The sequence below is a fragment of the Veillonella sp. KGMB01456 genome (genome assembly GCF_023051165.1).
Classification (GTDB): domain Bacteria; phylum Bacillota; class Negativicutes; order Veillonellales; family Veillonellaceae; genus Veillonella_A.
Window position 1 is genome coordinate 1 of the sequence record NZ_JALKIG010000002.1, and the last position, 57,671, is coordinate 57,671.

General features: G+C 42.4%; 40 protein-coding genes and 2 pseudogenes. 37 read left to right on the top strand and 5 right to left on the bottom strand.

The features are described from left to right. Positions 1 to 121 precede the first annotated feature (121 nt). Together nadE and MXE28_RS00655 are read right to left on the bottom strand one after the other, a co-directional pair. Positions 122 to 2,134, bottom strand: coding sequence for an NAD(+) synthase (gene nadE, locus MXE28_RS00650; RefSeq protein ID WP_021841077.1), 2,013 nt, complete (start codon positions 2,132 to 2,134; stop codon positions 122 to 124). A gap of 126 nt (positions 2,135 to 2,260) precedes the next feature. Further along, a complete protein-coding gene (locus tag MXE28_RS00655; RefSeq protein ID WP_021841076.1) occupies positions 2,261 to 3,484 on the bottom strand; it encodes an MFS transporter in 1,224 nt (407 codons plus the stop codon). Between the two features lie 489 nt (positions 3,485 to 3,973). Between MXE28_RS00655 and MXE28_RS00660 the strand changes: the two genes are divergently transcribed. The 21 genes and pseudogenes from MXE28_RS00660 to hslU all read left to right on the top strand — a co-directional run bounded on the left by MXE28_RS00660 (position 3,974) and on the right by hslU (position 28,766). Next, positions 3,974 to 4,558 carry a histidine phosphatase family protein gene (locus tag MXE28_RS00660; protein ID WP_247239701.1) on the top strand — a complete coding sequence of 195 codons (585 nt, stop codon included), beginning with the start codon at positions 3,974 to 3,976 and terminating at the stop codon, positions 4,556 to 4,558. Positions 4,559 to 4,710: 152 nt separating this feature from the next. Next, positions 4,711 to 6,576, top strand: a complete 1,866-nt coding sequence (locus MXE28_RS00665) for a B12-binding domain-containing radical SAM protein (protein WP_247239702.1) — start codon at positions 4,711 to 4,713, stop codon at positions 6,574 to 6,576. Continuing rightward, positions 6,569 to 7,531 carry a TIGR01212 family radical SAM protein gene (locus MXE28_RS00670; RefSeq protein WP_247239703.1) on the top strand — a complete coding sequence of 321 codons (963 nt, stop codon included), beginning with the start codon at positions 6,569 to 6,571 and terminating at the stop codon, positions 7,529 to 7,531. Before MXE28_RS00665 ends, MXE28_RS00670 begins: the two co-directional genes overlap by 8 nt. 95 nt (positions 7,532 to 7,626) lie before the next feature. Next, the gene (locus tag MXE28_RS00675) at positions 7,627 to 8,745 is read left to right on the top strand and encodes a PhoH family protein (RefSeq protein ID WP_247239704.1); all 1,119 of its coding nucleotides are present in this window, start codon (positions 7,627 to 7,629) and stop codon (positions 8,743 to 8,745) included. 5 nt (positions 8,746 to 8,750) lie between these two features. Further along, complete coding sequence (gene ybeY, locus MXE28_RS00680; RefSeq protein WP_226974054.1) at positions 8,751 to 9,245, top strand: rRNA maturation RNase YbeY; 495 nt, start codon at positions 8,751 to 8,753, stop codon at positions 9,243 to 9,245. Next, positions 9,238 to 10,134 carry a GTPase Era gene (gene era / locus MXE28_RS00685; protein ID WP_021841070.1) on the top strand — a complete coding sequence of 299 codons (897 nt, stop codon included), beginning with the start codon at positions 9,238 to 9,240 and terminating at the stop codon, positions 10,132 to 10,134. The genes ybeY and era overlap by 8 nt, the downstream gene beginning before the upstream one ends. A gap of 6 nt (positions 10,135 to 10,140) precedes the next feature. After that, entirely contained in the window at positions 10,141 to 11,505 is a 1,365-nt protein-coding gene (locus MXE28_RS00690) for a hemolysin family protein (RefSeq protein WP_021841069.1), read from the top strand. 6 nt (positions 11,506 to 11,511) lie between these two features. Continuing rightward, complete coding sequence (locus MXE28_RS00695; protein WP_021841068.1) at positions 11,512 to 12,228, top strand: DNA repair protein RecO C-terminal domain-containing protein; 717 nt, start codon at positions 11,512 to 11,514, stop codon at positions 12,226 to 12,228. 159 nt (positions 12,229 to 12,387) lie between these two features. Further along, positions 12,388 to 13,263 (top strand): glycine--tRNA ligase subunit alpha, encoded by an 876-nt coding sequence (gene glyQ / locus MXE28_RS00700; RefSeq protein WP_021841067.1) that lies wholly within the window; start codon positions 12,388 to 12,390, stop codon positions 13,261 to 13,263. Position 13,264: 1 nt separating this feature from the next. Beyond that, positions 13,265 to 15,316: a glycine--tRNA ligase subunit beta gene (gene glyS / locus MXE28_RS00705; RefSeq protein ID WP_021841066.1), complete on the top strand. Its 2,052-nt coding sequence runs from the start codon at positions 13,265 to 13,267 to the stop codon at positions 15,314 to 15,316. A 111-nt stretch (positions 15,317 to 15,427) separates the two neighbouring features. Further along, positions 15,428 to 16,832: pseudogene (locus MXE28_RS00710) on the top strand (DASS family sodium-coupled anion symporter). 186 nt (positions 16,833 to 17,018) lie between these two features. Continuing rightward, complete coding sequence (rplS, locus tag MXE28_RS00715) at positions 17,019 to 17,360, top strand: 50S ribosomal protein L19 (RefSeq protein ID WP_021841063.1); 342 nt, start codon at positions 17,019 to 17,021, stop codon at positions 17,358 to 17,360. A 330-nt stretch (positions 17,361 to 17,690) separates the two neighbouring features. Beyond that, positions 17,691 to 18,611 carry a ribosome biogenesis GTPase YlqF gene (ylqF, locus tag MXE28_RS00720; protein WP_021841062.1) on the top strand — a complete coding sequence of 307 codons (921 nt, stop codon included), beginning with the start codon at positions 17,691 to 17,693 and terminating at the stop codon, positions 18,609 to 18,611. Further along, positions 18,598 to 19,407, top strand: coding sequence for a ribonuclease HII (locus tag MXE28_RS00725; protein WP_247239706.1), 810 nt, complete (start codon positions 18,598 to 18,600; stop codon positions 19,405 to 19,407). The genes ylqF and MXE28_RS00725 overlap by 14 nt, the downstream gene beginning before the upstream one ends. 321 nt (positions 19,408 to 19,728) lie before the next feature. Further along, positions 19,729 to 20,085, top strand: coding sequence for a YraN family protein (locus tag MXE28_RS00730; protein WP_021841060.1), 357 nt, complete (start codon positions 19,729 to 19,731; stop codon positions 20,083 to 20,085). 134 nt (positions 20,086 to 20,219) lie between these two features. Beyond that, the gene (locus MXE28_RS00735) at positions 20,220 to 21,761 is read left to right on the top strand and encodes a YifB family Mg chelatase-like AAA ATPase (protein ID WP_226974041.1); all 1,542 of its coding nucleotides are present in this window, start codon (positions 20,220 to 20,222) and stop codon (positions 21,759 to 21,761) included. Positions 21,762 to 21,895: 134 nt separating this feature from the next. Continuing rightward, positions 21,896 to 23,062, top strand: coding sequence for a DNA-processing protein DprA (gene dprA / locus MXE28_RS00740; protein WP_021841058.1), 1,167 nt, complete (start codon positions 21,896 to 21,898; stop codon positions 23,060 to 23,062). Positions 23,063 to 23,168: 106 nt separating this feature from the next. Further along, positions 23,169 to 25,358: a type I DNA topoisomerase gene (gene topA, locus MXE28_RS00745; protein WP_226974055.1), complete on the top strand. Its 2,190-nt coding sequence runs from the start codon at positions 23,169 to 23,171 to the stop codon at positions 25,356 to 25,358. A gap of 43 nt (positions 25,359 to 25,401) precedes the next feature. Next, complete coding sequence (gene trmFO, locus MXE28_RS00750; RefSeq protein WP_021841056.1) at positions 25,402 to 26,712, top strand: methylenetetrahydrofolate--tRNA-(uracil(54)-C(5))-methyltransferase (FADH(2)-oxidizing) TrmFO; 1,311 nt, start codon at positions 25,402 to 25,404, stop codon at positions 26,710 to 26,712. Continuing rightward, on the top strand, positions 26,712 to 27,257 hold the full coding sequence (gene hslV / locus MXE28_RS00755) for an ATP-dependent protease subunit HslV (RefSeq protein ID WP_021841055.1): 546 nt from the start codon (positions 26,712 to 26,714) through the stop codon (positions 27,255 to 27,257). The genes trmFO and hslV overlap by 1 nt, the downstream gene beginning before the upstream one ends. Positions 27,258 to 27,362: 105 nt before the next feature. Next, entirely contained in the window at positions 27,363 to 28,766 is a 1,404-nt protein-coding gene (hslU, locus tag MXE28_RS00760; protein ID WP_021841054.1) for an ATP-dependent protease ATPase subunit HslU, read from the top strand. A 229-nt stretch (positions 28,767 to 28,995) separates the two neighbouring features. Here the strand turns inward: hslU and MXE28_RS00765 are convergent, their stop codons facing one another. After that, positions 28,996 to 29,823: a LysR family transcriptional regulator gene (locus MXE28_RS00765; protein WP_226974043.1), complete on the bottom strand. Its 828-nt coding sequence runs from the start codon at positions 29,821 to 29,823 to the stop codon at positions 28,996 to 28,998. Positions 29,824 to 30,067: 244 nt separating this feature from the next. Here MXE28_RS00765 and MXE28_RS00770 point away from each other — a divergent pair, with 244 nt between their 5' ends. From MXE28_RS00770 to MXE28_RS00785, 4 genes and pseudogenes are all read left to right on the top strand, one after another. Then, entirely contained in the window at positions 30,068 to 30,742 is a 675-nt protein-coding gene (locus MXE28_RS00770; RefSeq protein ID WP_226974044.1) for a flavodoxin, read from the top strand. A 13-nt stretch (positions 30,743 to 30,755) separates the two neighbouring features. Further along, positions 30,756 to 31,358, top strand: a complete 603-nt coding sequence (locus MXE28_RS00775) for a hypothetical protein (protein WP_247239707.1) — start codon at positions 30,756 to 30,758, stop codon at positions 31,356 to 31,358. A gap of 315 nt (positions 31,359 to 31,673) precedes the next feature. Continuing rightward, positions 31,674 to 31,904: pseudogene (locus tag MXE28_RS00780) on the top strand (flavodoxin); the annotation flags it as partial. A gap of 18 nt (positions 31,905 to 31,922) precedes the next feature. Next, positions 31,923 to 33,266: an MFS transporter gene (locus MXE28_RS00785; RefSeq protein WP_247239708.1), complete on the top strand. Its 1,344-nt coding sequence runs from the start codon at positions 31,923 to 31,925 to the stop codon at positions 33,264 to 33,266. A 148-nt stretch (positions 33,267 to 33,414) separates the two neighbouring features. On the opposite strand, the gene lgt is transcribed toward MXE28_RS00785, so the two are convergent. Beyond that, entirely contained in the window at positions 33,415 to 34,278 is an 864-nt protein-coding gene (gene lgt / locus MXE28_RS00790) for a prolipoprotein diacylglyceryl transferase (protein WP_021841049.1), read from the bottom strand. 111 nt (positions 34,279 to 34,389) lie between these two features. On the opposite strand from lgt, the gene pheA reads away from it, so the two are divergent. The 4 genes from pheA (at position 34,390) to MXE28_RS00810 (ending at position 40,388) form a co-directional block, all read left to right on the top strand. Next, on the top strand, positions 34,390 to 35,244 hold the full coding sequence (gene pheA / locus MXE28_RS00795) for a prephenate dehydratase (protein WP_247239709.1): 855 nt from the start codon (positions 34,390 to 34,392) through the stop codon (positions 35,242 to 35,244). A gap of 116 nt (positions 35,245 to 35,360) precedes the next feature. Continuing rightward, positions 35,361 to 37,199 (top strand): glycosyl hydrolase family 18 protein, encoded by a 1,839-nt coding sequence (locus MXE28_RS00800; RefSeq protein ID WP_247239710.1) that lies wholly within the window; start codon positions 35,361 to 35,363, stop codon positions 37,197 to 37,199. A 111-nt stretch (positions 37,200 to 37,310) separates the two neighbouring features. Continuing rightward, complete coding sequence (gene leuS / locus MXE28_RS00805) at positions 37,311 to 39,779, top strand: leucine--tRNA ligase (RefSeq protein ID WP_247239711.1); 2,469 nt, start codon at positions 37,311 to 37,313, stop codon at positions 39,777 to 39,779. A gap of 129 nt (positions 39,780 to 39,908) precedes the next feature. After that, positions 39,909 to 40,388: a dCMP deaminase family protein gene (locus MXE28_RS00810; RefSeq protein WP_021841045.1), complete on the top strand. Its 480-nt coding sequence runs from the start codon at positions 39,909 to 39,911 to the stop codon at positions 40,386 to 40,388. A 967-nt stretch (positions 40,389 to 41,355) separates the two neighbouring features. On the opposite strand, the gene MXE28_RS00815 is transcribed toward MXE28_RS00810, so the two are convergent. Beyond that, on the bottom strand, positions 41,356 to 42,585 hold the full coding sequence (locus MXE28_RS00815) for an aminopeptidase (protein ID WP_021841044.1): 1,230 nt from the start codon (positions 42,583 to 42,585) through the stop codon (positions 41,356 to 41,358). Between the two features lie 171 nt (positions 42,586 to 42,756). On the opposite strand from MXE28_RS00815, the gene MXE28_RS00820 reads away from it, so the two are divergent. The 8 genes from MXE28_RS00820 (at position 42,757) to MXE28_RS00855 (ending at position 57,396) form a co-directional block, all read left to right on the top strand. Further along, entirely contained in the window at positions 42,757 to 43,434 is a 678-nt protein-coding gene (locus MXE28_RS00820) for a helix-hairpin-helix domain-containing protein (protein ID WP_247239712.1), read from the top strand. A gap of 197 nt (positions 43,435 to 43,631) precedes the next feature. Continuing rightward, on the top strand, positions 43,632 to 46,001 hold the full coding sequence (locus tag MXE28_RS00825; RefSeq protein ID WP_021841042.1) for a ComEC/Rec2 family competence protein: 2,370 nt from the start codon (positions 43,632 to 43,634) through the stop codon (positions 45,999 to 46,001). Positions 46,002 to 46,009: 8 nt separating this feature from the next. Continuing rightward, positions 46,010 to 46,978, top strand: a complete 969-nt coding sequence (gene holA / locus MXE28_RS00830) for a DNA polymerase III subunit delta (protein ID WP_156705700.1) — start codon at positions 46,010 to 46,012, stop codon at positions 46,976 to 46,978. Between the two features lie 65 nt (positions 46,979 to 47,043). Then, on the top strand, positions 47,044 to 48,447 hold the full coding sequence (locus tag MXE28_RS00835) for a VanW family protein (protein ID WP_226974048.1): 1,404 nt from the start codon (positions 47,044 to 47,046) through the stop codon (positions 48,445 to 48,447). Between the two features lie 36 nt (positions 48,448 to 48,483). Further along, positions 48,484 to 52,164 (top strand): PolC-type DNA polymerase III, encoded by a 3,681-nt coding sequence (locus MXE28_RS00840; protein WP_226974049.1) that lies wholly within the window; start codon positions 48,484 to 48,486, stop codon positions 52,162 to 52,164. A 43-nt stretch (positions 52,165 to 52,207) separates the two neighbouring features. Then, complete coding sequence (locus tag MXE28_RS00845; RefSeq protein WP_021841038.1) at positions 52,208 to 53,764, top strand: gluconokinase; 1,557 nt, start codon at positions 52,208 to 52,210, stop codon at positions 53,762 to 53,764. A gap of 55 nt (positions 53,765 to 53,819) precedes the next feature. Continuing rightward, positions 53,820 to 55,139, top strand: coding sequence for a gluconate:H+ symporter (locus MXE28_RS00850; RefSeq protein WP_021841037.1), 1,320 nt, complete (start codon positions 53,820 to 53,822; stop codon positions 55,137 to 55,139). Positions 55,140 to 55,533: 394 nt separating this feature from the next. Further along, the gene (locus MXE28_RS00855) at positions 55,534 to 57,396 is read left to right on the top strand and encodes a YadA-like family protein (protein WP_348644748.1); all 1,863 of its coding nucleotides are present in this window, start codon (positions 55,534 to 55,536) and stop codon (positions 57,394 to 57,396) included. Positions 57,397 to 57,671 lie beyond the last annotated feature (275 nt).

Genomic DNA, 57,671 nt, shown 5'->3' on the forward strand with positions numbered 1-57,671 from the left:
AAAACCGACCTCCTTAAAATTAGATTTTTAGGTCTAACTTTAAGGGGTCGGTTCAAAGGTAATAATTCAACCTTCCGAGGCATTTCTTTTTTAGTGTTATATTATTTTGAACCGATAATAGTTATTGCAGCTGTAATAATTCTTCTTTTAATTCAAAATACTTTTCCGTATAATACGGTGCCATTTGGGATTCCAGCAAATCACCGCCATAGGCTCGACGGCTGACTACGATGATAGGCGGGCTCTGGATTCGTTTGGCCACGGCCAGGCCGGCGAAGGAATTCCACCAACGTTCTAAATCAGCGATAAAGTCGGACGCACTGTCAAAGTAATGAGAAATCGGCTTAGGTAAGTTTAGAATCGCTTCTAAACGATTTTCTTTATACGCGAGCAGTAAATCTTCCGGCGTCATACGATTCCAAGGTTCGATGAAGCTCTTAAATAAACGGTCGTGGTATTCGTACTGCAATGGATCGCCTTGACCTTTGGTGATATCCTGGTTTTCAGATAATTCCGCACTCGGAATGATATCAATAGTGCCTTGGGGGATGACTTCGCGCTTGAAGATTTCACGGTTTAAATAATTGGCTAAATCATAGACCTGATATTTCCAAAGGTCACCGGAGGCGGCTAGGAAACCGGCTAAATCACCATATAGGGTGGCATAACCGATGGTGAATTCCGTCTTATTGCCGTTGCAGGTGAAAGCACCGCCTACAGAAGCAGCGAGACCGGCCAAGATACGAGCAGAGCGGTCGCGGGCTTGGATATTTTCTTTCACAAAGGAGCTAACTTTGACTTGTTCGGAGCCGTTCGGGCCTTCAAAGGTTAATGACTCAAATTGGTTGACGGTGAGCGTTAAACTGTCCTCTACCGGGCAAACGGCATATTGGCAACCTAGATTCTTGGCCAGTTGAGCTGCTAAATCTTTCGTAGCCGTTGAATTGAAGCGGGTCGGCATATTCACCAAATAAATTTGTGATGGATCTAATACGGTCGCATAGAGGGCTGCGTTTAAGGCTGAGTCTATACCGCCGGACACGCCGATGACGATTTTTTTTATGCCTGTTTGCTTTAAGAAGGATTTTAAGCCGTAATGAAGGGCCCGGTAAATTTGAGCAACTTCCAAAGGTGCTTCTGATTTAACAGGCGTTTTAATCACTGTTTGGTTATCGTATAAATCTACTACTTCGTAGCGTGCTTCAGTCGTTACATTTCGGCTATTTTCAGTAATCGGGCTGTCAGCATTTTCAACCGTGGTTGCTTCGCTTGTTTTTGCCATTAAAACAGGCTGTACGGTAGCTTCGTAGGCCGGTAATTGAGCAACTACTTGGCCAGCTTGGTTGTACACCGTGGATTGACCGTCAAAGGTACAAATGGATTTACCATTATTTTGTAAGCCCACAGAATTAATGTAGAAGACAGGCGTTTCTAATTCCTTAGCGCGTTCACTGAATAGGCGATGGCGTCGTTCGTTTTTGCCAAGGGTAAATGGGGACGCTGAAATATTGATAAATGCATCAATCGGCACATCTTGAATGGTGCTCTTATCCGCAAGCGTCGTCGTTGGAGAGAAGGAGTAGTTTTCATCCCAGCTATCTTCACATAAGAGTGGGGCTACATTGAACATTTCGCCGTTTTTAAAAGTAAATGGTAAAAGGCCTAACAACTCCTCAACCGGGCGATGTAACTCTTGAGCTACAGTCGGTAGCGGCGTGAAATAGCGAGCTTCATTGAAGAAGCGATAGTTCGGATTGAGCGTTTTTATAATAAACGGATAGGGCGATTCCTGAGGGGTAATGAGCTCGCCGTTTTGAGCGGCGAAAATAGCGTTAAATTTGCGTGGTCGTCCATCAAAATTGGTTTTGTCAGGATCGAGGCCGACATTGCCGAAGATGACAGCTATATTATCGGTTGACTTGATAATTGTTTCGCCCATGGCTACGCATTCATTGACAAAAGCCGGTTGATCCCATACATCGCCGATGAGATAACCGCTAAGAGCGAGTTCGGGAAGAATTAATAGGTCCAAGCGCAAGGCTTTAGCGTATTCGATCGCTTGTAAAATAATATCTCTGTTTTTACGGGGGTTGCCGGGCGTAATTTCAATTTGGCCCATACCGATGCGTATCATAGGAGCTCCTTATTTTGAAAAAGAGAACAGTTCATAATGTAAAGGTTTATAATGTAAAGATTCATAATGTAAAAATACTGTCTAAGATATATTAGTGCAATATGTCTTAGACAGTTTTATTATACCTTATTTTTCAACGGTAGTGATTTTATTTTTTAAATGAGGCAAATCGGTAATGAAATAGGTGGACAGTAAGGCAATCCAGACAATCGGATTTAAAGTGAGCCAAGCATTTTGAAGACCGTACATATCTGCCAATTTACCGATAAGAGGCGCGACAATGCCACCAAGGGTAATGCCGAGTCCTAAGGTAATACCGGAGGCAAAGCCGATGTTTTTAGCTAAATACACTTGTCCTAAAATAATCATAGGGCTGTATTGGGTAAAAATACCGAAACTTAACGGTAAAATTAGAATCATGGAGAGCCAGTAGGAATCACTTAGAGTAAAGGCCAACATGATAGGCACAAGGGAAATATAGCAATAACGAATGGCTTTAACATAGCCGATGCGATCGGCTAAGGTACCGCCAAGAACGGTAACGATAATACCGCAAACAAAATAAATAGAAAGGGCTAAGTTACCGGATGCCGTTGTTTGACCTAAATGGGTAATCCAATAGATGGGGATAAAGGTGTTAAGTACGGCAAAGCAAATGGAGCGAGCCGCAATGGTAACGAAGAGAATATTGAAACTGCGCCAGTCATTTTGAGCCGTAACGTTGGCAGAGGTTTCTTTTACTTTACGTTCCGCTTTGGCGGCTAATTTATATGGTTTTAATACTAAATAGAGGGTCACTGCCACAATGGCGATAACGGCAAAGATTAAGAGGCTTTTGACGCCCCAAATATAAGCGCTGCTGCCGATGATAGGACCGATGGTAAAACCGGCTTGGCCACCAACAGAAAAATAACTCATGGCCTTGCCTTTTTCTTTACCCGCAATCGCGTTAACCCAACGCGCTGCCTCCGGATGGAACAGGGCTGAGCCGAAACCGGAAATGAGGGCGCACATAATAATGCCCACATAACTGTCTACAAAGGCAATGGAAGCAATACTAAAGCCGCAAATCAGAATTCCCAATGGAACACTTTGCCAAAAGGTTTTTTTATCCGCCAAATAGCCAAAGAATGGTTGGGCAACCGTAGCTAAGGCTGTGTTGAAAAAGATAATAATGGCTACTTGTTCATAGGTGAGCCCGTAATTGGTAATAAATAATGGCAATAGAGCCGGTAATGAACCTTGAGCCGTATCATTAATCATATGGCATATGGCCGGTAAATATTCGTGAGTTTTTTGTATAAATCTATTTTCAGACGGAGTCTGGTTAATACTTATTTCGGTAGACATAAAAGACCTCTTTTTTAAGTTTAATTATTACATCGGATTAGTAATCAACTTTGTAAGTACTAATTATCCGTAACACTCATATTTTATACCTCTTGGCACACTTTTACAAGAAATTTACATACTTGTTTAGGTAAATGATGATTGTTTAGTGATTTATAACGAGAAGCTTTAAAATTTGAATAAACTCTTTTTATTATGTAGTTAATAAGGATAAATGCGAGTATTTTGTGAAAAATACCAATTTTTTTTAAAAAAGTATTATCAATAAAAATATTGTTGTGTTTTCTTGATAAATGAGTATATAATGAGTATTATTTAAAAGTTTTATACGGGGAATAAAATTTTATTATATCTTGTATGGGGTGTTTACTGGAAATAAAAATTAGTTGAGCGTAGAGTATTGAGTAGAATATCGGGCCTAATCCCGACTTATCAGATTATGGAGTAATGAGTGATTGTGTAATTATGCAATTGAGTAAAAGGAGACTTATGGCAACAATTTATCTTATCCGTCATGGTGAAAGTGCAGCAAATGCAGGTCTAAAAACGTTTGGAACGGCAACTATACCTTTAACGCCATTGGGGCAATCTCAAGCGCAAGAAGTGCCGGAACATTTGCCTAATCACTTAGAGTATATTATTCACTCTACGTATTTACGTACTAAAGAAACTGCGAAACCGACGATTAATGCCTATCCGACGGCTACGGTTGAAGAATGGCCGGAAGTTCGTGAATTTACTTATTTAGATCCGGTGAAATGTATGGGGTCGACCATGGCGGAGCGTAAGCCGATGGTGGAAAAATTTTGGGAAACATTGAATCCGGATTTACAAATGCATCCTACGGTAGAATCGTTCGGGCAATTTATTAAGCGTGTTAAGGCCGCCCACTTATTGTTAAATGAACGTTTTGGCGGTAGTCATAAAAATGTTGCCGTATTTACGCATGCATTGTTTATGAAAGCTTTTTTTCAGGTGGCGGAGAAGCCTGATGCTTCGGCTAAACAGCTTATGTCGGAATCTTTTGATTGTCCGGTAATTTATAACTGTGATATTTTTACGTACGAACTTTAAGTACCATTAAGAGTTTATTGAATGTAATATTATAGTAAAACTCGACAATCAATACCCTCCATTCACACAAAATTCTCAAAATATGATATAATATAGCCGATGACTAAGTTAGTGGCAGTGTAGTTAACTGCGATCATATGATGAGGATATTAATGAACATACTCTTAAGTACTTTAAATTCAAAATTTATACATTCGTCGTTGGCGCTCAGGTATTTGCGCGCCTTCGGACGCACTCAAGGACAGGCATATGATATAGTGGAATACACTATTAATATGCCTGTTTTGGATATTATAAGCGATTTAACGGAACATGACGCCGATGTAGTGGGATTTGCCTGCTATATATGGAATATTGATATGACACTCCATGTAGCGTCTTTGTTAAAATCGGTACGACCGGCGGTAAAAATTGTACTGGGCGGTCCGGAAGTATCTTATACGGCTCGCCGTATTTTAGAACAGCATCCGTATATTGATTACATTGTACAAGGTGAAGGGGAAGAAGCTTTTGCCAAATTAACGGCTAAATTGCAAGCCGGAGAATCACCGTTGGAACCGGCTATAACGGGTATATTGGGACGTGAAACCGGAACTGATGTAACCGGCACCAATACTATGGATGTTACAGCGTTGATTGCTAATGTTGGGAACGTTAATTCTTTAAATGAGATATATCCTATTAAAGGTTCTGAAGAAGTGGCGGAAGTAGCCGATTTAGGTACGATTCCATTCCCCTATGATGAATCGGATATGGTAGATTTGGAACATAAGATTATTTACTATGAATCGTCTCGCGGCTGTCCGTTTCACTGTCAGTACTGTTTATCGGGCAATGCCAATACGGTACGATTTTTCCCGCAGGAACGAACCTTTAAAGAATTACAGTGGTTTATTGACCATAAGGTAAAGCAAGTTAAATTTGTAGACAGAACCTTTAACTGCGCCAAGCATTATCATTTACCGCTGATGCAGTGGATCCATGATGCGGATACGGCGACGAATTTCCACTTGGAAATGGAACCGGTTTTGATGGGGCAGGAAGAAGTTGATTTACTCGTCACTGCCCCCAAAGGGCGTATGCAGATTGAAGTAGGTGTTCAGAGCACAAATCCGGAAACACTTAAGGCCATTCAGCGCTATAACAATTGGGCCCATATTTGTGAGGTTATCCGTCCCGTTATCGAAGGTGGGCGAACCCATGTACATATGGACCTCATCGTTGGTTTACCGCATGAGCCTTATGAGCGTTTTGGTGAGTCTTTTAACGATGTGTTTAGTTTGACGCCACATGCTTTGCAAATCGGGTTTCTTAAATTATTACAAGGGTCCGGTTTGGAACGAAGTAAGGATTATGATTATGTATATGATCCGAAGGCACCGTATGAAGTACTGGCTACGCATGTCATGCCTTACGATGAAATACGCTTTTTAAAGCATTTTGAAGATGTGTTTGAGCGTTTTTACAACAGTGAACGGTTGCGCACTGTGTTTGGCTATTTAGGACGACGTTTAATTGCCAATGGCGAAAGTGCCTTCCATTATTTTGAAAATTTGACGAAAGCCTGGCTCGCCCAGAATTTACATCAGCGTAAATTGAATGATCGCGACCAAATGGCTTTTTTACATGATTATTTTGAAAAACAAAATGATGTAATCAGTAAAGAGCTCTTGGAATATGATTGCCTGGTAAGCTTCGGCGGTAAAGTGCGGGGCGATGAATTGGGCCTCCCTAAACAGACTAAGGAATTGTTACAGGCCGGCGAGACGTTCTGGCGTGACGAAGAATTAGTGAAACAGTTTATTCCTAATTATCGCTTTGTAGAATGGCGACGGATTCGTCAAGATTATTGTGAACATACAGTCACATTGGCTACAGCCGTTATATTAGGTGCCATTTCCGAAGCGGAACAGAAGACCTATAAGACAAAGGGGATAGACCGGGTGACGCTAATTATAGATGTAAAACAACGGCAAACGCCGTTTGTAAGACCGGAGGTGGTATTAGTTAATGAGTGATACGACAAAACCGAAACGGTATCGAGCCATATCGGCTTTTTTGAAAGAAAAATATGGAGAAAAAGTATATAAATTGCCTGTAGCCTTACCGTTAACTTGCCCTAATCGTGACGGTTCGGCCGGTGTAGGGGGCTGTGTATTCTGCGGCGAAATCGGGGCGGGCTATGAAAATCTACCGGCCTCTATGACGGTGCAGGAGCAATTGGTGAAGAATATTGCCCATATTGCCCCTAAATATAAAGCGTATAAATACATTCCGTATTACCAAAATTTCAGCAATACGTATTTGGAACCGGAACGTTTCAAAGAATATATGGAGGCAGGTTGCATTGATAGTACGGTTGGCCTTGCCATAGCGACCAGACCTGACTGTATTAACGACACGTACCTAGAGATTCTAAAAGGTATTAAGGAAACATACGGTGTGGATATTTATTTGGAATACGGCTTGCAGTCGGTGAATTACCACACCCTTGAAAAAATCAATCGTGGTCACGGCATGGCGGAGTTCATTGATGCGGTGCTTAGGACTAAACGTTACGGCTTCAGCGTTTGTGCTCATATGATCGTCAATCTGCCGTGGGATACCATGACGGATACGATTGAAGGGGCCAGGATTTTAACGGCACTCGGTGTTGATCAAGTTAAACTGCATGCTCTTTATATTGTAAAGAATACATTAATGGACAAGTGGTATGAAGAGAAACAATTTGAATTAATCAGTGCCGATGAATATATTGAGCGTGTTATTGCTTTTTTACGACATTTAGATAAAAATATAGTCTTACAGCGCTTGGTTGGCCGGGCGCCGGAAGAAAACACCTTGTTTACGAATTGGTCTATGGGCTGGTGGCGTATTCAAGAAGAAATAGAACGACGTATGGATGAACGTGATGTGCGACAGGGGGACTTATGTAACTACTTAAACGGCTCGGCAGTACGTAAATTTTTGTAAAAATGAATAACGAATATTGGCAGATACAATTAATGGCATTTTTATAAAATCCTACAGTTTTATTTATTACAGTTAAAAGGAATAAGGAGAAGAGTATGACGGAACGAACTTTTACGTTTCCCCGCTATGAAATGGCAGCCCCTATTTTGGGGATGCAAGAACGAAATTTAAAGATTATTGTGGAAGAATTACCTTGCCAGGTGGTGAGTCGCGGCGATACGTTGCAACTCAAAGGGGACGATGAAATTGTCAACCATTTTTGGCGTGTCCTGGAAGAACTGGTTTTCCTTTATAAAGAAAGCAGTGCCATTACGGAACAGCAGATTCGTATGGCCGTGCGCATGGTTAAATCCGGTAAGGCCGATTTATTGCATACCATGTTTGAAGATACCATTAATGTGACTATGAAGGGTCGCATGATTACGCCAAAAACGGAAGGTCAGAAGGTGTATGTAGACAGTATTCGTCGCAATACGATTACTTTTGGCATCGGACCGGCCGGTACGGGTAAAACGTTCCTAGCCGTAGCACTGGCTGCTTTTTACTTAAAAAATCGCGATGTAGAGCGTATTATTTTAACGCGTCCGGCCGTTGAAGCCGGTGAAAAGCTTGGTTATTTGCCTGGCGATTTAAAGGAAAAGGTGGATCCCTATTTGAGACCACTCTATGACGCATTAAATGATATGTTCGGCTTGGAACAGGTTGACCGTTTCATGCTACGCGGTATCATCGAAGTGGCTCCACTCGCTTACATGCGCGGCCGTACTTTGGAAAACGCCTTTATCATTTTGGACGAAGCACAGAACACGACACCGGAACAAATGAAGATGTTCTTAACCCGTTTGGGTAACAACTCTAAGATGGTTATTAACGGTGACCGCACCCAGATCGACTTACCGGGACGCATGGTGTCAGGCCTTATTGAGGCGGAAAATGTACTTACGGGCCTAGCCGGCATTTCCATGGTTCACTTTACCGATGCGGACGTAGTTCGTCATGACCTGGTAAGTAAGATTATTCGCGCGTATGAACGGTATGAAGTGAAACGAACCGGGCGTGATTTAAATAAACCGCTTAGTAAACAAAAGAACGATAAAACGGATAAGCAAGCTAAGGCGGATAAAACGGTAAAAAATGATTCAACCGATGTAATCGCAAAAGAGTTTGATACACCGGTTCAAAAGACGGATACTACACAAGAGGAAGGTCGGTGAAACCTATGATAGTTACAATCAGTTATGCAGAAGGCATGGAACCTGTTGAAGGTGATAAAACGGCAGCCCTTAATGAAGAAATTATTCAAAAAGTTTGCGGCGAAGTGAGCGAAGTATATGGTCTCAGCGATGAAGAAGAGCTCAGTGTATTACTTTGTAACAATGAAGTAATCCATCAGCTCAATAAAGAGTATCGCGGCATCGACCGTCCAACCGATGTCTTGTCTTTTGCCCTCAATGAAGGGGACGAAATTGATATGGAAGTGGAAACTCATTTGATTGGCGATTTGATTATTTCCTTGGAACGAACAGCCGAACAGGCTGAAGAATACGGCCATCCGTTTGAACGGGAATTGGCATATTTAACAGTTCATGGTTGTTTACATATTTTGGGTTATGATCATATGACGGATGAAGATAAAGCGGAAATGCGCCGCGAAGAAGAGTTCGTATTGGGCAATTTAGGTTATGTGCGGGAGGATGCACCATATAATGAATAAAGATAAACATTTTAAATCCGGTTTTGTAGCAGTGGTAGGGCGTCCGAATGTGGGCAAATCCACATTAATCAATGCGCTCATTGGCAATAAAATTGTGATTGTTTCCGATAAAGCGCAGACGACGCGTAATCGCATCGTTTGTGTGTACATGGATGAGAAAAAACAGATTGTGTTTATGGATACGCCGGGGATTCATAAGCCGAAACACAAATTGGGTGAATTCATGGTAAAAGCGGCCGTAGACTCGCTAAAAGAAGTAGAAGCCGTTTTATTCTTGGTGGCAGGCAATGAAAAACGCGGGCCCGGGGACAATTTCATCATCGAACAGCTTAAGAATGTGGATGTACCGGTATTCTTGGTAATCAATAAGATTGACACTTTGTCCAAAGAACAAATTTTGGAAACTATCGTAGAATATCAGAATTTATATCCCTTTGAAGGGATTATTCCTATTTCTGCCCTTGAAAAGGATAATATCCATGAAGTATTGGACGTATTGGAAAAAGTATTACCGGAAGGTCCGCAGTACTTCCCGGAAGATATGATTACGGATCAGCCGGAACGTCTTATTATTGCCGATATTGTGCGTGAAAAAATTTTGCTTAAAACGCGTGAAGAAATTCCGCATGCTATCGCTGTTGATGTAGATGAGATGAAACAACGTCCCGACGGCACCACTTACATTCGTGCAACTATCTATTGCGAACGGGACTCGCAAAAGGGTATAATAATCGGTAAAAAAGGAAATATGTTGCGTGAATTAGGGGCTGAAGCGAGAACGGATGTAGAACGCTTATTGGCCACCAAAGTTTACCTCGATTTATGGGTAAAAGTTAAAAAGGATTGGCGCAACAAATCAGGCATGTTGTCTGAATTTGGTTATGAATAGAAAGGAATGATTGGTATAGATACCCCCCTAGGGGCCGCCATATTATTGATAGGGTTGGCCGTAGTTTGTATTGTAATGATTAATATTTTAGTTTTGGCAAAATTTTCATTCGCAAGGCTCAGTGAAGAGCATTTGGATGATATTGAAGATTTAAGTGAAGTGGCCAAAGCGTATTTGCGAAATTTGTATAAACGACCGGCTCGGTTTATTAATACGGCGCAATTTTTGATTCTGTTTTTTATCGTACTCCTTGCCGGCGTTGGCAGTGCTTTGATAGCACCGTTTATTGCAGATTGGGAGCGATTGTTTGAGGTCGAAACTGATTGGCTGGCCGGTATTATCGATTTTATAGTGATAGCCTTGATTGCGTTATCCATCCTGACTTTCGGTGAAATTATTCCTAAAGCATTGGGTTTATCTTTCCCGATTCGCTATATCCGTTGGACTGCCAAGATAGTTATGGGCGTAGGCTTTATAGCTACACCGTTAGTATGGGTGGCGGAAAAAGTGAGCGCTATCTTCTTAAAGAGCTTCGGCACGTTGTACAAAAACGAACTGGACTTAGTGCATACGGAAGAAGAAATTCGTATGATGGTTAACCGATCTCATTCGGAAGGTAAGCTTGACCATGTGGAGGGCGAGCTTATCGATAATGTATTTGACTTTGTGGAGCGCATGGCTCGTGAAGTTATGATTCCTCGTCAAGATGTAGATTGCATCTACGTGGAAGATGACTTTGAAGAAACCTTAAAAATTATTTCTGAAACAAGTCATACCCGTTATCCCCTTTGTATGGAAGATAAGGATCATGTAATCGGCCTTGTTCATATTAAGGATTTAATGGAGCAAAAAGAAAAGGCTCGGAAAGATTTACGCTTAGTTCGTCGCGATATTTTGACCGTACCGGAAGTCATGAAGCTTTCCGTACTCTTACAATATATGCGTACCCGTCGAATTTATCAGGCTGTTGTAGTTGATGAATACGGCGGTATGGTGGGTCTTGTTTGCCTCGAAGATATTATCGAAGAGCTCGTTGGCGACATTAAAGATGAGCATGAAACAGATTTACCGGCTGTAGTCATCAATGATGACGGCACCTTCGATTTTGACGGCAAAGTCCTTGTGGACGAAGTGGAATATGCTATGCATGTTGACTTCGATGAGCCGGAAGAAGATACTATCGGCGGTTATATCTTCGGTATGCTGGAACGTACGCCGGTTGTAGGCGATACGGTTGAGCTTTCCGGTTATGTTTTCACCGTTACAGAAATGCAAGGGTATCGCATTGCCCGTCTCAAAGCGGCACCGGTACCACCGGTTGAAGAAGAGACTGAAGCTGAGCCTAAGGAGCAGGATAAGGAAAAGGAGTAATACCCTATGAAAGGTCAAAATACGATAAATTGTGATGCGGTGGTCTTATATCGCCGTAAACGCAAGACCTATTCAGTAGTAACGTTTTTGACAAAACAACGTGGTATTCTTCATTGCTCCATCCCGCAACGGCGTTGGCAGACGCTTAAAAATGCCGGTTATTTACAGCCTTTCAGTCAGGTGTATATTACCTTATTGCCGAATGGTGAGTATTACGATTTACAGCAACTGGACGGTCGTTATTTAGTTCGCTCCATCGAAACCGATTTAGACAGCATTTGCTATGCTGCCTTTGCGGGGGAGTTTATCAGCACCGCCTTTGCTGCGGAAGAACGAGATATAAATCTTTATACTTTGGTTGTGCGATTTTCGGAGTTAATTCGTACGAAGCCGGTGCCGTTAGCCGTTATCTTACTGGGTTGGCAACTACTTAGTCTGGCCGGCTTTGTGCCATCCGCTAAAGCCTATCAACAGGCGGACGGGGTAGCTCGGTTTGTCAAAGAATTCACAGACACAACTGGCTTTACTTTGTCGCGAACGGCGCAAGATGCGATAGGGCAGATTTTGCTCTATGATTGGCAGGATACCACATCGGTTCAATTGCCCCGTACATTGTGGCGCGAGTTGGAGCGTGCGCTTTTTGCCTATACAACGATACAGTTGGGGCAAGAACTCAGTTCTTTGCGATTCTTACATGAAATGAAGGCGAAAGCTTTTGATTAGCAATGGCTTTAATAATAGTTAGTAAGTTACGCATATAATTATTACTATATAAGCAATTTTTGACCGAGGACATATGTTTTTGGTTGACAATATAAACGGGAATTGGTATGGTAACAGAAGTTAGTGTCCTAAAGGGCCACCATGTTAGGAGGAACGAACATGACATTTCAAGAAATAATTTTAAATCTGCAAAAATTCTGGGCAGAGCAAGGTTGTATTTTACAACAGCCTTATGATATGGAAAAAGGGGCCGGTACAATGAACCCGGCGACTTTTTTACACGCTATCGGACCTGAACCTTGGGCCGTTTGCTATGTGGAACCATCCCGTCGTCCGGCGGATGGCCGTTATGGTGACAATCCAAACCGTTTGTTCCAACATCATCAATTCCAGGTTATCGTTAAACCATCGCCTGAAAATATTCAGGAGTTGTATTTAAAAAGCTTGGAAACTTTGGGGATTCATGCGAAAGACCATGATATCCGCTTCGTAGAAGACAACTGGGAATCGCCAACTTTAGGCGCTTGGGGTCTCGGCTGGGAAGTTTGGCTCGACGGCATGGAAGTAACGCAGTTTACTTACTTCCAACAAGTGGGCAGTATCGATGTAAAACCGGTATCTGTAGAAATTACGTATGGTTTGGAACGTTTGGCTATGTATATTCAGGGCGTAGAAAACGTGTATGATTTGAAATGGAATGAAAATGTAACGTATGGCGATATTTGGCATCTTAATGAAGTGGAACAGTCTGCTTACAGCTTCGATTTAGCCGATACGGATATGTTATTCACTTTGTTTGAAATGTATGAAAAAGAAGCTAAACGCATTTGTGAAGAAGGCTATATTTTGCCGGCTTACGACTATGTGTTAAAATGCTCGCACACGTTTAACTTATTAGATTCTCGCGGCGCCATCAGTATCAGCGAACGTACCGCTTTCATCGGTCGTGTACGCAGTCTTGCTCGTATTTGCGCTCAGGCATACTTGGATAAACGTGAAGAATTAGGGTTCCCACTCTTGAAAGGAGATAAGTAATATGGCTGAAGATGTATTATTTGAAATTGGTGCTGAGGAAATACCGGCCGGCGCCATGCCCGGCATTTTAGCACAGCTTAAATCCTTAACGGAAACTAAATTGCAGGAACATCATTTAAAATATGAAGTGATTCGCACTATGGGCACACCACGCCGTATTACCTTAATGGTTGATGGTGCAGCGGATATGTCCGAAGAATTGAGCGAACGCCATAAAGGACCTTCCGCAGCTATCGCTTATGATGCAGATGGCAATCCGACAAAAGCCGCTATCGGCTTTGCCCGCGGTAAAGGCCTTGATGTAGCCGACTTAGTAGTAGAAGACGGTTATATTTACGCTGAAACCAAAACAGCCGGTGTTAAAGCTATGGATATTTTCACACAAATCTTGCCTGAATTAATTCATGGTTTAAGTTTCCCTAAATCTATGCATTGGGGCGATTTGGATGATAAATTCATTCGTCCGGTTCGTTGGATTTTGGCTTTATTGGGCACCGCCGTAATTCCGGTGGAATTTGCCGGTGTTCGTTCCTCCAACTTCAGCCGTGGCCATCGTTTCTTAGGTGAACGCGGTGTGCTTGTACAGCATCCGGCTGATTATATCAAAAACTTGGAAGATAACTTTGTTATCGTGGATCAAGATAAACGCCGTGACATGATTAGTAAACAACTTCATGATTTGGCTGATTCTAAAAATGCTACCATCGTATGGGACGACGATTTATTGGAAGAAGTTTTATACTTGGTAGAATATCCGACAGCTCTTTGCGGTACTTTCGATGAAAGTTACTTGGCATTGCCGGATGCTGCGGTTATTACGCCGATGAAAGACCATCAGCGTTATTTCCCATTGGTATCCAAAGACGGTAAATTATTGCCAATGTTCCTTACCGTTCGCAATGGCGACAGCCATAGTCTTGATGTGGTAACAGCCGGTAACGAACGCGTATTGCGTGCTCGTTTGGACGATGCTAAATTCTTCTTTAATGAAGATCGTAAAAAAGCCTTGGCCGATCGTTCTGAAGGCCTTAAGAAAATCGTATTCCAAGAAGGTCTCGGTAATTTAGCTGATAAAACTGAACGTTTATTAGCCTTAGGTGCTGAATTCGGTGAAGCTTGCGGCCTTGGTGAAGACGCCATGGTTGAACTTGAACGAGCTACCGTATTGGCAAAAACGGACTTAACAACCGGCATGGTAACTGAATTCACTGAATTACAGGGCATTATCGGTAAAGAATATGCTTTGCTCGACGGTGAATCCGGTGAAGTGGCGGAAGCTATTTTTGAACAATATTTGCCACGTTTTGCCGGCGATATTTTGCCTGAAACTCCGGCCGGTAAAGTGCTCAGCATTATCGACAAAGTTGACAATATTGTGGCTACTTTCAGCCGCGGCTTAATTCCAACCGGCTCCCAGGACCCTTATGCACTTCGTCGTCAGACTATCGGCGTATTGAATATTTTAAGCAATAGTGCTTGGAATGTTTCTTTAGAACCGTTATGGCGCCAGGATTTAACATTGTTAGGCGTTCCGGAAGCTAAACACGATGAAATCGTAGGACAGTTGAATAACTTCTTTGCCCTTCGTTTGAAAAATATTTACCTCGATCATGAAGTGCCGCACAATGTTATTGAATTGGTATTATCCAATCCGACTGTTACCGTAACTCAGGCTGACGGCCTTGTTAAAGCTATTATGGCTCATCGTATCGATGAAAATGTAGAACTCGTTCAGGCTTATACGCGTATGTATAACTTGGTTAAAAACGAAAGCTATAAGGCTGTGGATGATTTGTTATTCAGTGACGAAGCTGAAAAAGCATTATTCAAAGAAGCGGTTCTTGCTTATGAAAATTCACAAACAGCCCTTGAAAACAAGGATTATGATAAAGTAGTAGCTATTCCTGAAACCTTGGTACCGGCTATTAATAAATTCTTTGAAGATGTTATGGTTATGGTCGACGATGAAGCGGTTAAAGCCAATCGTTTACAATTAGTGCGTTTGGCCTATGAATCCATGGCTGTTATCGGGGATGTAAGTACTTTAAAATAAAACTAAATTACAATATCAAATTGAACACGTTCAAAACAAGATATAAGTACTTAAAAAATTTAGAATAAATCTGAAAGAGAGAGCAGATTTATATGATTTGGGGATGTTAATATGAATACTTTTATGCGAGCGGCCTTAACCGTTTTGGTAGGGCTTGTTATATGGTTTTTACCTCACACCGAGGCCATTAAGCCGGAAGGTTGGCAATTGTTGGCTATTTTTATAGCCACTATTGCAGGCTTTATTCTGCGCCCCTGGCCTACGGGGATTATGGCGATTTTTGGCGTTGTTGCTGCCGTAGCGACTAAATCTATCACTATGGTACAAGCTTTGGGCGGTTACGCGGAAGCTAATGTATGGCTCATCGTGGCAGCTGTATTTTTCTCCCGCGGCATCATTAATTCCGGCCTCGGCAAGCGGATTGCGTATACCTTAATTCATTTATTCGGTACCAGTTCGTTGAAGCTATCCTATGCGTTAGCCTGTGCAGATTTGATTATATCGCCGGCAACGCCGTCAAATACGGCCCGTGGGGGGCGGGATTATTTTCCCGATTGTGCAAAATGTTTCACTGTCCTTCGGATCCAATCCACACGACAGCTCGTCCCGCAAAATCGGTGCCTTTTTGATGACTACGGCTCACACCATTAATACGATTACCGTTACTATTTTCTTAACGGCTTGTAGCGGTAACTTATTGATTACCTCCTTAGGGGCCAAGCTATTCGGTTATGATATTTCCTGGTGGGAATGGTTTCAGGCGGGCGTGATTCCCGGTGTGATTTGTATGATTTTAATGCCGTGGTTCATTTATAAAATCTATCCGCCTGAAATTAAAGCGACGCCGGAAGCACCGGCGATGGCACAAAAAGAGCTGGATAAGTTAGGACCTATCACCAAGAGTGAAATTTATGTGGCTTTGATTTTTGTGGCTTGTATCATTTTATGGGCTACAGCTATCTGGACTAAATTGCATCCAACGGCTGTCGCTTTAATCGGCGTTCTTGCCTGTGTTGTGACGGGCTCATTAACGTGGGATGATATATTGGGCGAAAAAACGGCTTGGGATATACTCATCTGGATGGGTACCCTCATCGGTATGGCCGGGCTCCTTGGTAAGTTAGGCGTTGTTGCAGTATTTGCGGATTTCGTAAGTAACTTCCTGAAAGGGTATGACTGGTTCTGGGCCTCTTTCTTTGTATCAGCGGCTTTCGTGTATTCTCAATATTTCTTTGCCAGCGGCACCGCTCGCATTACCGCTTTGTTCTCCGCTTTTGCGGCTATTTTGGTGGCGATGGGGGCTCCTATACCGTTTACCATCTTGTTATTCGGTTTGATGAACAGCCCGGGCTGTACGTTGACACATTACAGCTCCGGCGTAACGCCGATTTTCTTCGGTGTCGGCTATGTACCGCAGGGTACGTGGTGGTGCGTTGGCCTGGCTATTTCGGTTGTGAGTTTCTTAATTCACTTCTGGGGCGGCGTATTGGGTATGAAACTATTCGGCATACTCTAATTGGGCTGAAGTCATTCGTAAGTAGCGAAAATATAGGGCTGATGGAAATAGTTGGCCGCAGTAAAAATTTTACAAAAATAGACTTGCTATATATAGTTAGTATGTGATATTATAGTACTGTTATTTTGAGATAGTCCGCTGCCTATGAGGTATGGGTAAGAATGTCTACAATAAGGAGGAAAAAAAGTGAACATTATTAACGTAATTGAGCAAGAACAGCTTCGTGCAGACATTCCTGCATTCCGCGCCGGCGACACCGTTCGTGTACACGTAAAAGTTGTCGAAGGCACACGTGAACGTATCCAGGTTTTTGAAGGCTTGGTTATTAACCGTCAAGGCGGTAGCGTTCGTGAAACTTTCACTGTTCGTCGTATTGCTTCCGGTGTGGGTGTAGAACGTACATTCCCACTTCACAGCCCACGTTTGGCTAAAATCGAAGTTATGCGTCGTGGTGTGGTTCGTCGTGCTAAGTTGTATTACTTACGTAATCTCACTGGTAAAGCTGCGCGTATTCGCGAAAAACGCTAATTTCACAAATAAAGGGTTGCCGTTGGCAGCCCTTTATTTTTTGCATGTTATAATATAGTTAGTGAAAAACTAGCGAGTGATGAGTAAATAATTAGCGAGTGATGAGTGACCAATTAGTTAGCAATTAGTTAGCACTGCATTAAATTACACGAATTGCATAAATTAAAAATATTCTGATTATTATACATGTGTGCTACGTTATATGTCAGTATATATAAACTGAGGCGATATATAACGTACGAATATTTTTATTATTTTTTACTGTGGCATAAAGATACGTGTATAAAAATCAGTTAAAGATGAACGATTAAGCTTAAAGGAGGCGATACCATGGCAGATACAAAACAGGATATATTTCCGGTCGTACATTGGTTCCCGGGGCATATGGCGAAAGCCACCCGCATGATAAAGGAATATGTCAAAAAAGTAGACGTTGTCATCGAGTTGTTGGATGCTCGGATTCCACGGAGTAGTGCCAATCCCGTAATCAGTGAAGTAGTGGGCCAAAAACCACATATCGTCGTGTTAAATAAGTCCGATTTGGCTAATCCGCAAGCAACTAAAGAATGGGTTGCTTATTTCGAAAGCCAAGGTGCTACCGTATTGGCAATTGATTCCAAAACCGGTAAGGGGAATAAGCAGTTAGTCAAAGCTGTTGAACGTCTGGCCCAGCCGATTATCGACAAATGGAAGAATAAAGGCATTCGCAGCCGTTCCGTGCGTACTATCATTCTTGGTATTCCCAATGTAGGGAAATCTACCTTGATTAATAAATTGGCCGGTGCTGCCGCTACTCGCACGGCGGATAAACCGGGTCATACCAGAGGTCAACAGTGGGTTAAAATCGGTAAGGATTTGGAACTTCTCGATACGCCGGGCGTATTGTGGCCTAAATTGGAAGATCAGCGTGCCGCTGCTCGGCTGGCTATGACCGGTGCTATTTCAGATGATGTGTATGACCTTGAATCGGTAATGAAACAATTACTTAATCAGGTCAATGAAGCGCAACCCGGTTTATTAGCGGAACGCTATAAATTAAAACCGGAAGAGTTAGGCGATGCCGATACATTGTTAGAAAATATCGGCCGTCGTCGCGGTTGTTTAGTAAGTGGCGGTATCGTCGATTTAGACAAGGCGCGACGCATTGTGCTCACCGATTATAGGAATCAGAAGCTTGGCAATTTAACATTGGATAGTGTCAATGAAGAACCGTTAACTAAAGAGGACGAAACTAAGCATGACGAAGAATGAATTTGAGGCCTTAACGGTAAAAGAAATTAAAACCCTTTTGGAAACCACTCAATTTGAGTTTGATGTTCTCTTGTGGGCTCAGGAAGATTCCCGATCTTCGGTTCGTAAGTTGGCCGCTGCTTACGTGATGCGTCAGAAGAAGCAATTAGCGGAATTTCAGCGTTTGAATGCACTTTATACGTATGAAAACAGCTTCTATGAAGAAGGTATTTTTGAAGTGGCCGGTGTTGATGAAGTTGGGCGCGGTCCCATTGCGGGGCCGGTTACAGTGGCTGCTGTAATTTTACCGCCAAATGCTCAAATCGAAGGCCTTAATGATTCTAAAAAGATTGCACCGCATAAACGGGAGCTTATTTATGATGAAATTATGCGCCAAGCCGTTGCGGTTAGTTGCATTTCGTATGGTCCTGAAAAAATTGACGAGCTCAATATTTATCGGGCTACGCAGACGGCTATGTGTGAAGCAATTAATACCTTAAAGGTGCCGGCGAAGGCAGTCCTGGTAGATGCTATGCCATTGCCGGAGCTTGCAGTTCCTGTAGAATCACTCGTTAAGGGTGATTCTAAAAGTGCTTCCATTGCGGCCGCATCAATTGTGGCTAAAGTAACACGCGATCGTTATATGGAATCCTTGGAGGATGAATATCCGGGTTATGGTTTTGCCATTCACAAGGGCTATTTTACGCCGCTCCATAAAGAAGCCTTGGAATTGCAAGGCATAACTCCGCTCCACCGCAAAAGTTTTGAACCCATTAAAAGCATGGTAGGTTTTGAATATCCGTCAAAAAGTAAATAGAATCCTATGTTGGAAAACCGGTCCTATGGCCGGTTTTTTGCATTCTCTATGTATAACTTTAGTTGCGTAATAGTTGAATGATTAATATTCAAAAACGAATAAATATTCTAAATGGAATAGAACAATTAATTGGTTTTTGTCAAGTGGTGTGCTGCTACGAAAGGTCGATTTTAAAAAGAGGTTTGAAGTACAAGGATTTACAGTTCCTTCAATAACTGATAAGGTAATAAACAGATACTATACAATGTTTTGGACAAAGAGAAACCATAATTGAGCACCATATGGAATCTGGTTTACATAGAAATCGGGAGGCTGTTATTTTTGACTAACAAAGAATTGGGACAGTATGGGGAATCAAAAGCATGTGAATATTTATGCTCTAATGAATATGAGTTAGTGGCCCGTAATGTGCGGACTCGTTATGGAGAGTTAGACATTATTGCCAAAAAAGCGGGAATTTTGATTGTCATAGAAGTAAAAACGCGGCGCAGTAAGAAGTACGGTCTTCCCTGTGAGGCTGTTACAGCATTAAAGCAAAATCATATTCGACGCAGTACGGAACTTTATTTAGAGCAGTACAGTAGTGGGGATATACCGGTTCGTTTTGATGTTATTGAAGTCTATGTATTTCATAATGATCGATTTCAAATACGCCATTTAAAAGGCTGTTTTTGTTAAATAAAAAGCTTATTTTATTGAATAAATGGGAATCATCGGGTATTTATAGGGAATGCCGTATTTATAGGGATGCCGGGGGTTATAGGAATGCCGGTGTTTATAGGGATGCCGAGGTTTATAGGGGATGTTAGGGTATGTATGCAAAAACTAAAGGAATCGTTTTATATGGTTTGGCTGCCAAAGTGGTGACCGTTGAAGTCGATATAGCAAGGGGATTGCCTTGTTTTGAAATAGTAGGTTTGCCTACGGCCGCAGTAAGAGAGGCCAAAGAACGGGTTCGGGCGGCCATTCGCAATGCAGGCTTTGAGTTTCCCATGAAACGGATTGTCATTAATTTAGCACCGGCGGATATTCGTAAAGACGGCTCAGGCCTCGATTTAGCCATCGCTATGGGCGTTTTATTGGCTTCGGAGGCTATTCCGTTTAATACCGACCAAAGAGAGGATTTGGCTGAAAATACGATATTTATTGGGGAACTATCCTTAGAGGGACGTTTAAAAGGGACGACCGGTGCTTTGGCATTGGCTCTCGGTGCAAGAGAACAAAACATACAAAAACTGTATACCGCGCCGGATAATGGTATCGAAATGAAGCATGGTTTCGGTGGTGATGTGGTGGTGGCTTCGAGCCTTAAAGATTTGGTAGCTATGGTTCTTGGGAAAATACCGGAGATTATGGCAAAACCCGCAACACAAGGTACTCATTCGTTGCAGCGACTGGCCGATTTTTCAGAGGTAAAAGGTCAGATTATAGCCAAAAAAGCCCTTGAGATAGCCGCCGCCGGTGGTCATCACGTACTGCTTACCGGTTCGCCGGGGGCCGGTAAAACTATGCTGGCTAAAGCTATGCCGTCCATATTGCCGCCTTTGACCGAAGAAGAACAGCTCAGCATCAGCCGCATCTATAGTGTGGCCGGTTTATTGCCGACGGAAGGCCTGATGCAGGTACGACCATTTCGCAGTCCTCATCATACTATTACGTTGGCCGGCATGGCCGGAGGTGGGAGTATTCCGAAACCCGGTGAGTTAACGTTGAGTCATGAAGGTGTTTTATTTTTAGATGAAGCACCGGAATTTTCTCGGTCGGTACTGGAAGTTTTGCGCCAACCTTTGGAAGAAGGGGTTATCCATATTTCGAGAGCCAATGGTACATTCTCGTATCCGTGCCGCTTCATTTTATTGATGGCGATGAACCCCTGTCCGTGTGGCTGGCATGATGGTGGTGAAGGTCATACTTGTACTTGTACACCGTGGCAAATTGAAAGTTATGTTAAACGCTTATCGGGACCGCTATTGGATAGAATCGATATGGTGATTCATGTAACGAGACCTACTTATGAAGAATTACAAGCTGTTGGTGATGCTGAAACGTCAGCAACCATTCGTGAACGTGTTATCAGCGCTCGTGAAATTCAACGAAAACGTTCTATAGCGTTACATTTTAGTGACGGTAATCGAGTCTTGCTTAATAGTGAACTAAGTCATAGACAGTTGATGCTTGCCTGTGAGGTAACCGATGAAGCGCAGCAAGTCTTAGCACAGACTTTTCAAAATTTAGACATTAGCATACGCAGCTATGACAAGATTTTACGAGTAGCTAGGACTATTGCCGATTTGGCCGGCGCAGAACGGGTAGATATTTCACACGTAGCGGAAGCATTGAGCTACCGCATGTAAGAGCTAACGAGGTTAAATAATAAGGTAAACATCAAATAGAGGTTATTATTAAAGTTAAAGACATTCCATAATCTGCTGAATTTCGTATAGCGATTATATATTGTTTATAATTTAAAGGGGATGGGGAGTACAGTATGGTGCAAGCAACAGAATTAACTGACGATCGACTTATTTTAGCCGCTTTAGGAAGTTTGCCGGGTATAGGAAGTGTAACAATTAGTGAAGCCTTAAAGCGCTATGGCACACCTATTGAACTATGGCAAACCGTACAAAAAGATAAAGCAGTTGACGATACTTTGCAGGTTAAAAAGCAATATAAATCAGCGTTAGTAAAAGGAATATTAACTATGGATTTAGGTAAGCTTGAGCATGATTTGAACAATTATCATATTCAGGTAGTCGGCTTTCACGATGAAGCCTATCCTGAAGAATTACGTGAAATATTTAATCCGCCGCAAGTTTTATTTTATCGCGGCAATTTAAAGACATTTAAAAATCCCCGTAAAATCGCTATGGTGGGAGCCCGTAATTGTACGCCCTACGGGCGCAATGTAGCCACTGTTTTTGCAGCCGAACTGGCGAGATATGGTATCGCTGTCGTCAGTGGGGGTGCCCGCGGTATTGATTCGTATGCTCATGAAGGGGCTCTCAAGGGGCATGGTCAGACGATCGCTGTTATGGGCTGTGGTCTGGACCAAAGCTATCCACGCAGTAATGCCCGTTTATTTCAAAAAATAATTGAAAATGATGGCCTTTTGTTGTCGGAATACGGTCCCGGTGTACAAGCTAAGGCGGGATTCTTTCCTATGCGCAACCGCATCATCAGTGGGCTTTCGCGCGGTGTTATAGTCGTAGAAGCCAAGTCACGCAGTGGTTCATTGATTACCGCCGATATGGCGAACAATGAAGGGCGAGATGTTTTCACTGTGCCGGGGAATATATTGACTAATGAATTTGCAGGCAATCATTGGCTGTTAGAAGAGGGGGCTATTTTATTAATAAAGCCCTCTCAAGTGCCTGATATGTATAATTGGCAATGCTTGGAAGGCGCCGGTGAGGAAAAAAGCAGTAGCCATAAAGGCGTGGGTGTGTTAAGCTTTAGTGTGGAGGAACGAAAGATTTTAGCGTCATTATCCAATGAAAAAGAAACATCGTTGGAAACGTTAGCTATGACGACAAAACTTTCAGAGGGAGCCCTCCATTTGAGTTTATTGTCCTTAGAACTTAAGCAGTGTATTGAACGAACTGCTTCAAAAGGGTATATAATATTGGAATTCGGGAGGAATCAGTTTGTCCATTAAACGTTCCATCGTAATCGGTGAGAAAGACACCGCAACTGGTAAAAAAGAAGAACGCCGTTTGGAAGGCAAAGTGGCGGTTACCGCCAAGGGGAAAGCCAAACCGGTTATGCAGGCTGTAGGTGATTTAGCCAAAACATTGCCACCTCGTACGTATAATCCGGATGGTAAAACGTTGGTGATTGTGGAATCACCGGCAAAATCTAAAACTATTGAAAAATTCTTAGGCCCTGACTATATTGTTAAAGCAAGTATGGGGCATTTACGTGACTTACCAAAAAGTCAGCTTGGTATTGATATTGAAAACGGTTTTGTACCGCGTTATTCTAATTTGACGACTCGTAAAAAGTTGATTGAAGAGTTATTACATGATGCGGACGAATCAAAAGCCATTTTACTGGCTACTGACCCGGACCGTGAAGGGGAAGCCATTTCCTGGCATTTAGCCTATATACTGAATGTGGATGAAGCTTCCAAATGTCGTATTACGTTTAACGAAATTACAAAGCATGCCGTGGCGGAAGCGATTAATTCGCCACGTACGATTGATAAAAATATGGTGGATGCCCAACAGGCTCGTCGTATGCTCGACCGTATTGTAGGTTATAAATTAAGTCCTTTATTATGGCGTAAAGTGTGTAAAGGCCTCAGTGCCGGCCGCGTACAGTCCGTAGCCGTTCGTTTGATTTGTGAACGGGAACAAGAAATTCAAGCATTTATTCCGGAAGAATATTGGTCCATTGAAGGGCAATATATGACGACGGATAAGGAAAGCTTTACGGCTGAACTGACACATAAAGGTGATGAAAAAATCACTATCCCTGATGAAGCGACAGCGGAAGCTATTAAATCAGACATTGCCGGTCAGACGGCGGAAGTTATCAAAGTAGAGCGTCGCAAGCGTTCCCGCAAAGCACCGGCACCGTTTACCACATCGACTTTGCAACAGGAAGGTGTTCGTAAGCTTAATTTCGGCGCCAAGCGTACCATGATGATTGCTCAGCATTTATATGAAGGCCTCGAAATCGGCGGCTACGGCCATGTCGGTTTGATTACCTATATGCGTACGGACTCTACCCGTATTGCCGTTGAAATGCAACAGGCTGCGAAGACATATATTCTAAATCATTTTGGCAAAGAATATTATCCGGCTAAACCGAATGTGTTCGGTACGAAGGAAAGCAGTCAGGATGCGCATGAAGCGATTCGACCTACTTCGCTTGAATTACCACCTAAAATGGTAGAGCCCTTCCTTAGTCGTGATGAATTAAAGCTGTATACTTTGATTTGGAATCGCTTTATGGCGAGCCAGATGGCACCGCAACAATCGGAAACGGTAACGGCCCAATTACAGGTTGATGACTATAAATTGCGTGCATCCGGTAGTAAAGTAGTATTTAAAGGCTTTACGGAAGTTTACGAAGAAGCTAAAAAAGATGGGGATGAACCAAAATTAATTCCTATTATGGCGGAAGGCGATACGGTAGCGAATAAAGAAATTTTGCCGGAACAACATTTTACACAACCGCCGGCTCGTTATTCGGAAGCCAGCCTCATTAAAACGTTGGAAGAACGCGGTATTGGTCGTCCAAGTACATACGCACCAATTATCGATACTATTATGTCCCGTAACTATGTGGAAAAACAGGATAAGCAATTTGTGCCAACCGAACTGGGTTTTGTAGTGGTTGACTTCTTGATTGCTCACTTTGAAAAATTTATCAATGTAGACTTCACCGTTCATTTGGAAAAAGATCTGGATGATATTGCCAGTGGTGAAGAAACCTATCAGGATGTTTTAAGTGAATTCTATACTGTGTTTGCTCAGGAATTGGAGGAGGCGAATGAAGTAGATAAGGTTAAAATCGCCGATGAAGAAAGCGATGTTATCTGCGATGTTTGCGGCAATCCGATGGTGTATAAATTCGGTCGTTTCGGCCGTTTCTTGGCATGCTCCAATTTCCCTGAATGTAAAAATACTAAGCCGATTACGGTCAGCACCGGTGTGACCTGTCCAAAATGTCATGAAGGGACGATTGTGGAACGTAAATCGAAACGCGGTCGTATTTTCTACGGTTGCGATCGTTATCCCGCTTGTGATTTCACCTTGTGGAATAAACCAATTAACGAGACTTGTGAAACTTGCGGCAGTATTATGACAGAAAAGACGTATAAGAACGGTACAACGAAGAAGTTCTGTTCCAATGAAAATTGTCCGACGCAGCCTAAGAAACGAACGCGTAAGAAAAAGGCTGATGATGGAGAGAAAAGTACCACTGATTCAAAATCAGCAGAATAAAACTAATAGATTATTAATATAGAAATATCAAAAGGAGGATATTGTGACTACATCTAAAGTTACGATTATCGGAGCCGGACTTGCCGGTTCGGAAGCGGCTTGGCAACTGGCTAAGCGCAATATACCCGTTACTTTGTATGAAATGCGGCCACAACGGACTTCGCCGGCCCATCATACAGAAAATTTTGCCGAATTGGTGTGCAGTAATTCCCTGCGGGCCGGAAATATAGAAAATGCCGTAGGCCTTTTAAAAGAAGAAATGCGTCAGCTTGATTCTTTAATTATGGCCTGTGCCGATGCTACGGCCGTACCGGCCGGTGGTGCCTTGGCGGTGGATCGCCATTTATTTAGTGAAATGGTAACGAAGAAATTATCGGAACATCCGATGGTAACGGTTATCCGCGAAGAAGTGACGGAATTACCGAAGGAGGGCATCGTTATCGTAGCGGCGGGGCCGCTCATGTCGGATGCTTTAGCTGAACAGGTTAAAGCCAAAACAGGGACTGCCGATTTTTATTTCTATGATGCGGCGGCTCCGATTGTAACGGCCGAATCACTTAACTATGATAAAGTATTTGCCGCTTCCCGCTATGACAAGGGTGATGCGGATTACTTGAACTGTCCGATGACGGAAGAAGAGTATAAAGCCTTTTGGGATGCTTTGACGACCGCTGAAGTAGCGGAAGTTAAAGAGTTTGAAAAAGAGCAATATTTTGAAGGCTGTATGCCCGTAGAAATCATGGCATCCCGCGGTATCGATACCTTGCGCTTCGGGCCGTTAAAACCGGTTGGCCTTGTAGATAAACGAACCAATCAGGAATCCTATGCTGTAGTACAGCTTCGCAAAGAAAACAAAGAAGCGACCATGTTTAACTTAGTCGGTTTCCAGACACATCTTAAATGGGGCGAACAAAAACGTGTTTTCTCCATGATTCCGGGCCTCGAAAATGCGGAATTTATCCGCTATGGCGTAATGCACCGCAACAGCTATATCAATTCACCGACTTTATTAAATGAATACTTCCAACTGATTGAAGATCCAAGATTCTTCTTTGCCGGTCAGATGACAGGTGTCGAAGGCTACTTGGAATCGGCTGCCTCGGGCCTTATGGCAGGCCTTCATGTTAGTCGTATTTTAGAAGAAAAAGTGCCGGTAAGCTTCCCGCGCACTACGGCGATGGGCGGTTTAAGCCATTACATCAGTGCGTATGAAGGCTCCGATTTCCAACCGATGAATATTAACTTTGGTATAATGGAATCATGGCCGACTAAAGTACGTAAAAAGAAAGAAAAAAATGCTTTAATTGCGCAGCGTGCGTTGGATACGTTAGCGAAGTTGAAGGAGGAATTATAATGAGTGTAGAATTTCACGCAACTACAATTTGTGCCGTTAAACGTGATAAATCTGTTGCCATTGCCGGTGACGGACAGGTTACGATGGGACAAAGTGTAGTTATGAAAAATACGGCCCAAAAGGTGCGCCGTTTGTATAATGGCAAGGTTATCTCCGGTTTTGCCGGATCCGTAGCCGATGCCTTTACTTTGTTTGATAAGTTTGAAGCTAAGCTTAATCAATATAACGGGCAATTGGTGCGTAGTGCCGTAGAACTTGCTAAAGAATGGCGCAGCGATAAAATGCTTCGTAATTTGGAAGCACTTTTATTAGTAACAGATGGTAAAACTATTTTATTGGTGTCCGGTAACGGTGAAGTCATCGAACCGGATGACGGTATTTGTGCTATCGGTTCCGGCGGCAATTATGCGTTGGCAGCGGCTCGCGCTTTAGCGGCCAATACAGAGCTTAGTGCTCGTGAAATTGCCGAGAAAGCACTTCATATTGCAGCCGATATCTGCGTATATACAAACCATAATGTTATTGTTGAAGAGTTGTCTGAATAGTTATAACCGGTATGGGCTATAGCTATTAAGGTTACAGCTATTAATGTTACAGTTAACAAGACCGTGTTATCGACATAGGTAGCCGGCCTTATTCTGGAGGTTTTGATGGATACTAATAACTTTACACCGCGTCAGATTGTGGCGGAGTTGGATAAATATGTTATCGGGCAATCGGAAGCCAAGAAAATGGTAGCCATTGCCTTGCGTAATCGCTGGCGTGCCAAACAATTGCCGGAAGATGTACGCGAAGAGTATACGCCAAAAAATATTTTACTCATCGGCCCTACCGGTGTCGGTAAAACGGAATTGGCTCGTCGTATGGCGAAATTGGTAAAGGCTCCGTTTGTTAAAGTGGAAGCCACTAAGTTTACCGAAGTAGGCTATGTGGGTCGTGATGTGGACCAAATGATTCGTGATTTGGTTGAAAACTCCGTGCGCATGGTTAAAGAAGAAATGATGGAAGGACAGCAGGAAAAAGCGGAAGAACTTGCCAATAAACGTTTATTGCAAATTCTTTGGCCTAAAAAAGAGTCGGAATCTAAAAAGATGACTAATCCTTTGGAAATGCTTTTTGCCAGTCCTGAAGATACAGAAAAAGAAGAAGCTAAAAAAGAACAAGAAGAACCGGAAATGTCTGAAAAACGGACCCAGTTCTTTGAACAATTGAAGAACGGTCTCATGGATAGCCGTGAAATCGAAATTGAAGTAGAAGAACAGGCCAAAGCATTTGCTATGCCTTTAAATGGTTCGCCTGACGGTATGGGTACCGATATTTCCGAAATGTTTGGTAATTTATTACCGAAGAAAAAGAAAAAACGCCATACCACAGTAGGGCAGGCGCGTAAAATCTTCGTTCAGGAAGAAGCTCAAAAATTATTGGATATGGATGCCGTTACGGATCGTGCCGTGGAGTTGGCTGAACAAGAGGGAATTGTATTCATCGACGAATTCGACAAAATTGCGGCTCGCAGCGGTGCGTCCGGTCCCGATGTATCCCGTGAAGGCGTACAGCGCGATATTTTACCTATCGTAGAAGGTGCAACAGTAAATACGAAATACGGTCCTATTAAAACGGAACATATCTTGTTTATTGCGGCCGGTGCCTTCCATGTGTCGAAACCATCCGATTTAATTCCTGAATTACAGGGCCGTTTCCCGATTCGTGTAGAACTTAACAGCTTGACGCAGGAAGATTTCAAAGAAATTTTGACGACACCGCAACAAGCATTATTAAAACAATATCATATGCTTCTTAAAGCGGATAAAGTGACCATTCACTTTAAAGAAGAAGCCATCGATAAAATCGCCGAATTGGCCTATCGCGTAAATAATGAAACGGAAGATATCGGTGCTCGTCGTTTACATACGATTTTAGAGAAATTATTGCAGGATATTTCCTTTAATGCACCACCGGCTGAAGAAGTAGACGTAACCATTACTGCTGAAATGGTTGAAGAACGCTTAGGTACTATCGTTCAAGACGTTGATTTGTCCGAGTATATTCTATAAAAGTGCGTTAAATATAAAACATTAGTTATCCTAAACCTTTGGTAAGAGCGGTATAGAGAACGCAGAACGGCTCATTTTAGGAGCTATCATACTAATAAAAAAGCAATCCATAAGGCGAGAAACTCTGATTGACAGAGCCTTTGCCTGCGGATTGCTTTTTTGCTAGGTGGTCGTTTTAGGTTTTCGTTTTGTCCTATAAGCCTCGTTTTGACTATGGAGACATTGTTTTTTATAACAACTGTTCCATTAAATGACGGTGTTTTTTCAAGGAATTCATATAAAACGGTATGGTAGCAGCGTCCTCTTTAATAGGAATCTTGATGCGATTTTCGGGGACATGCCAATTCAGTTTGCTCACGTTGGTAATAAAGCTGGGCAAATTGGAAGCCGCTACTAAGGCATTAAATGTTTCCGGCTCGCTTTGCTTGATAAAGGTCGTTTCGGTCAATTGATTGACAAAATCCTCCCAAATGCCGAGCTGAGTACGCAGTAACATGGTTAAACCGGCTAAATCTTCTTTTGTGACAAATTCTCGGTCCGCCAACGGATGGTCGGGTGGAACAGTGAGTGACAACACTTCGTTAAAGAACAGTTCAGTAATCACTTTTGGGTTATCGATAGGCTTGTCGGTGATGACCAGCTGGCATTCTTCATTTAACAGCTTTTCTCTCAGTGTTTGGTCATCCGCCATTTCTGTGTTTAATTTTTGCTCTAACTTACGTTCTTTGGCTCGATACTCTACTTTATATAAAGGACCGGGCGCGGAGGCCCCCACATATAAGACCACTTGTTGTAACGCATATTGATGGATTTTTTGATAAAAATCATCCGTATGACGCAGTAATTGACGCGCTTGCGATACGGTGTAGTAACCGGTATCGGTAAGGGTCATGCGATTCTTGGTGCGTATAAATAATTGAATGCCCAGTTCATCTTCCAAGCGCTGCATGCTTCGCGTCAGAGCCGGTTGGGATATATTAAGCTGTTCTGCCGCTTTTGATAAAGTGCCGAAATCATTGAATGCAATTAATTGTTCTAATAAGATTAAATCAATCATGGTAAACTCCTTTTGGTGTAACGGTTACTACGAATTTACTATGCACAATAATTATAGCATACTCATAAAATTTTATCATAATAGATAGTTAGGCTTTTTCAAAATATTTAAAAACTTAGAACTATTTACTTGACTTGAAGTTAACATCAAGGAATATAATGGCAATGAAATAATAGCAAAATATGCTATCAAAAGCATTAAGCCATTATATTTTGAGATATTGAGAGAATTGGGAGGAATTTATATGACTCTAAAAAAATTTATTTTTGCTATTCTTGTTGTTATTATAGGCGCAGGCCTGTTTTGGCTGAATTTTTCAAACGATAAAACTGATACGAGTACTACGACCGTGTCTACTAGTAATGTAGTATCCACTACGGATACAACTAAAGGGAACCACCGAAGCTTAATCGTATTTTTCTCGCGAACTAAAGGTGTTTACGGTGTAGGCGAATTGCCAATCGGTCACACCCATCGAATTGCCAATTACATTCAAAGCGCTACCGGGGCCGATATGTATGAAATTGTACCGGTAAAAGAATATCCGTCGGAGTATCGTGAAACTACGCAAGTAGCGAAGGCGGAACAGGCTAATAATGAAAGACCGGCTATTCAGGGACAAATTCCTGATTTGAGTCAATATGACACTATTTATATCGGTTCGCCAATTTGGTGGGGTGAGTACCCTATGGTTGTTCACACCTTCCTTGATCAAGTTAATTTGAATGGTAAAACTGTAATTCCGTTTACAACTCATGAAGGGTCCGGCTTAGGGAGTGTTGAAGCAGTCTTAGCAAAACAATTCCCTGGAGCCCATTTATTGGAAGGCTTAGCAATTCGTGGCAGCGAATCTGATTCCGATGCCGCTAAAACGGCTGTACAGACATGGCTGCAACGTATCGGTGTATTGGGTCAGTAAAGGGAGCGTGTAGATGGGAAATTTACTGCAAATATTTCGTTTGATAATATACTGGTTCATTCTGTCGGCCCCTTTGGTATACTTGATGAACACAGGTATAGTTGAGACTACGAGCAACTTAATTACCTATGATGTAGGCGTAATAGCTTATGTAGGATGGTTGTTAGCAGTCTATATAATAACAAAACCAAAATGGTTGCTCCGTGTGTTGCGCATTTCAGAAGTTATGGCTTGGCATCGGTTGTTGGGCCCTTTAACCTTACTGCTTGCGTTGGGACACTATTGGTTTTCTTTTTCCATGCATGAGGAAATCAAATATACCGGGCTTGGAGCTCTGGTAGCAGCTGTTATCGCCTTGTTGGTCGCCATAATTTGGCTCACACCGTTAAGTAAACAAGCGAAAACAACATTTGATTCTTTTAGGCAAGCTATGCGTCAGCTTTGGTCATATCAGACGGGACGATGGTTGCATCGTTTATATTTGTTGGCCATTGTGCTCGGTCTGGTCCATGTGCATATGATTCCACGCATTGCCGACAGCCTATACTTTATGATGACATTTGATGCCTACACCTTATTTGTGTTGGCATCATATGCTTGGTATCGAATGAAGTAGTCACATTAGGCTGAGAGCTTAAGGTGAAACTATTTTACCATAAATAGAATGAACTCTGCCAAATAATCCGTTCGGCGTATTTTTAACTGGGAAAATACATCGAGCGGATTATTTTTTTGCAATGATTGCTTTATTAATTCTTTAAAATTACACTTCAGTATGCGTGTTGTTTATACATGAATAAAGAACCACTATTGTACTATTTTTAGAATATTAGATATGATACTAACAGTTCTTATACTAGTTGGAAATCAGATTTTTTGGCTGAAGTTAAAAATTTGAGATTAAAGAAGAGTTAAAAAGTGGAGGGAGAAGAACGAAAGACCCGCAATCAAAGGCTCCATACCTGATGTAAGCCAATATGATACTATCTATATCGGGTCGCCGATTTGGTGGGGCGAATATCCGATGGTGGTCCGTATGTTCCTCGATCAAGTTGATTTAAACGGTAAAACCGTGATTCCGTATACTACGCATGAAGGCTCCGGCTTAGGTAGCACTACAGCTATTTTAGTAAGCATATCTACATTTACTCTTTATCATTGAAAGAAAAGGATGGTTTTTTTGGAAGAAGTCATGAAAGCGAATAATTCTGTTGAAGCTACCGAAAATACTAAGTTTGGTATGACGCTCGTCATAACGTTACTATCATATTTTGTAATTCTCATGGATAATTCCATCGTGTTTACCAGTTCGCTACAGATTGGCGAATCATTACAGCTTGATTCCACTCATCTGGCTTGGGTATCTAATGCCTATACAATCACCTTTGGTGGTTTCTTACTTTTAGCCGGACGTTTATCTGATTTATTGGGGCGAAAACACATTTTTCAGCTGGGTCTCGTAATTTTTGCACTCAGTTCCTTAGCTATCGGTTACGCCCAGAGCGCGGCTATGCTAATCGGAGCCCGAGCCGTTCAGGGTATTGGCAGTGCGATTATTGCACCGACCAGTTTGGCTCTTATCATGGATGCGTATATCGGTGAAATGCGCAGTAAAGCCATAGCGTATTACGGAACCACCGCCGGTTTGGGATCCAGTATCGGGTTACTTATCGGCGGCGCCTTAACAAGTCTATTTTCCTGGCGAGTGGGTTTTCTGATTAATGTGCCTATCGCATTATTATTGGTAGTATTGACTTGGCGCTATATTAAGGATAGTGAAACAGTTAACAGCAAAATCGATTATTGGGGCAGCATTCTTTCCGTCATCGGTCTCAGCTCCTTAATTTACAGCTTAACTGCTGACAATAACGGATTTTGGTTTGCTATAATCGGTATCGTTTTCCTTGCTTTATTTTATTGGCGTGAAAAAAGCATTACGTTACCGATTATGCCACTGTCTCTATATACCCATAAAGTTCGGTTTGGCGCTTATATAACTCGATTACTATTTATGATGAGTGTGCTGCCGTATTGGTTTTTAATTCCGCAAATGCTACAACGAGCTTATGAGCTAACACCGTTTGGAGCGGGGCTAGCCTTTTTACCGATGACGATTCCACAATTTATGACTGCATTACAAGTTCCGCGTTTATCTCAATATTGGAAACAAAGTACCATAATGATGGTCGGTTCGGCACTAATCCTTCTTGGCCTTGTGGCCACGGCGCTTATTGATATTGAACAAGGTTATGTACTGGCCGTTGCCTTACCGATGATTCCGCTCGGCATGGGGCAAGCCATGGTTGTAACCACGGTGACATCGGCAGGTATTTTTGACACACCAAAAGAATTGGCCGGCGCAGCCAGCGGAATTACCAACACCATGCATCAAATAGGAGGTCCTATAGGTTTGTCTATTATTGTGGGGCTTAACGCATTGTACAGTGAAGGTCTCCTTATTATGGCCTCTTATACAGCTATTTCCATGATTATTATAAAAGCCTTTATTATGGGGAGCGATTAAATAACAGTTTGGTATAAATATGTAAGGCACAATAAAAAGCAATCCGCCTGAGTAAGATATCTATGAAATATCTTATAGGTAGATTGCTTTTTGTTTTTGTAACGAAAAGCAGTTAGCATTCAGTAATTGAACACTAACTGTTTAGCTATTATTTGCGTTTATGTTTATTTTGAGCTTTCTGTGGTTGTAATTTTGACGCATCCCGGGAGGCTCCCTCGCCGTCGCCCCCATAGAGATGAGTATCATAGGAACCTTTTACCTGAAGGTAGATAAAGACGATAATCCCGATAATAATAACCGTAAGACTGGTCATCTGTGCCGATTTGAGGCCCATGGTGAGATTTACGTAGTCGCCACGTAAAAACTCGAGAAAGAAACGAGCCGTTGAGTATAAAATAGCATAGAGTACGAAAGTCTGACCTTTTTTGTGTGGTACTGTATTGAATAAGAGCAGTGCCACGAAAATGAGGATATCGATTTGACCCTCCCAGATTTCGGCCGGCCATAAGGGTTGAGCCCCGTAGGTTTTAAAGGCAAGGGTAGTTTCCGGATAGAGAATACCGAAATTACCGCCGGTGGGGTGTCCGAAAGCATCACCGTTCATGAGGTTTGCCATACGGCCTACAGATTGACCCAGAATTAAAGCCGGTGCAAACACATCGGCAAAAGCCCAAGTGTCGATATTATGTTTCCTTACATACCAAATACCCGCTAAGGTACCGAGCACGACGCCCCCTTGAATGGCCATACCCCCTTGCCATACAAAGGGAATCTCTAAGAGATGATGTTGATAATAATCCCAGTCGAAGAAAAACACATCCCAAAGACGGGCACCGATAATACCGGCAATACCGGTGGTGATAGCGAAATCGAACATGTGAACATGCCAACCGCGGCCGTCTCGTTTAAATAAATAATAGGCTACTGCGGCGGCGCAGAAAATACCTAACGATAAGAGCAGACCGTAAGCTCGAATCGGAAAGTCTCCTATATAAAATAAATATTGATGCATAATTACCTCCTCATAAATAGTATATATTCATTATAACGGAGCGCCATTCTTATGACAAATAAAAAGGGGGTATGTTATAATAAAAATTATCGTAGGAGGAGGCGATTAAGAGTGATAACTATTTCATTTTTAGGCCCTCACGGGACGTTTACGGAAGAAGCTCTGAATCGTCTGTGTGAGTGTCAATCATTGATGATACAAAAAGAGGCGATGAATACTATTGATGAAGCTATTGAAGCGGCCATGTTGGGACATGTGGATTATGCTTTCGTACCGGTCGAAAATTCTTTGGGCGGTACGGTTTTGACAACAATAGATTATTTGGCAGAACACGGCGGCGTGGAAATACGAGCTGAAATCTGCATGCCTATTCGCCATTATTTATGGGGCTTGCCGGGCAGTGCGGCCAATGAAATAACCATGATTTATTCCCATCCGCAGGCATTGAGACAATGTAAAGTGTTTTTGCAAAAACAGGCTAAACAGGCTCAACAAATTGTGACGGATTCTACGGCACAAGGGGCCGGCATTGTGGCTCAATCGCAGTCATTAGCCAAAGCAGCCATTGGCGGCGAGGCTATGGGCATAAAATACGGCTTGGTTAAATTAACCGATCAAATTCAAGATAATATGCTTAATTTGACGCGCTTTATTTTGGTAAAACCAAATCATCACATAACGTTTGATGCCACTATGACAACGGGGAAGGTGTCTTTACAATGTGAATTGGAAGGCTTGCGTCCGGGCTCATTGTGGGAATGCTTAGGGATTTTTGCCAAACGGCAAATCAATTTGGTTAAAATCGAATCGCGTCCGACCAAAGGACGTCTCGGTGAGTATAAATTTTTCCTTGATCTTCAGATATTAGATAATGGACCTCAAATTTCGGAGGCGCTGGCTGAACTTAAAGAATTGGCCACGTCTTTGCAACTATTGGGGGCCTATGAAACATATATTGTCGAGTAAAAGCACCTAAGAAGACTTTTAAGGTTGAGTACAAACAGCTGATAATAAATAAAAGTCTATTAAAGCTAAGCAAACTCATAAAAAATGGAATTTACTATATAAAAGAAAGGATGTATATGAAGAAAATTTTGACTCGTGCCGTATTGGCAGCGTTAGTGACGCTTTCCGCCACCGGCGCCCAGGCGGCATCTATTGAAGTGACTAAAGAAAGCAGCAGTTTAATCAAAATAGATAACTCTGTAAAATATAAAGCATCGCAAGCTACTAGTAATGGTAAAGTAACGGTTTCTAAGGAGGCCGGCAATGACCTTAGCGGCACGGAATCGGTGCAACCTATTTTTATTCGTACATTGGCTGGTCAGACCAGTGATGCGGGGGAATTGGCTATCGTGGAAGACGGCCATATATTTATCCCTTTAAGCGTATATCAGACGGTAAATTTAAATACTATCAGTATAAAAAATAACAAGGCCTATATTGCGTTGCCGGCACCCCGTCGTGCCGGTGACATGAGCTACAACGGCGATCGCCGTAACGGTGTACGTACCATTCAATTGGCTACGATAGAGCGCAACGGAACAACATATGTAGACATGAGTGCCACATCACCGCTTCTTGGCGTACAGGCGATTCGTACAAAGACGGGTATTGAATTGAAGGCACCCTTAGGGGCTTTAGATATTCCAACGCGTAAGGAAATAAAGGGTTCTTTGGCATGGGTATTCGATCCTACTGTGTCTGCTTCTTATGGGGTACCGGTAGCGAAGAGCGGTACCTCCGTTGTTTCGCCAACATGGTTTGATTTGTCTGAAAAAGGCTTGGCTGTTAAAAACGGTGTAAGCCTGACGTACGCCAATACTTATAAAGACGAGGGGTATCGTGTATGGCCGTTGGTGACGAATCAGTTTGATCCGGATTTAACGAGTAAAATCTTAAATGACAAGAAATACTGGCAAACCATTGCGGATGATATGGTATTGTATGCGTTGACCTATGGTTATGACGGCTATAATTTAGATTTTGAAGATGTGCATTATAAGGATAAAGCAAAACTTACGAGTTTTGTAACATACCTTACACAACGTCTTCATGAGTTTAATATCTATGTTTCTATGGATGTAACGGGCTATTCCGATAGTGAAAACTGGTCCATGGTATACGATCGTAAGCATTTAAGCAAAGTCCTCGATTATATGGTGCTCATGGCCTATGACGAAGTGTGGGCATCCAGTCCGGAAGCGGGCCCGGTTGCCAGCTATCCGTGGGTAAAACGCAATGCTACGGCGCTTACTCGCGAAGTTTCACCTGAAAAAATCGTCCTTGGCGTACCGTATTATATGCGTGTATGGCAGCGTACTATTTCCGTAGATGATAAAGGGAAAGTTACCTACGGTAAAGCTAAGAGCCGTACGCTTACTATGAAAGAAGCAGAGGAATTAAAAGCTATTTATGCTGATAGAGTGCAGTGGGATGATGATTTGAAATTACACTATTTGCGATTCGGTAATGATGAATTAGGTGAACAATTATTGGCCTATGCGGAAACCGGCAAAGAGCCGAGAATTGCCGGTGGCTTGCGGAATAAGTCGGCTACCATTTCCGAAGTGTGGTTTGAAGACGAAGCATCTATGGCCTACAAGCGTGAGCTCATGAGTGAGCTTAAATTAGCGGGCTTTGCAGCATGGCGAAAAGGTTTTGAAACTTCATCTTTCCGTCAATTTATGTACAATGATGCGGTGCCGGCAAAGAATGTTCCACACGGTACGGCTAAAAAGATTACTAAATTGCCTAGCTTTATTGGCAACGAATCGGCTGCGACTAAGCAGAATGCCGGTGCTAATCCTTTTACTAGCAGTGGTGAAACGGCCGGTACAGTATCAGCCGGTGCTACTTCAACGGGCTTAGCTGTTACCGGTTCAAGTTCTACGAAAGTGGCAGTAACAAAAGAATCGTAACACATCCCATGTTGACGGTATTGTTATAATAGTAATATAATTAAATTTAAGACTTGAAGATAAAATAAAACGGTATAGACTTGAGGAATTTGAGTTTGAGGAGGCTGTGGCATGAACGAAAAATATGTAGCCCAGGACATTGAAAAGAAATGGCAAGCGTATTGGCTTGAACACAATACGTTTAAGACCGACTATGATGAAAGTAAAGAAAAATATTATGTACTCGAAATGTTCCCATATCCATCGGGGAATTTACATATGGGGCATGTGCGTAACTACTCCATTGGTGACGTAGTAGCTCGTTTTAAAAAAATGAAGGGCTTCAACGTACTTCATCCAATGGGCTGGGATGCCTTCGGTATGCCGGCAGAAAATGCGGCTATTAAACATGGCATTGCACCAAGCAAATGGACTTATGAAAACATTGCTAATATGAAACGTCAGCAGCAAGAGCTCGGTTTATCCTACGATTGGGACCGTGAAGTAGCTACCTGTAAGGAAGATTACTATCGTTGGACCCAGTGGTTGTTCCAACAGTTTTACAAAAAAGGCTTAGCTTACAAAAAAGAAGCCAAAGTAAACTGGTGTGAGCATTGTCATACAGTGCTTGCTAACGAACAGGTTATTGACGGCCTTTGCTGGCGTTGTGACAACAAGGTTGAAAAGAAAGACCTTAAACAGTGGTTCTTAAAGATTACAGACTACGCAGATCGTTTATTAAACGATTTGGATAAACTCGACCACTGGCCTGAACGCGTTAAAACAATGCAGAAAAACTGGATTGGTCGCAGTGAAGGGGCTCAGTTCGCTTTTGAAATCCCTGAAATCAATAAAAATATTGAAGTCTATACGACTCGTGTTGATACGATTTACGGTGTTTCCTATATCGTATTGGCTCCGGAACATCCGTATGTAGAAGAATTAATCGCCAATAAACCGAATAAAGCGGAATTGGACGCATTCATTCACAAAGTACGCAATTTGAACGAAATTGACCGTACCTCTACGGATGTTGAAAAAGAAGGTCTTTTCACCGGCGCTTATGCCAAACATCCGATGACCGGTAAAGATATCCCTATTTGGATTGCCAACTACGTACTCGTTGATTACGGTACCGGTGCCGTTATGGGTTCGCCGGCTCATGATGAACGGGATAATAAATTTGCTCGCAAATACAATTTGCCGATTTTACCGGTTGTCCAAAATGAAGATAACAACTTAACTTTTGACGAATGGCAAACGGAAGCTCATGAAGACGGTATCCTTATCAATTCCGAAGAATATAACGGTATGCCTTCTGCGGAAGCACGCGAAGCTATTATCAAAAACTTGGAAGAACGCGGCATAGGCCGTAAGATGGTTAACTATCGTCTGCGTGATTGGTTGATTTCCCGTCAGCGTTATTGGGGCGTGCCAATTCCGGTTGTATACTGCGATAAATGCGGTGAACAACTCGTGCCTGAAGAAGAATTGCCTGTTCGTTTGCCGGAAGATGTAACCTTTGATGCAGGTGCTATTTCACCGTTGGCTACATCTGAAAACTTCGTAAAAATCACTTGTCCTAAGTGTGGTGGCGAAGCTCGTCGTGAAATCGATACCATGGATACATTCATCGATTCCTCTTGGTATTTCCTTCGTTATACCGATGCTCGTAACGATAAAGAAGCGTTTAATAAGAAATTGGCTGATTACTGGATGGATGTAGACCAATACATCGGCGGTATCGAACATGCAATCTTGCACTTATTGTATTCTCGTTTCTTCGTAAAAGTAGTTCATGATTTGGGCCTTGTAAGCTATGACGAACCATTCAAAGGTTTGTTGACTCAGGGCATGGTGCTTAAAGAAGGCAGCAAAATGTCCAAATCTAAGGGCAATGTTGTATCCCCTGAAGAAATCGTTGCGAAATACGGTGCCGATACGGCTCGTCTTTTCATCCTCTTCGCGGCACCGGTAGAACGTGACCTCGACTGGAGCGATGAAGGCGTTGAAGGCTCTTATCGTTTCTTGAATCGTGTATGGCGTATCGTTGATGCGTACCAAGAATTGGCTAAAGCAGGTCATAGTGAAAAATTATCGAAAGATGAATTTGCCCTTCGTCGTGAATTACACCGCGTTATTAAAAAAGTAACCGAAGACCTTGACGGTAAATTCAACTTTAATACGGCTATTTCCAGCATCATGGAATTAGTTAATGCTATGTATCAGTTCAAAGACAGTCATGATACAGTACAGGCTGATTTAGGCCATGAATTGGTTGAAAAATTACTGCTCATGTTAGCTCCGTTTACACCGCATATTACGGAAGAGTTGTGGCATGAAGTAGGTAAAACCGGCAGCATTCATCAGCAAGATTGGCCAATTTATGAAGAAGCGGCCCTTGTAATCGATGAAGTTGAAATCGCCGTACAAGTTAACGGTAAAGTACGCGATAAAATGACGATTCCGGTAGATATGCCTAAAGCCGATTTGGAAGCTCAGGCATTGGCCCTTGATCGTGTAAAAGAATTTACAGACGGTAAAACTGTAGCTAAAGTCATCATTATTCCAAATAAAATTGTGAATATTGTTGTTAAATAATTAGTAGAATGATATGAGATAATATGCACAATTTAAATTTTAAATTGTGCATATTTCTGTATAAGCTTAAGTTAGACAGGTCGATATACGTGAAACAATATCATTTATAGCATAATGAGGAGGTGTCATATGCCTAAACGCAGTGACTATATTAGTTGGGATGAATATTTTATGGGCGTAGCCATCTTGGCAGCTCAGCGTTCCAAAGATCCGAATACCCAGGTCGGCGCCTGTATCGTTAGTCAGGATAACAAGATTTTATCCATCGGCTACAACGGTATGCCGCTTGGTTGCAGCGACGATGAATTCGCTTGGGGACGCGATGCAGACCACGATAATAAATATTTTTACATCGTTCACAGTGAATTAAATGCCATTTTAAACTATCGCGGCGGTTCATTGGAAGGCAGTAAGATTTATGTCACCTTATTTCCTTGTAATGAATGTGCTAAAGCGATTATTCAAAGTGGCATTCGCGAAGTGATTTATTGGCAGGATAAATACAAAGACACAGCGGAAGTTATAGCCTCGAAACGAATGCTCAGAACCGCCGGTGTGCAGATAACGGAGTATATACCGACAGGGCGCACGGTAAATATTAGCGTGTAGGGCGCGGTTTCTTCTTGCGCGGTATTGCAAAAACAGGGCAGTCAGGCGGTCAGTATTAGTGCTTAGCCCGCTATGTCTTAATAAATAATGTGTAAAAAACAGACAGACAAGGAGTATACAGATATATGTAGCTCGCCATTTGCCTTTACTTATCAGCATAAATTTAAAAACAGACTAACAAGGTCTCACTCAGGTTTTCTTACGAAAAAAGTCGTTCAACCTTGTTAGTCTGTTTTTTGTTTTTGTGCGTTACTTTACGTAAAAAACATGGCGAGCTACATAATCAGCAATCAACAATCCTCTTAGTCTGTCTGTTTTTTTATATTAGAGCCTAAGAAAACATTGCGGGCTATAGTACTAAAAACTCGATGCGGCTCACTGCCCATTTTTATGCGTACCGCAGTCAAGAAGACCCAAAGCGCACTACAACGCTAATATTGGAGGAAGAGAGGAGAAGGAATTACCAAGAAAAAACAAAGCGCACTACAACGCTAATATTGGGGGAGTGGGAATGAATTGTTAAGTCTCCCTCGCACTTCACCTCTCTATTTTTGAAGAAGCGACGGACGAGGGGGATTTTTTCTATCATGTTCTCGGGCGGGTGTTAATATAATGGCCTCGCCTGCTTATTGCACTTATGAGCCTAATCGGAAGGTTGAGTATGAAGTGTAGCACTATTTTAAAAGAAAGAGCGGCAGTTATTTCATAAGATTCCGTTCTTAGAAGCTTACGAGGGCGAGTTTATGTAGGAGTATAGCACTATATAAAAAAGAAAAAGCATTAGTGACCTTGAACGACCTTTGCTCTGTAGAGCCTGGGAGGAGAGGTTACTAATGCTTTTTCTTTATTTATTTTGTCCTCGTAAGCTTATAGAGAACGTTTGCGTGAGGTGCTGCCGCTCTTTCTTTGGCAAAAAGGCTCAATCGAACTATCCGATTAAGCTCTTGAGAGCTGAAGGAGCTAGGCCTTATATTAACAACCTTCCGTTTTTCATGACTTGAATAACATCCCCCTCGAACGTCGTTCCTTCAATATTCATATCTTCATGTCCAATCATGAAGTCGACGTGGGTCAGGGAGTCATTCAGGCCTTCCGCTTTCAGTTCTTCTTTGCTCATGCCGTCGCTGTTGGCAAGGCAGGTTGGGTAAGCTGCACCGATAGCCAGGTGGCAGGAGGCGTTTTCATCATACAGTGTTTCGAAGTAGACACGATTGGATTGACTGATTGGGGAGTAGTGGTCTACGAGAGCCACTTCGCCGAGATAAGCGGAGCCCTCGTCGGTTTCGATAAGGTGTTTCAGATGTTCCTTACCAACTTTTGCATCGTAGTCAACGATTTTGCCGTTTTCAAAAGTAAAATGGAATTCATTGATTTCATTGCCCTGATAAATAAGCGGCTTTGTGCTGTACACAATGCCGTTAACCCCATTGTATTGAGGGGCACTGAATACTTCTTCGGTTGGAATGTTGGCATCGAAGATGGTTCCGTTTTTAGCAGCCTCTGCACCGCCTTGCCACAAATGGTTTTTAGGAAGATCAATACGTAAGTCGGTGCCGTTGGAGCAAGTGTAATGAAGTGTTTTAAAATGATAGTCATTCATGGCTTTGGTACGATGGCCAAGGCGTTCTAAATGTTTTGGCAAAGTTTCTTCGTCAGCGACGTTTTCAAGACGGCAGAGCGTGAAAATTTCAGACCATAAGGTATCGAGTTTTTCAGAATCGGTACCGGTGAAGCCTAATAGTTCAGCCCAGCGCAAGGTCGCCACGGAGGCTACGCACCAGGTGAGGGTGGAATCCATGATGGCTTCGTGATAGAAAGCAAGCGTTTTATTTAAGTTACGAGACTGCATAGCAATGCGTTCCGATGGAACACCGGCTAGTGCTTTCGGATTAGCGCTGATGAGGGATAAAAAGGCGGCGCCTCTATCAACATAGGTTTGATAATAGGTAGGAATCCAAGGGGCCGGATTGGATAATACATCTTCCGGCGCATGAAGGAGTCGTTCTTTACCGATTTCGGTGGAACGCCAATTTACTACTACTTCTTTAGCCCCTAATGCATAGGCTTCCTTAGTTACGATTAGGGCAAAGTCGCTGTTTTCTACATCCACATTGATAACTAAGGTTTGATCTTTTTGAAGGTTTACGCCGGTTGTCAAAAGAGCGTGTGCATAATTTTTTAAACGATTTGTTTCCATAAAATACATCCTTTCTATTACTGTGTCCATACGAAGTTTTATGATTCTTATCTTTAGTTACTCATACCATTAGTGCGCATGCGCACCAGTGGTGGAATTAAGTAGGACTTATATTTTCAATCACGAAACCCTAACTAAGAATATAAAATTAAGTTTTGGGAGGGTTTTGTAATGGAACAGCTAAAAAAGCATAAAAAAGTATGGTTACTTTTAGCTATATCTATATTTTTATATTTAGTGGTGCTAAGGCCTATTATATCAGATTCATCGGAGCAAATGAATACATCCGATGTGGTGGCTGCTTCTACATCCGGAAATAGGAGTGTTAATGATGGTGAAGCCGATAGTTCGCTAATAAACAGAAGTAGTAAAGGGAGTGGCCATTCTAATAGCACTTCGACGGACAATCGTAACAGTGATTTCAATAACAATTCAGGCGGCGATAATCAGTTTGTTTATGTAACGGGTGCTGTGGAAACTCCCGGATTATACAAAGTGCGCGAAGGTGAAACCGTAGGCGATGTGATTCAAGGGGCGGGCGGTTTATTACCGTATGCTTCGGTGGATACCTTAAATTTGGCGGAAGTTGCTACCAGCGGCAGTCATATCCATGTGACGTTTAATTTCATGGGAAACCCGGAAGAACTTTTGCGTAGGCAAAAGATAAATATTAATACGGAGACGGAGCAGGAATTGACTAAATTATCCGGTGTGGGGCTGGGAACGGCTAAGAAGATTATTGCTTATCGGGAGCAATCGGGACCTTTTAAAGCGATTGAAGATCTTAAAAAGGTAAAGGGAATTGGGGACGCTACGTTTAAGAAATTGGCACCCCATATTACCGTTTGAGCAGCACGCTTTAAGAAAAATGATTTAAGTAAAATGATTTAAACAATATAGTTTAAGCGAAATATTTTGTGCGGATCTATTTCAATCAATCAGATTATTTTGTTAATAATTGATGTGACGAAAAAATTCTTTATAAAAATTTTTAAAAATTTGGAGCCAAATTGAAGTCTGAAACGTTTATATGTATGAGGAGTAATATGGGTGAGCAAATATCATGGCAGAAAATTGTAGCGCCAGGTAAAAAGGTATTATATTTTTTTACTTATACGGAATGGGGTGCCATACTATGGCTGGCGCCGGCTTGGGGAATCGTGTTTGCCTACGGACAACGCTATGAATTCACTAACCCGATGATTGTTTTTCTCTGTAGTATTTGGTATTTCATTTGGCTGATTTGGCAGCGAGGAGGTAAAAATAAGAAGCAAAGCTATATCTATGCCGGTCCCACTATAAGTGCTACGGACATGGTGCGCCAAGGTATTACATCTTCTTATGTACAAGCTATTATCGTTGGATTGTTATTGGTTTTAGCGAGTATGGGATACTATCATACAAAAAGCGAGATTGACGAGTATTATGAGGTTAACCCTTACTATATGGGGGCTGAAGGAATATATACAGTTCGTGTTCTGAATTTGCCGGAATCAGTTATCCTGCAAGATAAAGAATTTCTGCGCTTTGAAGGCGATTTAGTTACTATGATACCAAAAAAAGAAGCCACCGAGTCAAAGCCGTTAAAAGCGGACGGTCAACTTATGGTATATGTGGCGCCTACCGAAGCTATGAAGGCAAAGCCTATCTTGCCCGGTCAATATGTGATGGTAAAAGGCAGGACGAGTAAACTGTTACAGGCTCCCGAAGAAGGTCGCATCGATTTGCGCCCCCGTTATCTGGCAGCCCATCGCGTAGGCAATCTATATGAAGGGACTTTTGAGGGCTTTGATACAGCGGTTAGACCAAACTGGTATGAGCGTATTAACGATAGAATCGATTATCTATTGGGGGTGACCCGTTGGCAACTGATGAATCAGATAGCTGCTAATTTACCCGGTGAAATGGCTGCCGTAGGACAGAGTTTATTGCTTGGCGGTGGCTATGGAGCTATAGATGCGTCTGTTATGGATTCGTTTGCCAAAACGGGGTTAATCCACATCTTATCTGTATCCGGCTCTCACGTAGCCCTATTATTCGGGTTTGTGTTTGTTGTTGCTCATATTATGGGGGTACCCAAGAAAAAAGCGACTTACGGTGCCATCGTCTTTGTTATATTATATTGTGCTATTGTGGGGTTCAATCCGCCCGTGGTGCGTTCCGCTGTCATGGGTATTATTATGGGAATTGCTCTAATTCGAGGCGAGGTGTATCATAGTCGGCAGGCTCTGAATATAAGTGCGGCTCTTATGTTGGCGTATGAACCGCTTTTGTTCTTGGATATCAGTTTTCAACTCTCCTTAGGTGCCACCTATGGCATATTACTCTTCAGCCGCACTTTGTATCAGCGTTTGCCGAAAGGCTGGCCCTATATTATGGGCCCCATCAGTTTATGCCTTAGTGCGCAAATTTTAATTTGGCCGTTGCAACTTTATTATTTTCATCTTATGGGGTACGGATCCTTTTTGGCAGCCGTTATTGTCGGTCCTTTATTGGATTTAGCCATATTGGCTACTGCTGTGCTGTTGCTTTTGCACTGGTTAATTCCAGTAGGCAGTTTATGGTATTTGCTGGGGCTCCTTTTGCGGTTATCCCTCTTTTTAAACTTTACGATTGCTTCATTGCCGGGAGCGGTTATGTGGTTAGGGGCATTGCCGGTGTGGCTTGGCACTATATATGTTATATGTTGTCGTCATTTATATGCTATTATGCATGAATGGAGGGTTCGCTCGCTTTTTTATGAAAACATCACAATGAGTCTGTTATTTATTGTGCTTCTCTTACCCTTAATTCATTTGTCGAGTGAACAAGTTTTTATTCATACGATTCCGGTTAATAGAGGAGCTGCTTTTTTAGTCATTAAAGAGGAACCGTTAAAAACTGCTAAAGCTTTTTTATATATGACTACAGGCGGTAAAGGCGTATCGAATATGACGCGAAGCTCCATAGTCAACAGCGTTCATTATTATGGTATCGAACGCCTCAATGGTGTTATAATGCAAGAGGTAAATGAAGGTAATGAAAAAAGTATCATAACCCTACTGCATAGCTTGGAATTTCCTGTGAGCGCAATACATAAAAGCGATATGAATCAAGATACTTATATAGGGCGTAATAGTGCAGATTTCGACAAGCTTGTTAGGGAGTATCCAAATCAGATTTTGGTGGAAGGACCAAGGGGAGGATTCCTATTCGGTAATGGACAAATTAGCGAAAACAATCTAAAATTAATAGAGACGAAACAATATATTGTAGGAACTACTAACAGCGCTACAGCATCAAGGGGCGATGACGGTCCGTCAGGTCCGGTTGCCATTGTATATTGGCCGAGCTCCGGCAATTACGCTGATGTAGATCCGGCGGATTCAACCAGATATATTACGGGCACACGTGTTGTCCCGGATTTTTTATTGTAGGAGGGGCTATGGCAATTTTGCTGCTTTATGGTGATGAGTCACAGCTCATTGATGAAAAGAAACGCGAATTTTTAACTAAATACAAGGATTTGGCGGTGCAGTCTTTAAATGATGAAGTCGGACCGGGGCGAATTTGTGAAAAGTTAAGCGAAGATTCGCTATTTGGTGAACCAACTTTATATTGTTTAATCAATCCGCCTATTTTTGTAAAGCCCAATAAAAAGGTTAGTGATGAGTGGCAACAATTGTATAATTTATTGATTACTTATGAAGGTGCCAATCCGGTGTTAATTCTATATCATGATACGATAGATAAGCGGACTAAGCATAATAGTGAGTTTTTGAAAAAAATTACGAATGTGGCCTGCATGCGTCTAAAAAAAGAGGAAATAGTCCAATGGTTGCAGTCCTATTGTAAGCAAAATGGTTTTACCATAACAATGGACGGACTGGAATATATGAAGCATTTATTGGAATTGTGGCAAGATGTGCCGGTCAGCTTTTTGCGAACCGAATTTGACCGTTATTTTCTCTTATTGCCGCCGAAAGGCAAAATAACGCAGGATTTTTTAATTCATAATGGTAGTGATTATGGAGCAAAAAATATCTTTTTATTCAAAGAGGCATTACTGCAAAAAGATGCAGCTACTTTATTGGCTTTGTTTCCTTTTATGCTTCAGAACAAAGAATCGGAACGAGCCATGTCATATATTGAAGGCCAATTGCGTTTGCAGTTGATGGTTAGCGAATGTAAAGGTACGGGATTATCGGAACGGGAGGTACAGGATTTATTTAAAAAATACGAGTCCGCTACGAAACCGTATCCCATTACTTTGGCGTACCGGCAAAGGAACGTGTCAGTACGAGCCTTGGCTAAATTGTTGCGTGGTCTCTATGAAGTTATGCGCAACAGTCGTCGTGGTGAGGGCGACTTATCTTATTTTAAAGATTTATGTTTAGCCTATTGCAAGTCCTAGAGTTTACCCATAGAAAGTTACCGGGTTTTACTCATTACAAGTTATAGGCAGCGGGGTGTTGTTGAATGAAGAAAAAAGTCGGCATTGTAGCCGGTGTGGTGTTAGGTTTAATTTCATTAAGTACGGGCGCCTTTTTATATCCTACAGGCAATGTCATTCAAGGCATGTATTTAGGTGAACGTGATGTGTCACAAGCTAATAAAGAAGAGTTGGCAGATATTATTGAAGCGGAAGCGGCCAAGGGACCAACGCATATGAAGGTCAAATGGCAGGATGGTAAGGAAACCACGGTAGCTTTAAAAGATATCGGTGTAAAACCGAATGTAGATAAAACCATTGAAAGCCTTATGACTTACGGGTATGAGCCTTCTATGGAAGAATATATTACGAATCGTTGGCATGCATTGATGGCACCGGTATCTAAAGCTATCGTATATGATGTTAATGTCCCGGCGTTAGAAGCCTTATTGCAGACTTATAGTAAAGAAATCGGGTATACCGGCCATGATGCCTATTTGACGGTTGAAAACGGACAAGTCGTATTGCATCCGGAAGTACCGGGTAAGCGTCTCGATATTGCTAAGACAGTGGCTAGCTTACAGGAAAAGCTTGCTAAAGGCGAAGTATCAGGTTTTGAGCTAGTCATCGATAATCAGGCTAAGCCAAAGATCACGGCTGAAACATTAAAAGGGATTAATACCGTATTGGGAACGTATTCCACTACTTTTAACTCCGGTGATGTAAGCCGTACCCATAATATTCAAATTGCTACCGATAAAATTAATAATGTGGTGATTATGCCGCACCAAAACTTTTCATTTAATGATATTGTTGGTGAACGTACGGCTGAAGCGGGATACGATGATGCACCGGTATTTATGGACGGTAAATTAGTGCCCGGTATTGGCGGTGGCATTTGCCAAGTTAGTTCCACGCTTTTCAATAGTGCTTTATTGGCGGGGATGGATATTGTAGAACGGACGCCGCATTTTGCACCGGTAGGCTATATGGCGGCCGGTCGTGATGCTACAGTGGCGTACGGTTATTTAGATTTTATTTTCAAAAATCCGTACGACCATCCAATCTATGTGCTGGCTCATACATCCGGTGATACTTTAACTATTAGTATCTTAGGCTTTGCGGCGGATGAACCGCAAGCAGTATCTATTACAGTGGGCAATGAGCAGACAATTCCGAATAAAGTGGAAACTCGTATCGATCCGTCGGTGACCAAGGAAACAACGACCGAAGGTCATGCAGGCCTTAGTGTGGATACGACGGTACACATTACGTATAAAGACGGCCGAACCAAAACTGACTCCTTTAACTCCACCTATGATCCGGTAACGACTTATGTTGTAAAACCGGCTAAAGAAACCGCTAAAGACGGTAAGGACGGGGCTAAAGAATCTGATAAAAAAGAAACACCTACCAATAACGATAAAACTGAATCCGCTAAGTCGGAGTAATACAATGAGTTTTAAAAATTTGAAGGAAGGATAGACATGAAAGTACGATATCATATTGTGCCGAAACGGCGAAAGCAAACGGCTCTTATGATTGAAATTAAGGATAAAACCGTAAAAATTAAAAATGTGCTGTCCCAACCGGATGCATTTAAAGAGTTACAGAATAAACTGGAAGAATGGTATCAGATAAAGCAGATTCCCGTAAGGCAACTGGCTTCCGATGATGCTGATACTTTATTCTATGGCTATGCTACGGCACCGATTCATGATCATACGCCGGAAGAGTACTATATGGATGATCCCGGAGAGATTGAAATCCCTGAGGATGCGTTGGATCAAAAGTATTGGGATGAAATTTTTCACGCCTCTGAGCATGAAAGTCCTGATGAATTTAACCATCAGGAAGAAGATATGCCACCGGGCTTTGATGAATACGATTTTCCCTTTGCATTAAGAGAGGATGCGCCTATCAGCATGTATGATGAACCGGTAGAGTGTAACTATGTGCCGGCTAAGACTACGCCGGTAGATGCACAGGCAGGCGGTGGTTTTCAGTATAGCGGAAAACGAAGACGCAGCTTTAAACGTGATGTGACCGATCCGGGCATGATTTTGGGGCCGGCTATTCACGGCGAACCGGTTAGCATTTCTTCTGTTAATGAAGAAGTAAACGGCGTCGTTTTTGAAGGCATCTTTGTGTCACTTGAAATGATTGAAACGAAAACCGGTAAAGGTCTCATTAAGGGGCATATCGTAGATGCCACAAACAGTATCCGTTTTGCCAAGTTTACGGATACCGCCGAAGAGGGCGAGGAGCTCCTTAAAACGATGAATGGACTCAAAGCCGTTCGCGTACAAGGCGATGTTCATTATGATGATAAATTCGAACGTGATTATACGCTGGTATTGCGTAGCATTCAACAGTTGGAAAGTGGCGCTAAACGTACGGAAAATCGTGAAGATTCTCGCGTAGAACTGCATCTTCATACTAAAATGAGTGACCGCGATGCCTTGGTTAATGTGAAAGAGTTATTACAAACGGTAAAAGCTTGGGGTCACCCGGCGGTAGCCATTACCGACCATGGTGTCATTCAGGCTTTCCCGGAAGCACAGGAAGTGGCCGGCAAATTAGGCGTTAAAGTGATTTACGGCGTGGAAGGGTATTTGATTGAAGATGAAGAAAATGATACCCGCGCGCATATTATTTTATTGGCCAAAAATCGGGTAGGGCTTCGTAATTTATACAAAATGATTTCTATTTCCCATTTACAGTACTACAAACGCCGTCCGCGTTTACCGCGTGCCGTTATTGAAGACCATCGCGAAGGTATCATTATCGGTTCCGCTTGTGAAGCGGGTGAGCTGATTCGTGCCATCATTAAAGGTGAGTCGCAGGAACGATTATTGGAAATTGCCTCTTTCTATGACTATCTGGAAATCCAGCCATTGGAAAATAATCAATTTTTAATGTATGACCGTAAAACCGGTGAAAAAATTCATGATGAGCAGTATCTGATTGACATTAATAAAAAGGTTGTAGAACTTGGCGAATTATTGAATAAACCGGTAGTGGCAACCTGTGATGTGCATCATCTGAATGATGATGAAAAAATATATCGCCAGATTATGTTGACTGTATCCGGTTTTAAAGATATTGAACGGACGCCGTCGCTATATTTGCGTACTACCGATGAAATGTTGGAAGAATTTAAATACTTGGGCGAAGAGAAAGCCTATGAAGTGGTAGTTACCAACTCGCGCATGATTAATGACAGCATTGAATCTTTGCAACCGGTACCGCAGCGCAAAACGTATTCACCTAAGATTGAAGGGGCCGATAATGCATTGAAGGAAATGTGTTATAAAAAGGCCAAAGAAATTTATGGGGATCCTTTGCCGGATGTAGTAGCGGAGCGCCTCGATTATGAGTTGACCCGTATTATCGGCAACGGTTACGGCGTGTTGTATTATATTGCGCATAAACTGGTGCGTAAGTCCTTGGATGACGGTTATTTGGTAGGCTCCCGTGGTTCCGTAGGTTCCTCGTTTGTAGCCACCATGGCAGATATTACGGAAGTAAATCCGTTACCACCACATTATATTTGCCCGAAATGTAAACATAGCGAATTCTTTACCAAGGGTGAATATGCCGGTGGCTTTGACTTGCCACGCAAGAATTGTCCGGAATGCGGTACACCGCTTCACACCAACGGCCATGATATTCCGTTTGCTATATTCATGGGCTTTAATGGCGATAAGGTACCTGATATTGACCTTAACTTCTCCGGTGATTATCAGCCACGCGCTCATAAATACACGGAAGAATTGTTCGGTCGTGATAATGTATTCCGCGCCGGCACAATCGGTACGATTGCTGAAAAAACAGCAATTGGTTATGTTAAAAAATATGCGGAAGCAAATGATATTCAAGCGCGTCAAGGCTTTTTGGAATCCTTGGCCAAAGGCGTTACGGGTGTAAAAAATACAACCGGTCAGCATCCGGGGGGCATCATGGTTTGTCCGCGCGATATGGATGTGCATGAGTTCACACCGGTGCAATATCCGGCCAATAAAAAAGACAGTGGCATCATTACGACTCACTTCGATTATCACTCCTTTGAAGGTTGTATGACGAAGCTTGATATACTGGGCCATGATGATCCGACAATTATTCGTATGTTGGAAGATATTACCGGTATCGACGTTCAAACGATTCCGTTTGACGATCCGGAAACACTCAGCTTGTTCTCGTCCACTAAAGCTATCGGTTTAACACCGGAGCAGCTGATGGGTGATAAAGTTGCATCCTTGGCCGTACCGGAATGTGGTACCGGCTTTGTACGGCGTATGTTGGAAGATTCCAAGCCGAAATGTTTCTCCGACATAGTACGTATTTCCGGTTTTTCTCATGGTACGAATGTATGGCTTGACAATGCGCAAACTTTAATTAAAAATGGTACTTGCCAATTGAATGAAGCCATTTCTACCCGTGATGACATCATGAACTTCTTGATGCATCGCGGTATTAAGCCAATTACTTGCTTTAAAGTCATGGAAAACGTGCGTAAGGGCAAGAAGATTGATAAGTTGAATAAATTGGGGCAAAAAGAAACGGATTACGAAGAACAGATGCGTGCCGGTGGTATTCCGGAATGGTTCATTGAGTCTTGTAATAAAATTTCCTATTTATTCCCCCGTGCCCATGCGGTGGCTTATGTAATGATGGCGTTTCGCATTGCCTGGTTTAAAATTAATTATCCGTTGGCATTCTATGCCGCTTATTTCTCGATTCGTGCCAAAGCGTATGACATGAAAATAATGGCAAGTTCACTCAGTGAACAGCGTGCCGAGTTTGATCGTTTGAAAGCACTGGACCGCAAGGCAAGCAATAAAGACAAAGACATGATGAGTGCCTTGGAAGTTTCCATGGAAATGAAGCAGCGCGGTTTTGATTTCTTAGTGGCTGATCTTAATTACTCAGAAGCCCGTCGTTTTACTATTCATAACGGTGCTTTATTGCCGCCGTTCTTGGCTGTGGACAGCTTGGGTGAAAAAGTAGCGGATATGATTGTGGCGGAACGGAAAGAAAAACCGTTTACATCAGTTAAAGACTTACAACGTCGTTGCAAGGTTTCCGGCAGCATCATCGCAACTATGCGAGATTTAGGTTGTTTTAAAGATTTACCGGAAGATGAACAAATGAGTTTATTCGGCTAAATATTAGTAGTAAAATAAATGTTAGCAGTAAAAGGAGGTTTTTATGACCTTAAAAGTGAAAGATCCGGTATGGATTGGTGTTGATGTAGGCACGACCGGTGTGCGTGCTACGGCGTATACGGCTACGGGTAAGGCAGTAGCTACGACTGAAGCATTTTACAGCTTGGAAACGCCACAGTATGACTGGGCGGAACAAAATCCGCAGCAGATTTATGATGCTGTAGAAGAAGTAGTGAAGGGGACCGTAGCTGAATTACAGTACAAATTGGTTACTATTTCCGGTTTGGCCTTAAGTTCCGTTATGCACAGCTTTATCCCGCAAGATGATAAGTTCCAACTCTTAGGCAATATGATGACCTGGGCTGATAGCCGCAGTGCCGCTATTGTTCGTCGTTTAGAAAAAGACCCTAAAGTTAAAGATTTTTACTTCAATACAGGCTGTCCGTTGCATGCTACCTATCCACTGGCTAAAATCCTATGGGTGAAAGAAAATCAGCCGTCCATTTTTGAACGCATGACTCATATCGGCTCTATTAAAGATTTCATTTTCCGTAATTTAACCGGTGAATGGGTGACTGATAAATCGGTTGCCAGCAGCAGTGGTCTCTACAATGCGCACAAAGAATGTTGGGACGAAGAAATTTTAAACTTTGTCGGTATTACCGAAAAATGTTTGCCGGAAGTTGTTTCTACGACTCATAGTAGTGCCTTGTTGCCTGATGTAGCGAGCCGTTTAGGTTTGCCGGCCGGTTTACCGGTTGTTATCGGTGCAACCGATGGTGTATTGGTAAATGTTGGTATTGGTGCTGTTTCAGCCGGTCAGCTCAGCTGCACGATTGGTACGAGCGGTGCGATTCGCATGCTTACGGAAAAACCGCGCATGGATAAACAACAACGTACATGGTGTTACAACTTAACCGATGACATGTGGGTAGCCGGCGGTGCCATTAACAATGGCGGTATCATCATGCGTTGGATGCGTGACCGTATTCTTCATTTGCATGGCCCGCAAATGGAACAACTCGATGTGGATCCATACGATTTGATGACCATGAAAGCTCGTCACGTACCGGCCGGCTCCGGCGGATTACTCTTGATGCCGTTCTTTACCGGTGAACGAGCACCATATTGGAACTCCGATTTACGCGGTGCTTTTATCGGCTTATCCTTAAATCACAGCCGTTCTTATATGATTCGCGCTACCATGGAAGGTATTTGTTACAGCCTTCTTTGCGTATTGCAAGCTCTGCGTGATTTTGAAGAAGTGAAAGACATTCGCGTCAGCGGCAGCTTTACTAAATCCGAATTATGGCTTCAGATTATGGCTGATATTTTTAATGAAAACATTACCTTGCCGACAAACAGTGAAGGGGCATCCTTTGGCGCAGCCGTATTAGGTTTTATTTCTGACGGTACGTTGAAAGACATTAAAGATACAGCTACACTAGTTACGGCTCAAGAAGTATACACACCAAAAGAAGTTAATCGCGAAGTATATGATGACTTGTTCAAGATTTATGAGTCTTTATATGTAAATATGAAAGATGATTTGGCTCGTTTGGTGAACTTCCAACAGAACCATCCGTTCAATCGTTTATAATATATTTTTTTCTTTTTGAACTATTGTGTCGGTTCATATGAAAGGAGGCGCTTCTATGCCACTGGTTATATTGGCATTAGGCATCGTGCTATTGTTCTTCCTTATTGTAAAAGTGAAGTTGAATAGCTTTTTATCCCTTATTTTAGTGTGTATTTTGTTGGCGTTTGGTGAAGGGTTGCCGATTGATAAAATCTTCCCTACCATTCAAAAAGGCTTGGGTTCAACCTTAGGCGGCTTAACAATCGTAGTCGGCTTCGGTGCCATTCTCGGTAAACTCATGGCTGACAGCGGCGGGGCACAGCGTATTGCTACCACATTGATTAATATGTTTGGTCGTAAAAATGTAAAATGGGCAGTTTGTTTAACCGGTTTTATTGTTGGTATCGCTTTATTTTACGAAATCGGCTTCGTACTTTTAATTCCGTTGGTATTTACCATTGCGGTAGCAGCTGACATTCCACTTCTCGAAGTAGGTATTCCGATGGCTGCCGCTTTATCCGTTACTCACGGCTTCTTGCCACCACATCCGGGTCCAACCGCGATTTCCGTTATTTTTAACGCCGATATCGGCAAAACCTTGATTTACGGTTTAATCATCGGTATTCCAACCGTTATTATTTCCGGTCCGTTACTGTACAACACCGTAAAAGACATTAAAACGGAAATTCCTGAAGGCCTTCACAATGATAAAAACTTCTCTGATGAAGAAATGCCTTCCTTCATGAGCAGTATTTTAACCGCTTTAACACCGGTTATCTTGATGGCTATCAGCGCCGTAGGTAAAATGATGGGTATTCCTAAAGATGCGCCAATCATGCATATCTTCAACTTCATCGGTGACCCAAGTGTTGCGTTGACTATTTCCGTTGCTGTAGCCTTCTACACATTCGGTTATGCTCGTGGCAAAACTACGAAAGAAATCATGGAAACTTCTGAAAAAGCAATTCTTACCGTTGCTATGATTCTCTTCATCGTAGGTGCGGGCGGGGCGTTGAAACAAGTGCTCATCGACAGCGGTGTAGGCGACTACATCGGTCACTTGGTAATGGGTGCTAACTTGTCCCCATTATTGTTGGCCTGGATCATCGCTTCCGTTATTCGTATTGCTGTAGGTTCCGCTACCGTAGCAGCTCTTACAGCAGGTGGTATCGTAGCGCCGCTCATTCCGCTTACCGGCGTGAGCCCTGAACTTATGGTACTGGCCGTAGGTGCGGGCAGCGTTATCTTCAGCCCACCGAATGACCCTGGCTTCTGGCTCTTCAAAGAATTCTTCGGTCTTACTGTTAAACAAACCGTACGTACTTGGTGTGCCGTAGAAACAGCCATTGCCGTATGCGGTCTCATCGGTGTAGAAATCTTGAATTTGTTTGTTTAATAAAAACTATATAAGTTTCAATCAAAAGGTTGCTTCCTCAGGGAGCAACCTTTTTTGTTGAAATCTTGTGAAAATTAATAAATTGTTACTTTTATTTATATTCAATTTATGTAATACATTATATTATTTTTATTCACAAAATGTTTAATATAACCGTATAATGTAGAATGCTTTTAATGACAAAAACCTATCTTAATAATAGATTTATCAAATAAAAATATAACCACTTGATTTACAATTTGAATTAATTTATAATATGAAAATATTGTAATTAATTTCATTTTTGTAAGGTTGATTAGGTGGTATTAATGAAGAAGAAACAAAGAGATATGCTGACTTTGCTTGTTTTGGGGCGTTTGCTGTATGTGGCGCAAATGAAGTTGGAGCGTCAGCTATAGATTATGTAGCTGTTAACTCCAGTGATACAGTTCCGGTTGCAAACGGTACTAATAGTGTAGCGGTAGGACCTAATTCTACGGCTGAAGCTGTGAATAGTATTACTGTAGGAAACGGCGCCGGCGTCGCTAATGTGGCCGCTCATGGTGTAGCTATTGGCAGGAATGCTAAAGTATTGCAATCGGATAATTATAGCGATACTATGTCGAATTCGGATAAAAGAAAAACAAATGGCCAAACATCCATCGCTATAGGTGTTAATGCTGAAACGAAATGGAGTGGTGCTACGGCCGTAGGTGCGGGAGTCAAGGTAAATGGTCTAAATGCGTCAGCTTTCGGCAACGGAGCAAACGCCATTGGCGAAAACAGTATTGCACTCGGTGGTGCCTCTATGAGTGAGACGTATACGTATTTTGATACGACTTACAATATGAATAATGCTATTGCAGTGGGTAAAGAAGCTCATGTGGGAGCCGGGCGCGGTATTGCTGTCGGATTAAAAACTAAAGCTGAAGGTATAGCTTCGACGGCCCTTGGGACACAGGCTGAAGCTTTAGGTGAAAGTGATACGGCTATTGGGAACCAAGCCCATGCCAACGGTTGGGGCGCTTCGGCATTCGGTACCATTGCTAAAGCGGATGGTATGAATGCAACCGCTATCGGTAATGATGCAAGAACTCAAAATACCTATGCCGTAGCGTTAGGCACTCATTCTATTGCAACTGCAGAAGGAAGTACATCGCTGGGCCCTAACTCTCAGGCAGATGGTAGATTTTCAACTTCCGTAGGTTATAATGTGCAAACGGCCGGACTTCACGGAATATCAATCGGTACCAATACGGTGCGCAACGCCAATGCGAATAACGATGCCAATGCGGGTGGCGATTATGCTATTTCCATGGGATCCGATACCCATGCACGCAATACCGACTCTATTGCCATCGGTCGCCAAGCTGATTCTACCAGTGCCGGCGGTATAGCTATAGGCGCAGATTCTTTCGTGGAAACTCAAGATGGCGTAGCTTTAGGCAGTCAGTCCATAGCTAATCGTTATAGTTTAAAAGATGTATCGGTAGTATCTGATGCCTCCGCGGCGGATGAACAAGTGTATGGGGCTGATAAAGCTAAAGATGCCGACAAAACTGCTATTGCTAACACAGTTAAAGGCAATGCAGGGGCGGTTTCGGTAGGTAATGATGATATGAAACGTCAAATCGTTAATGTGGCGGCCGGTTCGGAAGATAGCGATGCCGTTAATGTGGCACAGCTTCGTTCGGTTAAAAATTCAATTGAAACTACCGTGAAAGAATATACGAATGGTTTTACAACTGTTATAAACAATCATACCAGTCAGATAAATGAATTAAATAATCGAGTAGATAACATTGAGGGCAAAGTTAATACCATAGAACGGGATGTTACCCAAATGAAAGGAGAAATGCACAAAGTCGGTGCTATGTCGGCGGCCTTAGCCGGTTTAAGAAACCTCGCTTTTGATCCAAGCAGTAAATTAAACTTCTCTGTGGCCGGCGGCTTTTACCGAGAAGCTTCGGCAATGGCATTAGGTGCGTCCTATCAACCGAATGAAGACGTACTCTTTGCTGTAGGAACAAGCGTGGGCAATAATGACAACATGTATAACGTGTCCGCAACCTTCAAAGTGGGACCAAGTGAAAAACGTCGTGCTTATATTAACGATGAACGCATGGCGCCAATCAGCACCGTTTATGTACTCAACGATAAAATGACCCTGTTGGAAAAAGAAAACCAAATTGCTAATCAGAAAATAGACCAACTAGCTCAAGAAAACGTAGAACTCCTTCAAAAACTTGAACTGTTAATGACAAAACTCTCCGTTTAACTCTTTTGATAACTACACAAGTGCCGTATAAGTGTTAAGCCAATTCAGCGTTGCAAAAGAAACAACACGTACTAAGCATATCCTCCCAAAATCCTTGCTTAAGTACAACCAACCTTGCACACTGAATACAACAACTAAACCTATACGGCACTACTTTTTTTGCTTCGCAAACCCAGCAGCAAAAACACTATGAGCCCACCCCCACCAAATTGAATACTTTTATAACACACGAACCTTTGCTAACAGGCAAGCCGTTTGTGGGCAGAGTATTTTAG

Bases quoted from the DNA above. Each gene is read 5' to 3' on its own strand.
- nadE (WP_021841077.1), bottom strand. From the start codon at position 2,134: ATGATACGCATCGGTATGGGCCAAATTGAAATTACGCCCGGCAACCCC.
- MXE28_RS00655 (WP_021841076.1), bottom strand. From the start codon at position 3,484: ATGTCTACCGAAATAAGTATTAACCAGACTCCGTCTGAAAATAGATTT.
- MXE28_RS00660 (WP_247239701.1), top strand. From the start codon at position 3,974: ATGGCAACAATTTATCTTATCCGTCATGGTGAAAGTGCAGCAAATGCA.
- MXE28_RS00665 (WP_247239702.1), top strand. From the start codon at position 4,711: ATGAACATACTCTTAAGTACTTTAAATTCAAAATTTATACATTCGTCG.
- MXE28_RS00670 (WP_247239703.1), top strand. From the start codon at position 6,569: ATGAGTGATACGACAAAACCGAAACGGTATCGAGCCATATCGGCTTTT.
- MXE28_RS00675 (WP_247239704.1), top strand. From the start codon at position 7,627: ATGACGGAACGAACTTTTACGTTTCCCCGCTATGAAATGGCAGCCCCT.
- ybeY (WP_226974054.1), top strand. From the start codon at position 8,751: ATGATAGTTACAATCAGTTATGCAGAAGGCATGGAACCTGTTGAAGGT.
- era (WP_021841070.1), top strand. From the start codon at position 9,238: ATGAATAAAGATAAACATTTTAAATCCGGTTTTGTAGCAGTGGTAGGG.
- MXE28_RS00690 (WP_021841069.1), top strand. From the start codon at position 10,141: ATGATTGGTATAGATACCCCCCTAGGGGCCGCCATATTATTGATAGGG.
- MXE28_RS00695 (WP_021841068.1), top strand. From the start codon at position 11,512: ATGAAAGGTCAAAATACGATAAATTGTGATGCGGTGGTCTTATATCGC.
- glyQ (WP_021841067.1), top strand. From the start codon at position 12,388: ATGACATTTCAAGAAATAATTTTAAATCTGCAAAAATTCTGGGCAGAG.
- glyS (WP_021841066.1), top strand. From the start codon at position 13,265: ATGGCTGAAGATGTATTATTTGAAATTGGTGCTGAGGAAATACCGGCC.
- ylqF (WP_021841062.1), top strand. From the start codon at position 17,691: ATGGCAGATACAAAACAGGATATATTTCCGGTCGTACATTGGTTCCCG.
- MXE28_RS00725 (WP_247239706.1), top strand. From the start codon at position 18,598: ATGACGAAGAATGAATTTGAGGCCTTAACGGTAAAAGAAATTAAAACC.
- MXE28_RS00735 (WP_226974041.1), top strand. From the start codon at position 20,220: ATGTATGCAAAAACTAAAGGAATCGTTTTATATGGTTTGGCTGCCAAA.
- dprA (WP_021841058.1), top strand. From the start codon at position 21,896: ATGGTGCAAGCAACAGAATTAACTGACGATCGACTTATTTTAGCCGCT.
- topA (WP_226974055.1), top strand. From the start codon at position 23,169: ATGCAGGCTGTAGGTGATTTAGCCAAAACATTGCCACCTCGTACGTAT.
- hslV (WP_021841055.1), top strand. From the start codon at position 26,712: ATGAGTGTAGAATTTCACGCAACTACAATTTGTGCCGTTAAACGTGAT.
- hslU (WP_021841054.1), top strand. From the start codon at position 27,363: ATGGATACTAATAACTTTACACCGCGTCAGATTGTGGCGGAGTTGGAT.
- MXE28_RS00765 (WP_226974043.1), bottom strand. From the start codon at position 29,823: ATGATTGATTTAATCTTATTAGAACAATTAATTGCATTCAATGATTTC.
- MXE28_RS00770 (WP_226974044.1), top strand. From the start codon at position 30,068: ATGACTCTAAAAAAATTTATTTTTGCTATTCTTGTTGTTATTATAGGC.
- MXE28_RS00775 (WP_247239707.1), top strand. From the start codon at position 30,756: ATGGGAAATTTACTGCAAATATTTCGTTTGATAATATACTGGTTCATT.
- lgt (WP_021841049.1), bottom strand. From the start codon at position 34,278: ATGCATCAATATTTATTTTATATAGGAGACTTTCCGATTCGAGCTTAC.
- MXE28_RS00800 (WP_247239710.1), top strand. From the start codon at position 35,361: ATGAAGAAAATTTTGACTCGTGCCGTATTGGCAGCGTTAGTGACGCTT.
- leuS (WP_247239711.1), top strand. From the start codon at position 37,311: ATGAACGAAAAATATGTAGCCCAGGACATTGAAAAGAAATGGCAAGCG.
- MXE28_RS00810 (WP_021841045.1), top strand. From the start codon at position 39,909: ATGCCTAAACGCAGTGACTATATTAGTTGGGATGAATATTTTATGGGC.
- MXE28_RS00815 (WP_021841044.1), bottom strand. From the start codon at position 42,585: ATGGAAACAAATCGTTTAAAAAATTATGCACACGCTCTTTTGACAACC.
- MXE28_RS00820 (WP_247239712.1), top strand. From the start codon at position 42,757: ATGGAACAGCTAAAAAAGCATAAAAAAGTATGGTTACTTTTAGCTATA.
- MXE28_RS00825 (WP_021841042.1), top strand. From the start codon at position 43,632: ATGGGTGAGCAAATATCATGGCAGAAAATTGTAGCGCCAGGTAAAAAG.
- holA (WP_156705700.1), top strand. From the start codon at position 46,010: ATGGCAATTTTGCTGCTTTATGGTGATGAGTCACAGCTCATTGATGAA.
- MXE28_RS00835 (WP_226974048.1), top strand. From the start codon at position 47,044: ATGAAGAAAAAAGTCGGCATTGTAGCCGGTGTGGTGTTAGGTTTAATT.
- MXE28_RS00840 (WP_226974049.1), top strand. From the start codon at position 48,484: ATGAAAGTACGATATCATATTGTGCCGAAACGGCGAAAGCAAACGGCT.
- MXE28_RS00845 (WP_021841038.1), top strand. From the start codon at position 52,208: ATGACCTTAAAAGTGAAAGATCCGGTATGGATTGGTGTTGATGTAGGC.
- MXE28_RS00850 (WP_021841037.1), top strand. From the start codon at position 53,820: ATGCCACTGGTTATATTGGCATTAGGCATCGTGCTATTGTTCTTCCTT.